The sequence below is a fragment of the Desulfobacterales bacterium genome, assembly GCA_021647905.1.
GTDB lineage: Bacteria > Desulfobacterota > Desulfobulbia > Desulfobulbales > BM004 > JAKITW01.
This window is the reverse complement of record JAKITW010000002.1, coordinates 1-57,671: the sequence shown is the minus strand read 5'-3', so window position 1 is coordinate 57,671 and position 57,671 is coordinate 1. Positions and strand designations below refer to the sequence as shown.

The window sequence follows — 57,671 nt, the reverse complement described above, 5'->3', positions numbered from 1 at the left end:
GCCTGCTCGAACCTGACGCCCTGGCCCGCGCCGCCCGGGCGGTTGCCGCCCACGGCACCAATACCGCCATCGGCGGCACCTACACCCTGCGCCCATTTGACCCCGGGTTTTTCAGCCGGTTCCAGTCGGCCTTTATTCACTACTCCGAAACCAAGACCCCTGACCGGCCCGATTATATCGCCTCCCACGCCCTGGTAATCAGATCTGAGACATTCAAAAAATCCAGCGGGTTTCCCGAGACATTCATGCCGATCATCGAGGACGTGGAGTTCAGTCACCGGCTCAGAAAAAACGGGGTGCGGCTGGTGATGGAGCCGAAAATCCTGGTCCGCCACATCTTCAACCTCAACCTCACCGCCTCGCTCAAAAACGGTTTTCGCAAAGCACACTACTGGACCCGTTATTCGCTCCACAACCGCGACCTGATGGTTGACTCCGGCACCGCCTCGAAGGAACTCAAGTCCGCGGTGCTGACCTGGTTTATCAGCTTCTGTCTCCTGCTGATCGGCCACCTCTCCCAAGAACCGGCCTGGCTCCTTCCCCTGGCGCTGATCATCCCCGCCACCCTGCTGCTCAACCGCGGCCAGCTCATTGCCTTTTACCGGGCCGGCGGACCGGGCTTTCTGTTCCTGGCCGCCAGCTACTATTTTCTACTCTACCCGGTTCCGGTGGGAATCGGGGGACTGACCGGAATCGTTCACTATTCATACCGGGGAATCAGTTGATGGCCTATTCCCCCCTTCGTCATGTCGGCTCCATCGTTGCCAAGCGTCGTCCGATCCAGTTCACCTTTTTCATTACCCGCCGCTGCAACGCCCGCTGTCCTTTCTGTTTCTATATCAACCACAACGCTCCCCGGGCGGAGACCGGACCGGCAGCCAGAGAACTTTCCCTGGCCGAGATCAACGACCTGGCCTCCTCGCTGCCCAACCTGCTCTGGCTCGCCTTTTCCGGGGGCGAGATCTTCCTGCGCAACGACCTGGTCGAGATCACCAGAATTTTTTATAAGAAAAACAAGCCGGTGATCATTCTCTTGCCCACCAACGGGATCATGACCGGACGAATAAAGAAGACCGTCACCGAGGTGCTCCGCGCCTGTCCCAAAAGCACCATCGTGGTCAAGCTCTCCCTGGACGGCGACCAGGAACTGCACGACTCCATCCGGGGGGTCGGGGGTTGTTACCAAAAGACCCTGGAGACCTGTCAGGCACTGGGCGAACTGTTGGATGAGTATCCCAACTTCGACCTGGGAATCAACTCGGTGTTCTGTTCGAAAAACCAGGATGCGGTGGCCGGTATCATCGACCGGGTCGGCCGGATGGAACGGATCAAGACCCACACCGTGTCCCTGATCCGGGGCGAGCGGGCGGAAGGTGATTTAGAAGCACTGGACCTGGAGAAGTACCGGGCCGTGACCAGGAAACTGGAAACAAAGCTCAAGGAGGAGCAGGGCTCGATCTACCGCTTTGCCGGAGCCCGGCTCAAGGCGGCCCAGGACATCCTCCAGCGGCGGCTGATCTACCAGACCGCCAAACAGGACCGGAGGTTGATTGACTGCTATGCCGGCCGGCTCAACCTGGTGCTTTCCGAAACCGGCGAACTCTATCCCTGTGAGTCGTTCTCCCTGGAGCTGGGCAATATCCGCGACCATGGCCTGGATATCAACCAGGTGCTGGCCACGGACAAGGCGCAAAAGGTGCTGACCTGGATCAGGGATGGCGGCTGCCACTGCACCCACGAGTGCTACATGATGACCAACATCCTCTTCAACCCGCGCCTTTACCCGGCCCTGCTCAAGGAATACCTCCAACTCCGCCCCAGGTAAAGACGCGGTGCTTGTAACCGTTTACCGTTTGAACACGCCCCTCCTGATCCAGAGCCAGAACATGCTCTTGATCCCGTGGATCGCGGCCTGGAGGTCGTGGATGGTGCGCAGTTTGAACAACCGGCGCAGGAGAAACCCGGGCCTGGAGTAAAACTTCTTAAAAGCAATCTGCCGCAGTTGGGCTATCTCGTCCCTGGTCATGGAATAGGGAACAAAGGCCGCACCCTGGTAGGAGTAATCGCTAAGGTCCTCGGACATGGTCCCGTACTTTTCGATATTATCGTAGAGATCGGTACCGGGAAAAGGGGTCAGGGCGTGGAAGTTGGCGATATCCGGGTCCAACTCGCAGGCAAACTCGATGGACTTCAGGCCGTCCGCAAAGGTCTGGCCCGGGATGCCGAACAGAAACGGGGTATAGACAGTCAACCCCACCTCTTTTGCCGCCTTCACCGCCCTCTTGATCTGGGCCGGGGTAATCCCCTTGCGGATGGTGTTCAAATCCTTCTGCACCCCGCTCTCGGCCCCGAAGAGTACGGCCCAGCAGCCGGCATCCTTAAAGGCCCGGAGCAGCGGCTTGTCCACCTGGTTGACGCAGGCCGAGGCAAACCAGGTGAAATCAAGACCCTGTTCCTTGATCCGGCGCGCGATCTCCATGGCCCGATCATAGTCAGCGGCCAGGGTGTCGTCGATGAACTTGATCTCCTTGTAACCCTGGCCGAGGATCAGCTCGATCTCGGCCAGCACGTTATCCACCGAACGATAGCGGATACCGCTCTTTCTCGTTCTGTCGATCTGGAAACAGTAAAGGCAGCGCCGGTTACAGCCGCGGGAGGTGATAAGCACCGCCACCGGCCGCCGTTTGTAAGTGGCGGGCGGCGGGATATAGCGGCCGGCCTCGCCGAGCAATTCCCGGGCCGGCGGAGGCAACGAATCCAGGTCCATGATCAGGGGACGGGGCGGATTCTTTTTAATTATCCCCTGCTCGCGATAGACAACCCCCTCCACTCCTTGCAGGGATTGCTGGTCCTTGAGCCGGGCCAGCATCTCCACCATGGTCAACTCGCCCTCGCCGGTGACCACCGCGTCGATATCAGCGCACTCCTCCAGACATTTTTCCTGTACCGCAATGGGATATGGACCGCCGACCACGATAAAGGAGCCTGGCATCTGTTTTCCGAGGTCGCGAGCCGTTTTTTGGGCCTTGGGCCAGCCAAAGGTGGTGGAGTAGAGGCCGATCACCGCCGGGGCAAACTCACCCACCGCGGCAATGATCTGGGCATTGGTCATAAAGGCGCCGTTAAAGAACTTCACCTCATGCCCGGCCCGCTGCAGGGACGAGGCCACATAGAGGGTTCCCAGCGGCTGCCAGTAGTTGATCTGGGAGCCGGCGGTCTTGCCGGAAAAAATCTCTTCCGGCACCCAGGCGGGAATGATCAAGGCACATTTCATAACCAGGAGTTTATGTGTAAGGTTGCGGAAATTGAAACAACTTCGGCAGGATATGCTTATGGATTCCGAATCGCCGCCGCGGCGAAGCGAGTTCCTGTTTGATAGCCTGGTTATGAACAGCCGGCCCTTCTCAATGGGTAACCGTTCACCGGAGGTACGGATTTATGGTAATCTCATGCCCGTAAGCGTTCACCAGTGGCTTAGATTCGTTCATTTGGGACTGCGAAGCATACTGGTGCTATTCGAGCAGGCCAAAATGGGCGAAGATGAGGTGCTGGTGAACGCTTACCTCAATGGAGCGGCCGTTGGTAGAAGAAGACCCCTTTCCCGAGTTGTCAAACAAAAACACCAGAAGATCACCTGCAACGATGATCTTCTGGTGTTAACCTTAATACCCGGAAAGCACAACCTGGTCCGGCTGACCAGGGCTATAACAAATCTATCCGATACTACTTGACAATCAGCACCGGCCGGTCGGCGGTATTGGCAACCGCCCGGCTGACGCTGCCCATCAACCAGCGGGAAGCGCCCTCCCGGCCCCGCGAACCGACCAGGATCATGTCCACATCCTCTTCCTGGGATGTTTTCAGGATCTCGTCGGCAGGATGACCTTCCCTGACCAGGGTCCGCACGTTGAGTCCGGAGGCGCCCTGCTCCAGCACCCCCTTATAATAGCTTAAAACCGTGCGGGCCTTTTGATCCAGGGCCTCCTTGTATTCCGTGCCCTCCAGAACCTCTTTCAAGGTGGAGAGTTCGGCATCTCCGAGCATCGCGTCGATCAACGAACGGCCCTCAAACTTTTCAACATATAACAGCAGGGTCTCGTCGGGTGCCATGCATTTGCAGATTTTTGCATATTTGTCGAAAATTTCTTTTGTGCTCTTGGTATCATCAACCGCTATCAACAGTTTTTTCATAAACGCCGTCTCCTTGCAAAAAAGGGGGGCTGATAATAACCGCTCACACGGTAAGTCGCCGGACTCCGGGTTGCCTCCCGCCCGCTAACCGCTTGCGGGGTACCGGAAATGCGAGGCAGAGACCAGCTCGTTATCCCTTGGCACACGGACAGCCCGACAACAACGCGGACCCGGTGCCCGGTGAGCGGTTACGGTAGATCTACTGACCGTAGCCGCCACCGTAACCGCCGGCCGCCGGGGCACCGTAGCCACCGGCATCAGGGGCACCGTAACCGCCGCCCGCCGGAGCACCGTAACCGCCGCCGTAGCCGCCGGAGTCGGCCCCATAACCACCGCTGTCGCCATAACCACCGCCGGCGGAAGCTTTCCCGGCCACGCTGTGCCGGAGCGTGGCGATATCAGTAGGTGCAACGCTGTACCCGATAATGAAACTTAAAATTCCAACAACAACTAGAAGTATTATCACAAATTGGGTCTTCATATATCCTCCCTAACGCCAGAAAAATACTCTGGCTGGTTGTGGCTGGCAGTTGACACTCACCAGATTAACCCTTCTCTATTTTCATATAAATCTTGCCGCCCTCGGTCTTCTCTTCCAGAATATCATTACCACCGGCCTCGACCATCTGGATGATGGTTTCCTTTGAAGAGGGGTTGTCAAAAACCACTTCCAGGATATCGCCCTCGTTAATCTTTTCCAGGGATTTTTTCGTGTACAACTGCGGGTGCGGACACACAAAACCACAAACGTCGAGTGAATATGTGCTATCATCGATTTTATTAAAGTCCACTTTTGCTGCCATGATTACTCCTCCATATTATCCATTAGTTTTTTAAAAATCAGCCATTTGTTGCGCCATTCTTCTATCAGTCCACCAGTTTAAGATTATTACCCCCACAAAGGCCCCGGTCACCATGCCGGTGCCATAGACCCAGCCGTTCGGGTCGCCGCCGGCAGCCCGGATAAAAAAGCCGCCGATGTTGCAGCCCAGAGAGGGCCGCGAACCAAACCCCATCAGCAGGCCGCCGGTAAGGCCCCAGACAATCAACTCAAACGAGGGCAGCTTGAACTTGTACTCGTTGTTCAGGCGGGCCATGATCATGGCGCCGAAGACAATCCCAATCGACATCCACAGGGCCGGGTTGCGCCACAGCTCCGGCAGGCCGTTTACATAACCGAAAAACATGTTGTCATGCATGTTCCAGCCGAACTTCTCCAGAATCCAGGCGCCGACCTGACCCTCCTGGCTGGTGATATACCAGTAGCCGGGATCAAAGACCGTGCCCTTGAGCGAAACATCGGAAAAATATCCCATCCGGGTGAGCAGGGTGCCGAAGTTTTTGATCCCGAATTTATGCTGCATACCGGCCATGGTCAGGATGTGCAGGCCGGCGGTAATACCGACCAGAATACCCATCAGACTGGTCCGTTTCGAGGCGATAATCATGGCCCAGATGCCAGCCAGTTCATCCTTAAAACCGGTTACCGGTTCCTTACCCTCTTTCTTCAGGGCCTTCTTCCTTCTCTTGAGGAACACCTTGCGAGGATAAACATAATAGATGATGCAAACCAGGATTATTGCCGGAATAATTGAATTTATCAGTGAATTGCCAATAAAATAATGAATGGCGGTAGGATGCCCGCCGGAAATGAGCTTGGCAATGGTAAACTGCGGCTGATGCCAGACATAGCCGACCAGGTAGTAATCAAACCAGGAATTAACCGGGATTTCAATCCCGGAACCGGCCTTGATGGCCGCTGCTGTCTGCGCGGCCTGGTCTACCCAGGACTGGGGCATCAGGTTGTTGAATATGCCGCCGACATCGACGAAGATGGCCTGGCCGATAGCAAGGCCGAAAATAACCGCCAGCAGCGAGGTCATATTGCCCTCACCGATCTTATACAGCGAGCCAGAGGCGCAACCGCCGGCAAAAACCATCCCGACCCCGAAGACGCATCCCGAGATCAGCATATGGATACCGAACGGCGCAGGATGAAAGGTACTCATGTTGACCGATTCCAGAATGGCCTGGACCACGCTGAAAAAAACCAGCGCCACCAGAATACCAACCGCCATTCGCGGCACCCCGGCAGCGAACAGATCCCTTGACGCCGAGGCAAAACAGAAACGTCCATACTGGAGCATTAATCCATAGGCAACACCGAACCAGATATAGACAATGAGATACATATAGTATGTATCCGCGGCCCAATACACCAGACTGATCAGGATGAGGGCGGCCAAAATAATATACGCCCACCTGACATTCCTTTTTTCCTCCATACTCCCTCCCTGAGTGAAAAACCTTTTGAAGCCCAGATAACCTGTTTTTCAACATTATGGATCTTCACGGCTTAATCTGCCGCAAAAACCCGGCCACGAACAACATGCTTGTTTATCGGGGATTTTCAGACAAACCAGACTCTTTCAGCCAAGTAAAACCTTACCGGCAACCCTTAACACCCGCGATGTTGCCACCACCCCTTTTTTTTCATGAAAATGAGCCCTGCCTCATTTTTTAAAACCGCTAAAAGCCCCGTACCACCTTGTGGTATGACACAACGTGGTATGAAGTCATATAATTTGTAGCCGTATAAATGTCAAGAACAAAGGTTAACGGTTGCTTGACCCGAAACAGTCTGTTGATGAACTTTTTTTGCACCTGTGGTTTGTTGGGGAAATTTTGACAAGAAACATCCCGCCGCCCGCCGGGCCAGGGTGTCAAAAGCGTTGTCCCTGGAGTCATGCCCACGGTTATCCTTATATAGCCTGAACCTGTATATCGCCTGAATCCGTGACGGCTTAGGGCGATATACCGGGCACTTTTATATGAAAATCGTTCCGTGACAACGCCAGGTGTCCGGGGAGATTTTCATTGTTGGTTGTGGCTGCGGCCGTAAAGTTTGGTCCGGCCATGCTGGTTTGTCAATGATAATAGATGGTGACAAAGGTCTGGTGTTTGAACACCCCGGTTGTCCGGCCAAACATCTTTACCCTGTCAAACCCCTTGATACTTTCCCGGATAGAAGGGGACCAGTCCATGTCTTGTCTGGTCGCAACAACAACAACCGCATCCGCGGGCCGCTCTTTGCCCGCGGTCTCCAGGTAAAAGCCCGGCACCTGGTATTCCCAGGTGAAACGCAGTGAAGATGTCAGAAAATCGGCTGGTTTTTTCGCTGGATCGATCTGGTTGTAGATTATCTTCTTGTTGGTATACAGGTCGAGAAGGGGCACGGAAACGGCCTGGTTCAGTATCTGTTTTCCTTGCCGGGAGATAACAACCAGGGCGGTCTTGATTGTCTCCTGTTTGTCCAGAAAGAAGCCGGCATCCTTCAGGTTTGCCGCTCCCATGTTGCGCAAAAACGGCTGGTATGCCGCCAGGGCCACAGCCAGGGAACAACCAACCGCGCAACAGATGATAAATTTTCGCACCACCCGGTCCTTGACCATACACAGGCCGTAGGAGGCGAGCAGGGCGAGCATCGGCAGGATCGGCAAAATATATCGTATTCGTTTTATTTGCAGAAAAACGAGCAAAAGAACCAGGTAGCTGATCACCAGGTAGCGGAAATCTCTTTTCCGCACTGCCCGATAACCGGAAAACAGGGCCGCCATGGTTATAAAGGGATGAACCTGAAAAAGAAAGGTGGAGACAAAACTCTCGCTCCACCGGCCGAGGCCGGGCTTTTGATACTCTTTTATAAAGGTTATCTGCTCGACAAAAAAGTCGTACCGGGCAAGGACCACTGTTCCGGCAAACAGAACGAATAAAAACAAAACCGCGGCACACCTTCTGATCGCCGGCCCAGGGTTTTTTTTGAGATAAACGAGAAAAACAAAAACATTCACCGACAGGAAGAGCCATAGTGAATATTTGACAAAAAAGGCGAGAAAAAGAGAACCTGCGGCCAGGGAAACATAAAAGACCCCGCCTCGGTCTAAGGCCGTGGCAAGGGTATAGACCGAAAGGGTGAGAAAAAACATGCTCGGAACATCAACCAGCATCAGCGGCACCTGGGAAAAGATATAGGGCATTCCCAGGAGCAGCAACCCGGCCCGGAACCCGACCTCCCGGCCCCAGAATGTTTTGCCGATTAAATAGGTGAGGAGAGCGGTCAATCCAAAAAAAGTGGTGTTGAGCAGTTGGATGTATATCCTTGCTTCGCCGAGATATTTAAAAACAAGCCCATAGATAAAGGGCATCAGGGGCAGGTCGGTCCAGGCAAAAATCCCGTTCCCCCAGTGGCCCAAAAAATATCCGGGTCCGAACAGCTCAAGGCCCTTGGCCTGGGTAAAATATCGCGAGGTATCAACAATAACCTCCGGCACCCCCCAGAAAAGGGCGCCGCTCACCCATGCAGCGATAAAAAGAAATATTGGTTTTTGTTCATAACAGGAGAATCTGGCCAGAAAAACAGCGCCCAAAAAACCGGCAAGCAGCACAACAAAAAAACCGGAAACCCCAAAACCATGAAAAATCCATTGCCAGCTGGTAAGACTATTGTTGTCAAGACCCCGGAATATATAAAGCAGAAGGGGAATAACAAAATATAAAAAGCTTATAAAAACAATTTGTTCCGGCCTGCCAGGAAAAACGGCTTGGTTTTCTTTCATATTTTTTTTAAATCATCAGACAAGGATTTTTACCGGATAATGAAAATGAATGAACAGAAAATACGTCTTCAGATAAAAAACATCGTCTGCACCGGCTGCGCCATGGATATGGAGACCGTGCTCCTGGACACCGACGGTATCCTGGCGGCATCGGTCAATTACCAGGACGGAATTATCACCATTCTCTACGATCCAGAGGATATTGGCGAAGAACAGGTTGTTGCCAAGGTCAGGTCCTTTAATTTCGAAACCGCGGTGCTGGGGAAATAACCGGCCTGGTTGCGCCCGGGTCAACTGTTACCAGCCCCTGGTTATTCCTCAAGCGAAAAAAGGCTCTTCACCACAGTATCATGAAAAAGGGGCCGAAAGGAACGGATAAGACTGTTATCGCCGCCAGGATGGACCCGGTTGGTCAGGAGCACCATTACCAACTCCTTTTTATAATCTATCCAGAAAGAAGTGCCGGTAAAACCGAGATGACCGACGCTTTTAGCGGAAAGAAAACGGCCGCTGCTTGATCCTGTAAAGGAAGGGGTATCAAAACCCAGGGCCCAACTGCTCCCTGGAATCTCTTTTTTTCTTTCAAAAAAACAGGCCAGCTCCTGGTTGGAAAAACCTGGATGTTCGTTTTGTTGATGCCACATCTCAAGTAAATGGGAGGTAAGGGCAAGCACCCCTTCAATATCCCCGAACAGGCCGGCATGACCGGCTGTACCCCCCATAACCGCGGCATTATTATCATCCACCTCGCCACAGATAACCCTGTGGCGGCGGGAGCAGTAGCGGGTGGCAACAAAACCCGCTCCCGGGTTGTTGTTCCCCGACCCCTCCGTCCCGCTGAAAAAAATTTTCTTTTCAAGTCCCAGCGGGGTCATCACCCTGTCGGCAAGATAGTCGGCCAGGGTTTTTCCTGATTTTTTTTCAATAATCCGGCCGAGCAACATAAAACCAAGGTCACTGTATATCGCCCTGGTTCCGGGAACCGCGGCCAGCGGTTCTTTTAATATCATCGAATAAATTTTTTTCCTGGCTTTCTCTTGCCCCATTCCGCCCATCTTTTCGTAATAGGGTCGGTGGGCGGGAAGACCGGAACAGTGATTGAGCAGCTGCCACAGGGTTATGTCCTCTTTTCCCCCTGGCACCCCCTCGTCCAGAAGGGCGGTGAGCCTCTGACAAAGGGTTGTTTTTCCTTCCTTGATCAGACAGAGAACAGCCAGGGTGGTGCCAAGGGGTTTGGTAAGCGATGCCAGATCGAAAAAACTGCCGGGTGATACTTTTTTCGCCCTCGGTGCGCTGGAACTCTTTCCATAAACCGCTGTATACTTTTTCCGGCCCCGGCCCAGCCCTTTTTGTACTCCCACTGCCGCGCCAGAAAAAACACCCTCTTTTGCCGCCTGTTCAAACAGTTTTTCCAATACCGGCCCAAGCCTTTTTATCCTGTTGTTTCCCGCGCCCATAAATTCATTTTTCGCCCGCTGAACAATATTGTTCTGCCGTGTTATTATCATTGAACTTTTAATGTTTTTACACTATATTTGTTTAAATTTTATCTCCTTAGAATTTAAGCTTTTTTTCATATATTATTTAAAATTTGTTAATTTCTGACAACACCTGTTTTTCCTGTTTTTTTACCGCTGGAATTAACATTTGTTTTTTTATACATTTAAAAAGGTTATCTACTTTTTCAAGATTTCAAGACCCCTAATAATACTTCTCTCTCAAATAAACAAAATAAAAAATAATTAGAAAGAGGGATTCTGTATGGCTCTGAAACTGAATGTATCGAAAGAACATTTTTTATCCGCCCTTGCTTTGTTACAAAACATCAGCGGCAAAAAGGGAACCCTGCCCATCCTGGCCAACGTACTTATTCAATGTGCTGACAACACCATTGAATTGATTGCCACAGATCTGGAAGTAGGGATTAAAAATATGGTTCCGGCGGAGATTGTTCAGCCGGGAGCCATTACCCTGCCGGCCAAAATTCTTTATGAAATCGTCAAGGAATCCGGTACGGAAAAAATTTCTCTGGAGGAACAGGACAACTACTGGATGAAGATCGTTGCCGGATCAAGCGTCTATAATCTCGCCGGCACGGCAGCTGAGGAATATCCGGCTTTTCCTGAATACAATGATGGTGATATGGTATCATTTGCCTGTGATTCCATTAACGAACTTATTGAAAAAACAGTCTTTTCCGTGGCAAACGAGAGGGAGAGCAATTTTACCCTTACCGGAATTCTCCTGGAAAGGGATGAATTGAAAGATGGCAGCCCGAGTTTACGGATGGTTTCCTCGGACGGTCACCGGTTGTCGATCATGGAGAGAAGGGCACAGGAGGAAATAAAAAATATAAGTTTTGAAAAAAATATAATTATTCCCCGGAGAGGGGTGTTGGAGATACGCAAAATTTGTGAAGCAAACGAAACAGTAAGGGTGGGTTTTGACAAGAAACAGATTGTTTTAAAAAGCGAAAAAGTGCTGATTATTATTCGCTTATTAAACGGCGATTTTCCTGATTATCGTAATATTATAAAAGTAATAGTTATGGAAAAAAGCATAGAAGTGGAAAGAGTGTTGTTCCTTGAAGCCCTGAAAAGAACCAATCTGTTTACTGAAGATAATTTTAACGCGGTGCAACTGGATGTTAACAAGGAAAGCATTGTTTTATCATCCCATAATGCCGACTATGGAAATGCCACTGACAAGATCGGAACAAAATATGATGGTGAACCTTTAACTATTGGTTTTAATTGCAGATATTTTATAGAGACCCTGCAGGTAATGAAGAGTGATATAATAAAGCTATATATAAATTCCGAGCAGAGCCCCTGTCTTATCCAGGGGGATGATGATCCTGGTTTTATGAGTATTATAATGCCGATGAAAATTTAAAATGAAGCCCCTCAACTATTTTTCCCCCCCAGGATAACAATGAAAAAAAATATCCACCCAGAGGAATTTTAATGGGGTGGTTCAAGGATACCCAGGTCTTTGTTTTCCAGGGGAAAGGGTTGATATTTATAATCCGACAGAAAATTTTGATGGACTTGTAACAACCCGAAAGGCTTCAAATGCCACCCTATAAAATCAACAAGTTACAAGACGAATCACGTCCGTCGAGCGGGTTGTTGCGAGACCGACAATTTTCACTGGGCAACAAGTCTGCTCGACAGGTGGAAAAGGCCACCCGGTGTCGGAAAAAGTGCTTTGTCCGGGAACAGTTTATAAAATATTACAAAGGATTATACAGTGGTTGAAGATAACAAGGATTATGGCGCGGAACAGATAAAGGTTCTGGCCGGTCTGGAGGCAGTACGCAAAAGACCGGCCATGTATATTGGCAATACCTCCGAGGGCGGGCTCCATCATCTGGTCTACGAGGTGGTTGATAACAGTATCGATGAGGCAATGGCCGGATACTGTACCAAAATCCGGGTAACGATCCATAAGGACAACAGCGTTTCTGTCGAGGATAACGGTCGCGGCATTCCGGTGGCCATTCATCCTGAGGAAAAAATTTCAGCCCTGGAACTGGTGATGGGGACCCTGCACGCCGGCGGCAAGTTCGACAACTCCACCTATAAGGTTTCCGGCGGGCTGCACGGGGTGGGTGTTTCGGTGGTTAACGCCCTGAGCGAGCTTACCACTGCCGAGATAAAAAGGGATGGAAAAATTTATCGCCAGACCTACCGCTACGGTGTCAAGGAGAGCGAGGTGGAGATAGTCGGCAAGAGTTCCCATACCGGCACCACCATTACCTTTAAGCCGGACACGACAATATTTACCGAATCTACCGAATATAAGTACGAGATCATTCAAAAGCGGTTGCGGGAACTGGCCTTTCTCAACAAAGGGGTAAAAATTCTGCTCAAGGATGAACGAAGCGGGGCCGATGATGAGTTTAACTACAAGGGCGGGATAGAGGAATATGTAGAGTACCTGAATAGAAAACGAACAGTGATCAACACCCGGCCCATCATTCTTACCGGAGAAAAGGATCAGGTTCAGGTCGAGGTAGGTTTTCAATATTTCGAGGGTTATAATGAACGGCTTTTCACCTTTGTCAACAATATAAATACCAAGGAAGGCGGCACCCATGTGGCCGGTTTCAGGGCCGCGCTGACCAAATGCATCAACCGGTATGCCAGCGATGACGTCGTGCCCAAGAACCTGAAGGAAAAGATGGGGGGCGACGATGTCCGCGAGGGATTGACCAGTGTTATCTCGGTCCGGGTTCCTGATCCCCAGTTCGAGGGACAGACCAAGACCAAGCTGGGCAACAGCGAGGTCCGCTCCATTGTCGAGAGTATCTGTAATGAAAAACTCTCCATCTTTCTGGAGCAGAATCCCCAGGAAGCAAAAAAGATTCTCGCCAAGGCGGTGGAAGCGGCCCGAGCCCGGGAAGCGGCCCGGCGGGCCAAGGACCTGTCCCGGAAAAAAGGGGTGGGTCTTGATCTGCTCATGGCCGGGAAACTAGCGGAATGTCAGGAAAAAGATCCAAAAAAACGGGAACTTTTTCTGGTTGAGGGTGATTCGGCGGGCGGCAGTGCCAAACAGGGACGGGACCGGGCCTTTCAGGCTATTCTGCCCCTGCGCGGCAAAATAATGAACGTGGAAAAGGCCAGGTTCGATAAGATTCTGGGCAGCGAGGAGATCAAGCAGATCATTGCCGCCCTGGGCGCCGGCATAGGCAAAGAGGATTTCAACCCGGAAAAGCTGCGTTATCACAAAATTATAATCATGACCGATGCCGACGTGGACGGCGCCCATATCCGGACCCTGCTCCTGACCTTCTTCTACCGGCAGATGCACTCCCTGGTTGAGGGCGGATATATCTACATTGGTCAGCCGCCGTTGTTTCGTCTGGGCCGCGGCAAAAAGGAGCGGTTTTTCACCGATGAAGAGATGCTGAACCGGTATCTCTTCAGCCTTGCCGGTTCCTCGATGACCGTATCAATGACCGGCGAGAACGGATCGGGACGCATCGACGACCTTCAGGGAGTGTTAAGAAAGCTGACCACCTATCAAAAAATAATCGATTACCTTGACCGGATCAATATCTGGGGGGAGATGGTCGATTTTCTCCTGGAAAACGGGGTGTATTCGGCCGACCAGTTCAGCGACGAGGTGTTTGTCTCTGAATTGAAAAACAAACTAAACGAAAAAAAACTGATCCTCGGCAACCTCCGGACAAGCCGGTGGAAACCGAGCTGTTACGAGTTTGACGCCGCTATCAAGGACAAGGCCCACATGGTCATCACCGTTGGCCCGGAGATCCCCTTGATTCCCGAATACCGGAACGCGATCACCATGTACCCCCGGATCAGGCAATACCTTAAGCAGCGCTTCGTCATAGAGTCGGGCGCCCACACCTTTGAGGCGGACAACTGGCACCAACTGTTGACCCTTATCCGCAAGGAATCCTTTAAGGGCAGTTCCCTGCAGCGCTACAAAGGCCTTGGCGAGATGAATCCGGAGCAGCTCTGGGAAACCTCCATGAATCCGGACAAGCGGACCCTGCAGAAGGTGAAAATCGACGACGCGGAAAAGGCGGACGACATCTTTATCACCTTGATGGGAGAAAAGGTGGAGCCGCGGCGGGACTTTATCCAGACCCATGCCCTTGAGGTGTCGGACCTGGATATCTAGTGTCCGTCCAGAAATGAGCAATTTCCGGATGGGCACGATCTGACAAGGACGCAACAATAGCGGGGTCAACTGGTCGTTACCCTGGATATCAGTTACACAGAAGGACATAATGAGAGAAGAAAACGTGAGCACGGAACAATCCATTTCCATTGAGCAGGAGTTGCGCAAATCCTATCTCGATTATGCGATGAGCGTCATTATCGGCCGGGCCCTGCCCGATGTGCGCGACGGCCTCAAGCCGGTGCACCGGCGAGCCCTGTACGCCATGCGCGAATTGAGCAATTTTTACAACCGGCCCCACGTCAAGTCGGCGCGGATCGTTGGCGATGTTATCGGTAAATATCATCCCCACGGCGACACCGCGGTTTATGACACCATTGTCCGGATGGCCCAGGGTTTTTCCATGCGCTACCCCCTGGTGGACGGCCAGGGTAACTTCGGTTCAGTGGACGGCGATTCACCGGCGGCCATGCGCTACACCGAGGCCCGGATGACCAGGCTCGACCAGGAAATGGTGGCTGATCTTGAAAAAGAGACCGTGGATTTTGTCCCCAACTATGACAACTCCCTGACCGAGCCGCTGGTCTTTCCCGCCAGGATTCCCAACCTGCTGATCAACGGTTCCTCGGGCATCGCGGTGGGGATGGCCACCAATATTCCACCCCACAACCTGACCGAGGTACTGGACGGGCTGATCGCGATGATCGACGACCCGAGCATTGCGGTGCATCGGCTGAGTCAGATCATCACTGGGCCGGATTTTCCCACCGGCGCCTTTATCTGCGGCCGGGCCGGGATCCGGCAGGCCTATGAAACCGGCCGCGGCTCCATCCTGATCCGCTCCAAGAGCCATATCGAGGAGATCAAGCAGAGCAAGCGCGAGGCGATTATAATTACCGAAATCCCCTATCAGCAGAACAAGGCCACCCTGGTGGCCAAAATCGCCCAGCTGGTCAAGGATAAAAAGATTACCTCCATCTCCGAGATCCGGGACGAGTCGGACCGGCAGGGGATGCGGATCGTGCTGGAGTTAAAAAAGGACGAGTTTCCCGATGTGGTCCTGAACCAGCTCTACAAGCATACCCCGCTGCAGAAGAGCTTCGGGATTATTATGCTCTCCATTGTCAACAATAAGCCGGAGATTCTGAACCTCAAACAGATCCTCCAGCATTTCCTGCTTCATCGCAAGACCATTGTCTATCGCCGCACGGCCCATGATCTGAAAAAAGCGGAAGACCGGGCCCATATCCTCGCGGGATTGAAGATTGCCCTTACCAACCTGGATGAAGTTGTTACCCTGATCAGGGAATCGGCCAACCCCCCGGAGGCGCGCCGCGGCCTGATGGAGCTTTTCGGCTTGAGCGAGATCCAGGCCCAGTCCATCCTGGATATGCGGCTCCAGAAGCTGACCGGGCTGGAGCGGGAAAAGATCATCAACGAGTATGAGTCGCTCCTGAAAGATATTGCCGGGTATCACCGGGTGTTGAGTGATGAAAGCCTGGTAATGAAGATCATCCGTGACGAGTTTAAACGGATCAAGGATGAGTACGGCGACGAGCGGCGCACCGAGATCATCGAGGCCCCGGACGAGATCCTGCCGGAAGATATGATCACGCGGGAGAGCATGGTGGTCACGGTCACCCATTCCGGTTATATCAAGCGTAATCCCATGGGCCTGTACCGGGCCCAGCGGCGGGGTGGCAAGGGGATCAAGGGGATCACCACCATTGAGGAGGATTTTGTCCGCGACCTCTATCTGGCCTCCACCCATGACACGTTTTTGTTTTTCACCAACAAGGGCAAGGTGTTCTGGCGCAAGGTCTACGAGATACCCCTGGCCGGTCGCACCGCCCGGGGCAAGGCGATCGTCAACCTGCTCGAGCTTACCGAGGGCGAGAAGGTGGCTGCCATCCTGCCGGTTTCAAGTTTCGACCACGGCGAGCAGGCCTATGTGTTCATGACAACCCGGCTGGGCCGGATCAAGAAGACCATGCTGGCCGAGTTCAGCCGGCCCCTGCGCAAGGGCAAGATCGCCCTCAGGATCAACGAGGGTGATGAGATCATGTCTGCCGCCATCACCAACGGTAATAACGAGATCCTGCTCGTTTCCAGCAACGGGATGTCGATCCGTTTTCATGAGAGCGATGTTCGGGCCATGGGCCGGGTGGCCGCCGGGGTCAGGGGGATTACCCTGCGTCCCGGCGATAAGGTGGTCGGGATGGTGGTGCTGGAGGATGATAAATCCATCCTGGCGGTGACAGAAAACGGCTACGGCAAACGGAGCCCGGTGGAGGATTACCGGCTGCAGCGGCGGGGCGGCCGCGGGGTGATCGCCATCAAGGCCAGCGAACGCAACGGCAAGACCATCGGCGTCCTGATGGTCACCGACGAGGATGAGGTGATGATGATCGCCAGCAGCGGCAAGATCATCCGGATGAACATGGGGGCGGTCCGGGTCATCGGCCGCAACACCCAGGGGGTCCGGCTGATCAACCTGGCGGAAGGAGAGAAGGTGGTCAGCATGGACCGGGTGGCCCCGGGAACCGATGATGACGATGATGACAGCGAGGAAAACAGCAACATCCAGGAGAACCAATAATGGTCCCGGTTGAGGGGGTCGCGGTCATCGGTGCCGGCAGCTGGGGCACCGCCCTGACCAAACCGCTGGCCGAGAACGGCGGCCCGGTTTTTCTCTGGGGCCATCGGCCGGAGTTTGTCGAGCAGCTCCGCCGCGACCGGCAAAACAAGGCCTATCTCCCAGGCTACCGTTTTGTCGACCGGATCACCCCGCTTGCCGATCTCAAGGGGGCGGTATCCGGGTGCAGGCTGGTGGTAATGGTGGTGCCCTCCCACGTGTATCGCTCGGTTTTCCGACAACTTGTCCCCCATCTTGGCGCCGGGGCTTATGTCCTTTCAGCGGCTAAGGGGATTGAAAACGAGACCCAGGCCACCATGACCCAGGTGATGGAAGAGGAGTTGGCCGGCCGGGAAAATGATTTCCAGCTCGGGGTTCTGTCCGGGCCCAGTTTTGCCAGGGAGGTGGTCCAGGGCACACCCACGGCGGTCACCGTCGCCGCCCGGACCCTGGCGGCGGCCCGCTATTTCCAGAAAGCGTTTTCCACGGAAAAATTCAGGGTATATGCCAGCACCGACGTTATCGGCCTGGAACTGGGCGGGGCGTTGAAGAATATCGTGGCCATTGCCGCCGGGATCTGCGACGGTCTCGGCTACGGCACCAATACCCGGGCCGCGTTGATCACCAGGGGGTTGGCGGAAATCAGCCGGCTCGGGGTGAAGATGGGCGCCCAACCGCTCACCTTTTCCGGTCTGGCCGGTCTGGGTGACCTGGTCCTCACCTGTACCGGCGAACTCAGCCGTAACCGGACCGTGGGGTTGAAGCTGGGCCAGGGCAAATCACTGGCCACCATTCTCGGGGAAATGAACATGGTGGCCGAGGGGGTCAAGACCACCAGATCGGCCTGGAACCTGGCCCGGAAACAGGGGGTGGAGATGCCGATTCTGGAACAGATCCACGCGGTACTCTACGACAACAAGGGCTGCGAGGCCGCGGTCAGGGATCTTTTGGCGCGCGACTTGAAAGAAGAATCAGGATAAAGCGATCAGCGCCCGATACGTAACCACTCACCGGGAAAGCCCCACCGGGCTCCGGGTTCGGTGCCCGGTGAGCGCCCCTATACCATCTTCTCTTCCGACCAGTCGTTATGCTCGAACTCCTTGTGGTCCGGCTTGGGCGGTTTCACTTCCTCCAGGCGGGCATTCAGCCAGACCATCACCTTGTCAAGCTCCCTGGCCAGCTCGGCCAAGGCCAGACCGCGGTGACTGACCTTGTTTTTTTCCGCCATCGGTATTTCGGCAAAGGTCTTGCCCAGGGGCGGGTAAAAGAAGACCGGGTCGTAGCCGAAGCCGTTTTCTCCCCGGGGCGCCTCCAGGATTTCGCCTTCGCATCGTCCTTCATAGGTCAGGGCCGGGCCCGAGGGCACGGCAATGGAGAGCACACAGGCAAAGGCAGCCTTCCGGTTGGCGACCCCCTTCATCACTTTCAGGAGCTTGGCCGCGTTTTCCCGGTCCGTGGCGTTTTCTCCGGCATAGCGGGCCGAATACACCCCCGGGGCGCCGTCCAGGGCCTCGACCACCAGGCCGGAGTCGTCGGCAATGGCGGGCAGCCCCAGGACCCTGGCGGTGAACAAGGCCTTTTTATAGGCATTTTCCTCGAAAGTCTTGCCGTCCTCTTCCACCTCCGGGATGGGCCCGAAGTCTCTCAGGCTTTTTATTTCCACAGGGAAATCCTTGACCAGCTCCTGGAATTCCCGCACCTTGCCGGCGTTGCGGGTGGCCAGGACGATGATAGATATCATGTTGTTCTCCTTTTTTTTCCGAAAGTCGCCGGAACGGTTTCAGTGAAACCACTCACAGGGCGGGTCCCGCCGGACTCCGGGTCGTCTCCTGCCAGGTAAGCGTCATATAGTAATAGTTTTTATACCGGGAAACAACGAAGAGCCGTGGGTTTTTTGATTTTATTCAGTGGTGGTTGTAATGTTTCGGGTTGTTGCCGGTTCACCACATTTGTCGGTCTCGCAACAACCCGCTCGACGGACGTGATTCGTCTTGTAACTTGTTGATTTTATTGGGTGGCATTTGAAGCCTTTCGGGTTGTTACGAGTTCATCACATTTGACTTGACCTTTTTCCCTGTTCTATGGTGCTGTATAGGTGTTTTTTGTCCGGCACGGGCCGGCCGTGCCGCAAAAAGGAGGTTTTCTCGATGGTGAAAAAAGGATCACTCGGTCACCTGTACGGTGAGTACAGGCTGTTGCAGATTGTTCTGATCTCCTCCGCAGCGGCGGTGGCGGCCCTGGCCGGATACCTGCTTTATTTTGTTTCTCCGGTCTTCAGCGACATGGTTTACAAGGACGCCGAGCAGGAGGCCGTGGAGGTGGCCACCCATCTCTCCACCATGTTAACCCGGGATCTTGGCGGGAAAAAGTTGACCGCTGAAAATATTCCCCCTGGTTTTGTCGCGGAGCTGCTTGAGGCCCGGCAGCAGTTTCAGTTGAAGAAGATCACCGTGGTGTCCGCTGACGCAGAGGTATTGGTCTCCACGGATGGTGACGATGTCGGCGCCATAATCGGCGGTGAAAAATTTTTTCAGGTGATCAGCGCCGGGGTTGTGCGGACAGAGGTGTTAGCCGCAGGGGCCGGGTCTGTTAATGGAAGCGTGGTGCAGACCTTTGTTCCGGTCGGAAAAGATGGTGAAATTGTCGGCGCCATGGAGATTTTTCTTGATATAACAGCCCGGAAAGGAAAGCTGGACCGCCTCTTGGCCACCAATTACCTGGTGCTTGTTTTTCTCGGAACAGGGCTGCTGCTGGTAATTGCCTTTATTATTGCCAGGGCGAAGCGGAACATCCTGGCCAGAAAAGAGGCAGAGGAGAAAATTTTTCAGCAGAACGAGGACCTGCGGGAGAAGAACGGTGAGCTGTCCGTGCTTTTTGATGTCTCCCGGGTGATCAGCCACACCAGGGACATGGAAGAACTCCTATCCGATATTCTCAAGACCGTGGTCAACCGGCTCGAGATTTTCAAGGTCGAGCACAAGGGCGGGATCTTTATCGTTGACGGCCGGCGGATGGAACTGGTCTGTCATTTGGGCCACCCGTCGGTTTTTCTGGAACAGCACAAGAACATGACCGTTGACACCTGCCTCTGCGGCCTGGCGGCCCGGACCGGTGAGATTGTCATCTCCGGCAACAGCGATCACGATAAACACCACACCATCCGTTACGAGGGCATGGCCCCGCACGGCCACATCATCGTGCCGCTCAAGGTGGCGGAGCGGGTGGTCGGGGTGCTGTATCTCTACACCGGTGCCGATGTCAAGATTGGGGAGCACATGAAGGGGTTGCTCCTGGGCATCGGCAACCAGGTCGGCATTGCCATAGAAAATGCACGTCACTATGAAGAGATCAAGCGACTTTCCCTGCACGACCCGTTGACCGGTGTTGCCAACCGGCGTCTGATGGAGATCACCCTTGAGCAGAGTGTTTCCAGTGCCGAGCGTTATGAAAAGACCCTTTCCGTGGCAATGTTTGATATTGATTTTTTTAAGAAATACAATGATACCCATGGCCATGCCGCCGGCGACGAGCTGCTGGCCAAGGTGGCCCGCATCCTCAAGAACCAGGTTCGGGAAAGCGATCTGGTTTGCCGATACGGGGGTGAGGAGTTTCTGGTGATTCTGTTGGAGGCCTCGGCCCGGAACGGCTGTGTTGTTGCCGAACGGATCCGGGAAGAGGTGGAGACCGCAAGCGGGGTGACCATCAGTGCCGGGGTCTCTGCATTCCGGGCCGGTCTTTCATGGAAGGAACTGGTGGAAGAGGCGGACCAGGCCCTTTATAAGGCCAAGGAGCACGGCCGCAACCGGGTGGAGTGCGCCGTGTCCCTTGACGACTGTAAATGCAGCAAAGAAAAGAGCCCTGAGGAATAAACAACAGATGGCGGAAATAAAGAGTACCATGGAAAAGGTTCTGGAGCGGCTGGCCCGGATGGATGCGGCCCCATTACCTCCGGCCGAACTTGCGGCAGAGGAAACGGTCAAGCAGGGGATGCGGCTTGCCGCTGATTATCTCCGGGACAATACCGTGCCCCTGGCCCGGACCATCGCTGAACAGGAGCCGGACGCGCAACAGCTCATGCGCCGGGGGGCGGTCCAGGCCTTGCTGCGCAATATCATCCTGCCCCGGGATGACGACAGCCAGGCCGCGGACATGGCCATGGTCGGGGTGATCGACCTTGCCGCTGGCGCCGGGGAGCTGGTCCAGACCATGGGAGAGATGCGCCAGGTTCTTGAGCAGTATAAAAACCACAGGAATGACCTGCGCCGGCAGCTGGAGGAGGCCATTCGTCAACAGATGGAACAGGCAATGGCGGAGCAGACCGGTCAGTCCGGCCCGGGGATGCAGCTGGACCCTGTCCACCACCCCAAGTTTATGGAGGAGTGGCAGAGGATCATTGGCGAACTGAACAACCAGTATGGAAAAGCCCTGGATCAGTACAAGGATCTCATTGGCCGGCGGCTGGCCTGACCAGGTGGAAACATGGAGATCGAAATTTATCTGCAGGCCGCAACCCCCCTCACCCCGGAAGAGGTGGAACCGGTTGATACCCGGTTGCGGCAATGGCATGCCGAGGGCGCGGAAATCCGCTATGACAAGGTCTGTTTCGGGGCCATCTCCATGACAGACCCGGGCAGGCGCTACCGGGTCGATCTCGGCCTGGCGGAGCCGATCCGGGCGATCCGCGAACTGCATGCCATGCTCTACCGTTACGGGATCAAGGTTTTTGTCCATTTTGTCCCTTAACTCCTTTTTATGAGGGTTGTTAATCATGTCCCCCCTTGCCCGTGTCCGGCGAGCAATGCGCTGCCGTCGCCTTCAGGCCCTTCTGGTCACCAATCCGGAGAACCGTTATTATCTGAGCGGCTTCACCGCCCTGGATCCATCGCTCAGCGAAAGCGCTGGCGCCTTGCTGATCCCGGGCAGCGGGGCCCCCTATCTGCTGACCGATTTTCGCTATCAGCTCCAGGCCGAGGCCGAGGCCAAGGGTTTTGAGGTTGTTCTCTATCCGCGCGGCCTGGTTTCGTTGCTGCAAAAGCTGGTGGGCCGGCTGGGCCTGAAAAGAGTGGCCTTTGAGGGTGACGGGGTAACCCATGTCACAGCGGAACGGATCATCGAGTCCCTGAAGGGGCCGGGGGTTGAAGTCAGGCCGGTCACCGGTCTGGTCGAGGGGCTGCGGGTGTGCAAGGGTTCTGAGGAGCTGGTTAAGATCAGACGGGCGGTGCGGATGAATGAAGAGGTGTTTCAGGAGGTTTATGCCCAACTCAAACCCGGGATCAGCGAAAAGGAGGTGGCGTGGACAATCGAGGCCGGGATGCGGGTCAGGGGGGCCGAGGGTCCCAGCTTTGCCACCATTGTCGCCAGCGGTCCCAACTCCGCCCTGCCCCATGCGCTGCCCACCGACCACCGGCTCAGGGCGGGCGAACCAGTGGTCATCGACATGGGGGTGCGGCTTGACGGTTACTGCTCGGATATGACCAGGACCGTGGTCCTGGGCCGGCCGGACCGCCGGACCGTGGAGCTGTTCCGCCTGGTCCGCCGGGCCCAGTTGGCCGGGATCAATGCAATTCGGCCCGGGGTGACGGCAAGGTCGGTGGACCGGGCCGCCCGGAGCGTGATTGGCAAGGCCGGTCATGGCCGACGGTTCGGCCACGGCCTGGGCCATGGGGTGGGGCTGGCGGTGCATGAATCTCCAGGCCTTAACCGCTGGAGCAGGAAAAAATTAAAACCCGGGATGGTGGTTACCGTGGAACCGGGGATCTATCTGCCGGGCTGGGGCGGGATCCGGCTGGAGAACATGGTGGTGGTCAGTGAGACCGGCTGCGAGGTTTTGAACCGGGATACGACCTATCTGGATATCTGAATCGATAACAGCAGGAAGCAACAATTTTTTACCAACCAGCATGGCTGGACCATATTTGTCCAGCCACAACGAAATAATGAAAGACGTCACTCCGGCATGGCAAGGCTGGCGCCTGGTGGCGACTTTCATATAAACGGAAGGGTGTATGAAAAAATATTTTGTTCTTGATACCAATGTCCTGCTGCACAATGCAGAGGCCATTGATTCCTTTGACGACAACACCATTATCCTGCCGATGACGGTCATTGAGGAGCTGGACAAGTTCAAATCCCATAGCGACGAGTTGGGCCGCAATGCCCGCCAGGTGATCCGGAAGCTGGACCTCCTCCGGGGCAGGGGCAGCCTGGGCAAGGGGGTGGAAACCGAGAACGGCGGCTCGCTGATGATCACCATCGACCAGAAGGAGATCAAGCCGCTGCCCGGGATGGACATGTCGGTGCCGGACAACCGGATCCTGGCCGTGGCCTATAATTTACTGCAGCAAGGCAAGCGGGTGATCTTCGTGTCCAAGGACATCAGTGCCCGGCTCAAGGCGGACGCCCTGGGGCTGGAGGTCCGGGATTTTGAAAAACAGACGGTCAACTTTGACGAGCTGTTTACCGGGTACCGGGAGATGCTGGTCCCTGGTCACACTGTTGACGAGTTTTTTAATAATGATGTCCTGGCCATCGAGTCGGCGGACGTGGTTCCCAACGAGTTTGTTCTCCTTAAGGACCAGGCCAATGAAAAGCATACCGGCATGGGGAGAATGGTGGCTGGTGTCGGCCTGGTACACCTCAACTCCCGGTTTGACAGCGCCTGGAAAATCCGGCCCCGGAACAAGGAACAGCGGATGGCCATGGAACTGCTCATGGACCAGGAGGTGCAGGTGGTAACCCTGGTGGGCCAGGCCGGCACCGGCAAGACCCTGCTTGCCCTGGCCGCCGGCCTGGAGACCACGTTGCGGCTCAAGCAGTATGACAAGCTGCTGGTCTCCCGGCCGGTTATCCCCCTGGGCAAGGATATCGGTTACCTGCCCGGTACCAAGGACGAAAAACTGTCCCTGTGGATGCAGCCCATTTTTGACAATCTCACCTACCTGGTGGGTGAAGACCGCAAACGCGAGGATAACGGGGCCTCGGTGCGGCACAAGGTGGACAACCTGCTCAGGGACAAGGTGGTGGAACTGGAGGCGTTGAGCTATATCCGCGGCCGCTCCATCCCCCGGCAGTATGTGATCGTTGACGAGGCCCAGAACCTGACCCCCCACGAGGTCAAGACCATTGTCAGCCGGGCCGGCGAAGGTACCAAGATGGTGCTCACCGGCGACCCGTACCAGATTGACAACCCTTATCTCGATTCCCGCAGTAACGGGTTGACCTACACGGTGGAGCGGCTCAGGGGCCAGGTGGTCCATGGCCACGTCACCCTGAAGAAAAGCGAGCGCAGCGCCCTGGCCGGCATTGCGGCCGAGTATCTGTAATGAATGCGAACCAGGATGGAGAAGTAAAAACATGCGACAGTTTGTGATTGACGAGTTGAGCCGCGAGGAGCGGAACAATATTGAAAACTATCTGAGACGGACCCTGGAGCCGGGTCCCATGGACGGGCTCTTCTGGCTCAAGCTGCCCGACGATCTCCTGGCCGACAGCCAGCAGGGCCATACCGACTGCGGTCCCTTTTGTTTCGGGGTGCTGCTGGATGACGACGTGGTCCGCTTTGAACTCCTGGTGCGGAGCAAGACCACCCTGCACTGCGACTGCATCGCCCATGCCACCCCGGCCCAGCGCGAGTTTGTCCTCCGCTATGCCGATAAACTGCTTACCGAAGAGATGATCCGGGCCTGAGGGCCAGGCCCTTGTCCGGCGGAAACCCCCGCAGGGATTTCAGGGAGCCTGGTCCGCCCGCCTTTATCTCAACCCGGAGGATCTTTTCCGCAACCGGGATCTGGTAATCCACCGCTGCGGATCAATTTCTTTTCAGGTGGCGAAAAAAGTACGCCAACAGGGCATAACCAAACGATACCACAGAAAGAATAATCACCTTGGTACTAGTATTCACCTGGTATTATACTGGCAGTTTTCTAGTATTGTATTTCAAGCGGACTCGGTCTACCATGGTGTTTATCTCAAAACCCGGTCTCTGGGCCGGGTTTTTATTCCTTGCCATTTTTTGAAGCGGGTTTTGCAACCATAATTCCCAGCAGTGGAGGAGAGCATGCAGATCGTTTCCCCGGAAGTTCATCCAACCGCCCCCCCCCGGGTTCTGGTGGTGGACGATGAAACCATCCTCCAGCAAGCGATTAAGAAGGCGCTGAAACATGCGGGCTACGAGCTTCTCTTTGCCGATGACGGCAAAATGGGACTGGAGTTCTTCCGCCGGGAATCCCCGGAACTTATTTTCCTCGACCTGCGGATGCCGGTGCTGGACGGCATCGGCTTTCTGCGGTCCATAGACTACAAGCCGGCCGATCCCTATACCGTGGTGGTGATCACCGGTCATGGCGGGGATGAAGATATTCAGAAATGCTACAACCTGGGGGTGCATAGTTTTCTACGCAAACCCATCAACCTGGTGGAGATCTCAAGCCTGGCCGAGCGGTGTATCCGCTTCAAGCGGCTGGAACAGGAGCGGGAAAAGCTGGTCCGCGACCTGCAGCAGGCCCAGGAAACCATCCAGACCCTGGAGGATTTCCTGCCCATCTGCGCTTCCTGCAAGAAGATCAGGGACGAGGGCGGGCACTGGCACGAGATCGAGTCCTACATCCGGGCCCGCGCCAATATCGAATTCAGCCACTCCATCTGCCCGGCCTGCGCCATCCGGCTCTATCCCGGTCTGTACAACGCGGCCCGGGACAAGAAGAAATAGTCACAACCCTGCACCTCTGTTTTTGGCTTATCTGTCCTCTGTCTTCTGTCCTCTGTCTTCCGGTTTCCGGTAGCGAATGTCCTGGCGCAGCATCTCTTCCAGGGCCGAGTCCAGAAAGGGCTGCCGGCAGTCCACTCCGTCCATGTCGCCGTCCCGCTGCAGTTTCAGGTACCGGCAGCCGCCGAAACAGAGGGGCAGGTAGACGCATTGGCGGCATTTTTCCTCCTGTTGCCAGTGGTCGAGGTGATAGGCGCCGCGATAGTCGCCGAGGCCTTGAAAGATATCGCCCGCCTGATAGCCGTCATGGCCGATCATGGACGGACATTTGTAGATCTCCCCGTTGTAATGCACGGTAAAGGTGTCCTCCTGGTCCACCATGCAGGCAGCGGGGCTCATCTTCGGGGTGGAATACCCCTGGGCCATAATCTTGTCCCGCAGATAAAAGAAGGCCTGGCCCACCCAGGGGTCGCTGTAGGAGCTGCAGCCGGCCCGGAACTCCGGATTGGCAAAGGTGTCGGTGATCTGCATCACCGGGTCGAACTTGACCTGGCGTAGTTTGTCCGCGGTCAGGCCCCGGGCGGCCAGCTCATCCAGAAGCAGGGGAAACTCCCGGAAATTGTCCCGGGTAAAATTGCCGCCGATGCCGATCCTGACCTGGTCGCAGCAGGCCGCGATATTGTCCAGGACCAGGTTGAAGCTCTCCCGGCCGGACCTGAAGGGCCGCTGGACATTGTGGATCGCGGCCGGTCCGTCCACGGTGACCTTGGCCGTGGCCAGGCCCAGCGGGCCCATCCTCGCCACCCTTTTCCGGGTGAGCAGCGAGCCGTTGGTCACCAGGTAAAAGGAGAATTCGCCCCCCTGTTCCTCAACAAAGGGCTTGAGCTGTCCGGCTAACGAGATAATCCGGCCCAGGTAGAGCAGGGGCTCGCCGCCGTAGAAGTCCAGGGTCATTTTTTTCTTTTTTCTCCGGACAAAGAGGTCCTTTAAAAAAACCACCAGCTGGTCGGCAACGGCATCGTCCATTGCATATCTGCCCTTCATGCTGCCCTCGTAGCAGTAAGGACAGGCAAAGTTGCACTCCATTCCCAGGATCACCGCCACGGTGAGGGTGGGGTTGATGTGGTTCAACTCGTCGAGCATGTTCCGCACCATGGCCCGCTCCGCATCCTGGTCCGCGACCAGCATGCCCAGGGGGGTCAGGGTGTCGATAAACTCCTGGTCCACCTGCCCGCCGGCCGCAAGCTTGGTCAATACCGGGTCAGGCACCAGGGCCAGGGCCGCGGTGCGGGTGGAGTAGAGCAGGTGGTGGCCGGGCGCGGCCGGATAGGGCCAGGATTTGAGATAAACAGAAAGGCGCATAAGGGATTCCCGAAAAAGGTTATACCCGCTGGACTGCAAGCGTTTACCCAGGAGCCCGGGGCAAAAAAAATTGCCGTTTACGACAAAAGGGACGCCGGGGCGTCCCTTTTGTTTTAAACGGCCTTCACCGTGTTGCGACTTCCGCCCCCAGACAGCAGTCCCCCTGTGCCGCGATTTCCATCAAGTCCATACCCGGGTCCAGAACGATAATCTTTAATGTCTTCATACTTCCCTCCTTGGGTTGCTGTTACTGGTTATTGCCCTGGCCTTTGAGAAAAACAGGCATCACCTCCTTTATCTTAAGGCTTGGCCGGCCCTGGACACCTTTATCCCACTGTGTTCCGGCCGTGGGTCTGGCGCTACTCCCAAAAGACCCGGATGCCGCCCTCCACCCAGCGGTCCGGATCCTTGAAGTTAATGTGCCGGTACTGGGTGCCGTTGAACAGGTTGTGGACCGTGACAAACAGGGTGGTGATGGAGCGGTCCCGGGTAAGTATTTTTTTACTTGCGTTCAGGTCCCAGATAAAGTCGTCGTAGCTGCCCCTGGTGGTTGAGTCGGGCAGGTCCCACCAGACGAAATGGCCGAACAGGGAGGCTTTGAATCCGGTCTTCGGCTCGGTAAAGGCCAGCTCCAGGTTGCTGCTGTAAAGGGTCTGGTCATCGCTGTTCCAGTCCCGGTCGATGCTGGCCAGGGAAAAGCCCGCGCCCAGGGTCAGGTTGTGAAAGGGCGCGGACTTGGCCTCGGCCTCAAAACCGGTGCGGTGCTCCTTGCCCATGTTTTGCATAGTGGAATGCTTCGGGTTGAGAGGCGAGGTCGTCTCGCCGAAGGTATTGTCCAGATCGTGCCGGAACACCGTGCCCTTGAGCCAGAGATACTTGACGGCCGTGGACTCGATTCCGGCCTGGAAGGACCAGACCTGTTCCGGCTCAAGATCGGGGTTGGGATCGAAGAACAGCCCGCCGCCGGAGAGCCAGGACAGGGGCGGGATGGTAAAGGCCCGGGCCACCTGGCCCCGGAGCAGGGTATCCCGGCGCAGGCGGTAGGTTATCCCCAGGCTGGGGCTGATAAATGGTTTGGTGATGGAGTTGCCGTCAAGACGAATGCCCGGGGTCAGGGTCAATCTGCCGCGGGCAAGGGTGTCATTACCATAGATCGCCCACTGGTTAATCTCAGAGGAGTAGGTGGAAAAAGGGGCCGCGCCCTGCCACTGGCGATAGGCCCCGGCCTGGTTGCGCTGCTCGTTCTCGTTGCGCTCCAGGTCCAGGCCCAGCACCACGGTGTGGCTGTCCGGGGTCCAGACCAGCCGGCCGCCGGCCCCATAGTTGGTCTCGTCAAAGATATTGTTCTCAAACAGATCGCCCCGCTGGTAGCCCGGGCCAAAGACGGCATAGAGGCCGGACTCGTCACTGAGTTGATCAAAGCGCCGCTGGATCGCGTGCAGGGACAGGTTGAGGGCCAGCACCGGGCTGATCCGCGAGTCCAGGGTGGCGGTGACAAAACGCCGTTGATGAAGCCCCTGGGAAAGAATCCCGCCGCTGGGCAAATCGCCGGCATACCACTCCGGATCGCTGTAGCCGAGGGTAAGGGTGAGGTTGTGGTCTGGCTGGGGATCGAGAGTGAACTTGCCGTACAAACTGGAGCTGAAAAACTCCCGGGACTTGAGGAGCCCGTCGGAGCGCTGCCTGCCGGCGTGGAGCAGGTAGCCGACAGTGCCGGCCCGGCCCGCCACCCGGGCCTGAACGTCCAGGGAGCGGGCCTGGCCGTAGGAAAGCGAAAGCGTGCTGACGGGCCTGGCACTGGTTCCCGCATCCCTGGTAATGATGTTAATCACCCCGCCCAGGGCCGCGCCCCAGGTGGAGGAGGCCGGCCCCTTGATCACCTCGACCCGCTTGATGATCCCCAGCGGGATCTGGCTGGTGCCGGCCCGGCCGCTGCCGATATAGTTCCAGACAATGCCGTCTAACAGCACCAGTACGTGCCGCGGCTCGGATCCCTGGGCTGTCAGGCTGGCACTGCTGCCGAAATCGCGGCCATTGCTGGAGATATAGAGGCCGGTGACCCGGTTCAGCACCTCGGCCAGGTTATGGGCGTTCATTGCCTCGATCTCGTCGGCGTAAATGATGGTGACGTTCTCGGCGACCTGGGACAGGGGTTTGGGCGAGCGGGTGGGGGCCTGCACCAGTTGGTCCTTGTCAAAGTAAAGTTCCAGAAACTGGTCCTCGGCCAGGACCGCATCGGCGGCCGGGCCCGCGGCCGGCAATGGTGCCGGGAAGAACAGATAGGCGGCGGCCCAGGAAAGCAGCATCAAGCGGTGGCGGATTTTTCCGGGCATATTTCCTCTCTCCCAAAGAGACGCCGGATGGTTTCGGCAACCCTGTTTTCTCAGCCAGCCCAGCATGGCTGGACCATGTTGGCCGGTTACAACGAAACAAAGTAAAGATATCACTCTGCCATTACAAGGACTCTGCTTACGGGCATGAGGTTACCGTAATTCCATACCCCCGGTGAATGGTTACGATTTTCATATAAACATATTTGTCGGTCTCGCAACAACCCGCTCGACGGACGTGATTCGTCTTGTAACTTGTTGATTTTATTGGGTGGCATTTGAAGCCTTTCGGGTTGTTACGAGTTCATCATATTTATTATAGTAAAATCCAATTCCAGAGGCAAGGAGAGACGGAAAAACATTAATTCCGAGCCAACAATGTGTTGGCCAGAGTGATAGTTTTTACCTGGTATAACCCTAGTTCTTTTTTAGGGTTGGAGAATCGGCCGGATAGGTTATATTCTCAAGGTTGCCGGGGAAACAATTTTTTCACTTCCTGGGAATCTTGAAACCTCTCATCCTTTCTTCTCAATGTTGCTGACAAAACGGCGGGTGCTGGCGGAGAACCCAGCCCTCTGCCGTGCCGGAAAGGCGGTTTGCAGCGTGAAATATTTCCTTTTCATACTTGCGGTATTGCTTTTTGGGGCCTGGCCGGCCAGGGCCGCTGAGGTCGTTACGGTGAGCAGTTCCCGGATCGCACCCTATCAGGCGGCCCTGGATGGTTTCCGGGCGGCGGTCGCCCGGGCGGTCCCGGCCCGGGGTCTGAAGAGCATCTCCGCGATCACCATCACCGACCTGGTTCTGGCCGAGGAACCGGGCCCTGCATTCCTGCGCGCCAAGGTTCTGGCCAAGCGGCCCGCCCTGGTCCTGGCCGTGGGCACCAATGCCCTGAATGCGGTCAAGTCGATAGCCGATATCCCCATCCTCTACCTGATGGTGCCCTATCCCGGGGCGCTGGCCGCCGACCGGGCCAATACCACCGGGGTGGAGATGATTATTTCTCCGGAGCAGCAACTGGCCGCCTTTCTCCGGGTGATTCCCTGGCTCAGACGAATCGGGCTTATCTATGATCCCCGGCGCAACAGCGTCCTGGCCCGGAGGATCATGGCGGCGGCGGACAAACGAGGAATACTCGTTATCGAAGAGCAGACGGAAGACCGCCGGCAGGTGCGGCGGCTTCTGGAGAAACTGGCCGGCCGGATCGATGCCTTCTGGATGCTGCCGGACCAGACCGTGACCACCCCGGAGACGGTTGAGGTCATCCTGCTCTTTTCCCTTGAAAACCGGATTCCGGTACTCACCTTTTCAGAGAAATACCTGAAAAGGGGCGCCACCGTGGCAGTGACCTTTGATCCGTACACCATGGGAGAGCGGGCCGGGGAAATGGCCCGGCAGATTATCGGCAGGCCGGGCTCGTCCCGGCTGCCGGCGGCCGCACCCGCCACGGTCAAGATATCGGTCAACCATATCGTGGCCGGCAAACTGGGGTTAACAGTGGGCGCCCCGACCAACAACGACCCGCGAGAATAGCCAATGAAGCGTTTCCGCCCGCTGGATCATATCAACAAGAACTTAACCGTCCGGGTGTTCGTCTACCTGATGGCCGCCATCCTCCTGGTTGCCGGGTCCATGAGTTATTACCACTTCTGGAGCCGGCAGCGGGAACTGAGAACCGAGATGATCAGGGAGGGGAGGTTGCTGGTCGAGGTGGTGGCCCAGTCGGCCCGGCTGGGAATTTTTGCCGAGGATCCGGAACAGATCAAAACCACCGTCCAGTCGGCATTCCGGGTGGACGGGGTGCTGGAGGTCTGTGTCTATAACACCGACATCAAGCTGCTGACCATGGAATTCAACCCGCGGAGGCCCGCGGGGCGCAGTCATTGCACCGTTGAAAAGGGAATGGACCCGGAGATACTCGGGAAGGTGGCTGCAAGCCAAACCACCCTTTACTTTGAGGATCCGGTCAGTGAAGTTATTGAGTTCTGGTCTCCGGTGCGGGCGACCAGCGGAACCTTTAGCAACGAGTCCCTGTTCTTTGAGCAAAGCGGCCCGGTCTCCGGCGGCGGCCGGATAATCGGCTTTATCGGGATCTGCGTGGACCAGCGGCCCCTGCAGCAGCGGCTCCGGGGCACCCTTTCCAGGAGCCTTCTGCTGTTTGCCGGGGCCCTGGTCCTGGGCGCGGTGGTGACCTCTTTCATTGTCCGGGAGGTTACCCGGCCCCTGAACCAACTGGTCGGCAACATCAAGGGGTATGGTATTGAGGTGGACACCGCCGACCAGCTGGGGGCCCTGGCCGGGACCTTCGACTCCCTGGTCAGCCAGCTCGGCGGCGCCTTTGCCACCATCAACGAACTGCGCAGGGGGCTGGAGCAGAAGGTCGCGGAACTGGAGCAGGAGGTTGCGATCCGCAAGCAGGCGGAACAGGACCTGCTGGAGAGCGAGGAGACGGCGCGGGTTCTGCTGAACGTTCCGATCAACGCCTCGGCCCTGTTGGATGTTCACGGCACGATCCTGGACGCCAACCAGGCCATGGCCGAGCGGCTTGGCCTGGATATGGAGTCCCTGGCGGGAAACAACATCTGGGACCTGCTCGCTGTTGACGACACCCTGTTCCGCTTCCGCGGCCGGATCGAGGCGGCCGTGGCTGCCGGCCGCAACCTCCGCTTCGAGGGCGAACATGGCGAACGCTATTTCGACTATGCGGTCTACCCGATTGTCGACGCCCATAACCGGCCGACCAAGATGGCCGTCCTGGCCCGGGATATCAGCCGCCGGGTTGAGGCCGAAAAAAAGCGGCAGGAGCTGGAGGTCAAGTCCCTGACCCAGGCCAAGCTGGCCTCCCTGGGGCAGATCAGCACCGGCATCGCCCATGAGATCAACCAGCCGCTGTCGTTCATCAGGGTGATCTACGAGTCCACCCTGCGGGATTTCGATCTCGGCCGGGTGGACATGGAAGAGTTGCGGGACGACTTCCGCGAGGCCCTGCGCCAGGTGAGCCGGATCTCCGCCCTCACCGGCCAGTTGCGCACCTTTGGCCGTCCTGATACTGATATTTTTGAACCGGTCGCCCTTCCCGCCGTTCTTGACAAGACCATGATCCTGATGGGTGAAAGGATGCGCCGCCATAATATCGACCTTCGCCTGGACACACCCTCTGATCTCCCGCTGGTGCGGGGAAATGCCAACAAGCTCGAGCAGGTGTTCATCAACCTGTTGCAGAATGCCATGGATGCGATGGAGCTGGAACAGAGCGGCAAGGTCATGGTGGAGATGTTCCGGGACGGATCGCACCGGGTGACAACGACCTTCAGCGACAGCGGCCCTGGAATTTCCACCGAGCTGCAGGGGAAAATTTTCGAGCCCTTTTTTACCACCAAGGAGGTGGATAAAGGGACTGGTCTGGGGCTGGCCATTGTTTACGGCATCATCCGGGAGCACCATGGTTCAATCCGGTATGAGCCCGTTCCCGGCGGCGCCGGCCGGTTCGTTTTTACGCTGCCGGTGGCGGCGGGGACGGAAAAGGAGATCCCCCCTTAGGCAGGGCCGGAAAAAGCGATCGACACCTCCGGGCGATTACCCTGAGACCGGGTTCGGCAGGAACAAGACCGACCCACTCGTGAAGACAAGGGAAAGAGGACAAGAGCATGAGCGTACCCAGGATATTGATCATTGATGACGAATTCGCTTTGCGACAAACCATGAAAAAGGCGCTGAAACATGAACCGTACTCCCTGTTTTTTGCAGAGAACGGCGCCGAGGGGCTGGCAATGATCGACAAGGAACCGCCGGACCTGATCTTTCTTGACCTCAAGATGCCGGTGATGAATGGTTTTGAATTTCTCAAACAGGTCACGATCAAGCCCGACGATCCCTTTCTGGTGGTGGTGATCACCGGGCATGGCGACGACCGCGAGGTGGAACGCTGTTTCAAGAAGGGGGTAAATTTCTTCCTGCGCAAGCCCTTGAGCATGGTGGAAGTCTGCGGCCTGGCCCGCAGTTGCCTGGGTATCAAGCGGACCGAACAGGCCCTGCGCGAACACCGGAACAACCTGGAAAAGCTGGTGACCAGGCGAACCAAAAGCCTGGCCGAACAACTGGCCTTTCAGCAGACCCTGATCGACGCCATCCCCACCCCGGTGTTTTTCAAGGACACCCGCCGCCGGTTCCTTGGTTGCAACAGCGCCTTTGAGGAGGCCATGGGCATGCCCCGCAAGAAACTGATCGGCAAGATGGTTTCCGAGTTTGCCACCAAGGACACGGCGGTCCTCCATAATAAGATCGACAAACGGATCATTAAAAAGGGCGGCCGGGAAACCTATGAAAGCGTGGCCGTTGTTGCCGACGGCAACCTCCGGGAGATGATGATCTGCAAGGCGGCCTTTTACAACGGCAAGGGCAAGGTGGCCGGCCTGATCGGGGCGATGTTCGATATCACCGAGCGCAAAGAGATTGAAAAAGAACTGGGCCGGCGTTCCAGGGAACTGGAGGAGGTGAATACCGCCCTGCGGGTCCTGTTGCAGCAGGTCAGCAGGGCCAAGGAGGAGGTTGAGGAGAAAATCGTCAACAATATCAAGCGCCGGGTCCTGCCCTACCTCAACCATCTTGAGGCGCGGCTGCCGCCTTCCCGGAGCAGGTCCTATGTGGACGTGGTCAAGAACAATTTAAACAAGATCACCGACGCCTTCCCCCAGCGTGTTTCCTCCGCCGCCCTGGGCTTAAGTCCCCGGGAGGTCCAGGTCGCTGACTTCATCAAGCTGGGAAAAACCAACAAAGAGATGTCGCGGTTGATGAATGTTTCGCAAAATGCCGTGGAGTTCCACAGAAACAATCTCCGCAAGAAGCTCGGGCTCAAGCACAAGAAACGCAACCTGCGCACCCATCTCCTGTCGCTGGAGTGATGAGTAACGAGCAAAGAGTTCCGGGCTTGAACCGAAAGAGGGCGATTATACTTTTTCTCAGCACTCGTCGCTCAGCCCTGTAGTCGGATGAACCGTTTAATACTTCCCGGGAGGGGTCATGGCACTGAACCCTGGTATGCCGCCGGTGCGAAGGTTTTTCGGATATGCACTCCTGGTCGGCCTGGCGCTGCTTGTCGCCGGGCCCGCGGCCGCGGCCGATTCCCTGGTGGTAAACGGCGAGCAGCCACGCTATTCCCTGGGCAGACATCTCGATGTTCTGGAAGACCCCGGCGGTGAACTGAATATTGCGGCGGTCTCTGCCCCCGGCATGGCCCACCGGTTCCGGCCCGCTTTAAAGGAGACCCTGAATTTCGGCTTCGGCCGGGGCGCCTGTTGGGTCCGGTTCAAACTGGATCACCGGCTGGCCGAAGAAAAAAAATATGTCCTTGAGGTGGGTTCGCCGCTGATCGATCATGTAGATCTCTATCTGCCCCGCGCCGACAATACCTTTGCGGTCAAACGGGCCGGCGAACTGGTGCCGATCCAGGAACGGGAAATCCGTTACCGCAACCCGGCCTTTATCATCCCCCTGCCCCCCGCGGCAACCCAGACCCTGTACATCCGCTACCGTGACAAAGGTTCAGTGCCTTTTTCACTGACCCTGTGGGAACCGGTGGCCTTCCTTTCCACGGTAAAAAACATCCAGCTCGGCCTGGGAGTCTACTACGGCACGGCCCTGATCATCGCCGTCTATTATCTTATTCTCTTCCTGGTGGTCCGTTTTCCCAGTTACATTTTTTTCGCCATCCATGTGTTTTTTTTCATCCTCTGGCAGATGGCCTACAACGGCCTGGCCAACGAGTATTTCTGGCCCCACCACCCATGGCTGACCGATCGGGCCTTGCCCTTTCTGGTCTGCGCCACCGCGATCAGCGCCCTCCAGTTTACCCGGGTATTTCTTCAGACCCGGGAGACCGTGCCCGGGCTGCACCGCTTTCTGGGGTGGCTGATGACCATCTTTGTCCTGATCATGGCAACCTCCATCTTTGTCGATGACCGCAGGACCATTGTGGTTGCCGCCTTTTTCGCCACCATCTTCGCCCCCTCGGTCTTTATCACCAGCCTGGTCTGCTGGCACCGGGGCTACCGGTCGGCCCGCTACTTTACCATTGCCTGGTTCATGCTGCTCATCGGCACCGCGCTTTTGGGCTTGAAGAGCTTCGGGGCGCTGCCCAGTAATGTTGTCACCGAATACGGTCAGCAACTTGGCTCGGTGCTGGAGATCATTCTGCTGGCCCTGGCCCTGGCGGACCAGGTCAATATGATGAAAAAAGAGACCGAAGCGGCCCAGATCCGGGCCTTGGAGATCCAGGAACAGGCCACCGAGTATCTGGAGGTCAAGGTGGAGGAACGGACCCGGGAACTCCAGGCCTCTTACCGGAAAATGGAGAAGCTTTCCAGCAAGCTTGCCAAATACCTCGCCCCCCAGGTCTATGACTCGATCTTCTCCGGCAAAACCGATGTCAAACTCCACTCCCAGCGCAAGTTGCTCACCGTCTTCTTCTCTGATATCAAGGATTTCACCGAGATGACCGACAACATGGAGCCCGAGGCGATGACCGGGCTGTTAAACGAGTACCTCAACGAGATGGCCGAGATCATCCACGGTTTCGGCGGCACCATTGACAAGTTCATCGGTGATGCGATCATGGTCTTTTTCGGCGACCCCGAGTCCCGCGGCGAGCAGGCCGATGCCCTGGCCAGTGTCCGGATGGCCATTGCCATGCGTGAACGGATGGACGACCTGCGTCATAAATGGGCCGCAGCCATGGCCCTGCCCAAACCGTTCAGGATCAGGATGGGGATCAACACCGGATTCTGCACCGTGGGCAATTTCGGCTCGGAAGACCGCCTTGATTATACGATCATCGGCGGCCAGGTCAACCTGGCCAGCCGTTTGGAAAATAGTGCCGCGCCGGACCAGATACTGGTTTCCGCCACCACCCATGCCCTGGTCAAGGATGAGGTCGCCTGCGAACCCATGGGCGAGATCCGGGCCAAGGGAATCGCCAGGCCGGTGCAGACCTATCAGCTGATTGGCCTCTACGAGAAACTTGCCGGCCGGGCCGAAGAGATCCGTGAGCAGGGGACCGGCTATTCCATTGCCCTTAACCTCAAGCAGATGTCCGCGGCAACGAAAAAGCAGGTGGCTGAGCGGCTCAGGCAGGTCCTGACCAGGCTATGATTCCTTTGTCCCCCCACAGACGCGAACTTCCTTCCTTGACAATACTTGATGAACTGGTAACAACCCGAAAGGCTTCAAATGCCACCCAATAAAATCAACAAGTTACAACATGACACACGTCCGTCGAGCGGGTTGTTGCGAGACCGACAATACTTGATGAACTGGTAACAACCCGAAAGGCTTCAAATGCCACCCAATAAAATCAACAAGTTACAACATGGCACACGTCCGTCGAGCGGGTTGTTGCGAGACCGACAATATTTGCCGGAGTTCCCTTTCCCGTCAAATGGAGAAAGGGGTCTCCGGCCGGCTGATTGAAAAACAGTGAAAAAATTGAAAAAACTTGCGTTTCCGACCGTTGCCTTTTTAAATACGGGACGGCAAGCACTGCAACCGAATCCCGCGAGGTGACCCTTGAACCGGACCATTATCCTGGAACTGACCGACGGCAAGAGAAAAGAAGGCTCTCTGGCCGCTGAATTTTCGCCCAACACGAACGAGATCAAGGTCATCCTGTCCGATGCCGGGGAACAACGGAAACTCTCGCTGGCCGAGGTCTGCGCTGTTTTGCTGGAAGACAAGCCGGATGAGATCGAGGACGCCCATAACGCGGATGTGCTGGAAGAGGTGGAAACCACCACCGGCAAGAGTTTCCAGGTGCGGGTTCCGGAGGACCAGGCCTTTCAGACCGGATTCTATGGCTTCTCAATCGAGGAGCAGGCAAGCCACCGCTTTATCTTCTTCCCTTACAGCGGGGTGCGGATGCGCCGACAATACCGGCCGGTGGGCGAGATCCTGGCGGAAGAAGGGCTGGTGAGCGAGGAGGCCATCGAGGCGGCCATCGAAGAGCAGAAAAAGGCCAAGGAACTCCGGATCGGCGAGATCATTGCCGAGCATTGCCAGCTGCCCCAGGAACATATCGAACAATCGGTCAAGGAGGCGCAACTGGCCGGGTCCATCCCGATCCGGGCCCGGATCGGTGATATCCTGGTGGCCTCGGGGCTGGTCACCAAGGAACAGGTCGAGGCGGCCCTGGCCAGCCAGAAGATGGGCCAGAAGAAACGGATCGGCGACATTCTGATGGAGCGGGGCCTGCTGACCGAGGAGCAACTGCTGGCCGCCCTGGCCACCAAGTTTCGTCTGCGGTTCGTCGACCTGCGGGATATCGAGCCCGACGAAAAGGCCCTGGCCGCCATTTCCCTGGAAATGGTGGAGCAGCTCCAGGTACTCCCCCTGGAGGATCACCCCGATCATCTGACCGTGGCAACCTCCCAGCCCACCGACCCTTCAATCGGCGACACCCTGCGTTTCCATGCCCAGCGCCGGATCGAACTGGTGGTCGCCACCTCGGCCCAGATCTCCGCGGCCATTGAAAAATACTACCACGGCGAGGAGGTCGTGCTGGCCGAGGAGGAGTCCGAGGTCGAGGAGATCCTCGGCGAACTGGCTGAAGAGGAGTTGGAGGCGGGTGAGGTTGACGAACAAGAAGACGAGACCGCGGTCAAGGAATCCGACTCCCAGACCATTACCCTGGTCAACAAGATCCTGCTGGATGCCTACCGCAAGGGGGCATCGGATATTCATATCGAACCGGGCATGGGCAGCCAGCCCGTTCTGGTACGGTACCGGGTCGACGGGATCTGCAAGGTCGCGCACCGGGTCCCCAGGAGTTTCAAACGGGCGATTATCGCCCGGATCAAGATCTTGTCCAACCTGGACATCTCCGAGCGGAGGAAGCCCCAGAGCGGCAAGATCCTGATCAGCTATAAACGGCAGAAGATCGAATTCCGGGTGGAGACCACCCCCACGGTGGGCAGCAACGAGGATGCCGTCCTGCGGATCCTGGCCGCGTCAAAACCCCTGGCCTTAAGCGAGATGGGCTTCTCAGACCACAACCTGGTAAATTTTGAAAAAATTCTTGCCAAACCCTACGGCATTATCCTCTGTGTGGGTCCCACCGGCTCCGGTAAAACCACCACCCTCCATTCCGCCCTCGGCCACATCAACAAGCCGGACCGCAAGATCTGGACCGCCGAGGACCCGGTGGAAATCACCCAGCCGGGCCTGCGCCAGGTCCAGGTCCTGCCCAAGATCGGTTTCACCTTTTCAGCGGCCCTGCGCTCCTTTCTCCGCGCCGACCCGGACGTGATCATGATCGGCGAGATGCGCGACGCGGAAACGGCCAAGATCGCCATTGAGGCATCCCTGACCGGCCATCTCGTTTTCAGTACCCTGCACACCAACAGCGCCCCGGAAACCGTGGTCCGGCTCATTGAAATGGGCATGGACCCGATAAGTTTCTCCGATGCCATGCTGGGCGTCCTGGCCCAGCGGCTGGCCCGGCGGCTCTGTAAGGACTGCAAGGAGTCATATCATCCTGATCAGGATGAATTCGAGATCCTGGTACAGTCCTATATGCCAGAATGGTATGAGGAGCACAAGATGCCGGAGTACACCGACGACCTGGAATTGATGCGGGCCGTTGGCTGCGACAAATGCGGCAAATCGGGGTATAAGGGCCGGGTCGCGGTACATGAACTGCTGGTGGGAACGCCGGAGCTGAAACAGGCGATCAAGCGACAGGCCCCGGCCGAGGAGCTGATGATGCTGGCCATAAAGGAAGGAATGCGAACCCTGAAGATGGATGCCATTGCCAAGGTGTTCGATGGAATAACCGACCTTGAACATGTCCTCCGGGTCTGCCTCTAACCCGGTTTTCATCTGGGCCCTTGGTCTCATGCCCTGGGCCCGGGTTTTGATATTGTCTCGTGGTGCGCCAACCCTCCCCCTGTCGGTGCTGCGAATGAACCCCGCTACCTGGCCCAGGATAATGCCGCATGCTTGCAACGGTCCTTTATAGCCTTTTTCTGGTGATTGGCAGTGCTGTTGTCCTGGCCGCCATTGTCCTCACCGGTCTGTTTCTCAGGCAGCAGCTGGCGGAGCGCCGCCGCAGCCATCCCCCGGAAGATGGGCGCGGCTACGCGGACGCCTATTTCAGGCGGGGCCTGGCGCTCTACCGGGCCGGCAGGCCGCGCAAGGCCCTGGCCGATTATGACCAGGCCCTGAAACTTGACCATGAACTGGGTCCGGCGTATATGGCCCGGGGCCGTATTCACCAGGAACTCGGCCAGGAGATCAAGGCGCGTTTCGATTTCGAGCGGGCTGGGAAACCGGGCACTGCCGCTTTGCCGGCAGACACCGGCCGGCTCGACCGTGGGGATATTCCCGTGCCGCCGCCGGGGCCTGAACCCCTGCCCGGCCCGACGATCAGCGATATTCCCGAATCCTTGCCGGAAGCGGCGGAGCCGGCACGGAAACCGGCCGCGCCAACCCCGGTGGTTCGGGAAACCGCGCCGGACACCGGACCGGAGGAGCCAGGGCCGGAACTGGTAATTGAAACGGTCCGGGAATCAGTACCCGGTGCGCCAGGGGATGCGGGTCCGGGACCGGCGGCAAAAGGTGTTGAGCCGAGTGCCGGGGAAAGGGCCCGGCTCTACGGCCAACGGGCCAACAAGGCGTTGCGCCGGGGCCGGGTCAAGGCGGCGCTCGCCCTGTATGCCAAGGCGCTCGAGCTTGATCCGCTATCAACGGCCGCCTACACCAACCGCGGTATTGCCCTGCTCCGGACAGGGTCTGTTGACAAGGCCATTGCCGATTTCGAGCAGGCCATTGCCTGTCATCCGGAGAATGCCACGGCCCATTGCCGGCGTGCTGACGCCATGTTGCTGAAGGGCCGCCTGGACCGGGCCCTTGCCGATTACACCCGGGCCATTGCCTTGAGACCCGGCTATGCGGCGGCCCACCTCAACCGCGGCCGGGTTCATGCCCTGCGCGGGCAACCGGCCGAGGCCCTGGCTGATTTCAACCGGGCAATCGAGCTGGTGCCGCCAGGGGCCGGCAACAACCCGGCCCTGGCTGTTGCCTATTATTACCGGGCCACTGTCCGTTCGCGCAACGGCCAGCAGGACCAGGCCCTGGTTGACCTGGAGACCGCCATTCGCCTGCATCCCGGTCATGCCAAGGCCTATTTACGGCGCGGGCAGATTTTGCTTGAACAGCGACGGATTGAGGCCGCATACAGTGACTTTGACAAGGCGATCAAGCTCAACCCCCGGCTGGCCGATGCCTATGCCGGCCGTGGCCGGATCGCCATCCTCAGAAATCTCTTTGACGATGCCGTGGCTGACTTCAACCGGGCCATCGAGTTGAACCCCCTCCATGCCGAGGCTTACAACCAGCGGGGCCTGGCCTTTGCCCGGCGCGGCCAGCATGAGGCCGCGTTGAACGATTTTGCCAAGGTGCTGAAGCTGCGTCCCGAACTGATGCAGGGTTCCCCGGCCCATGCCGAGGTGTTTGTCAGCCATGGCACGGTGCTGGCGGCGCGCGGCCAGCACCCCGGGGCGATCACCCTTTTCAACACCGCGCTCCGCCTGCAACCGGGCCACGGGCCGGCCTTTTATTACCGGGGCATTTCCCGTCTCGCCCTGTCCGATCCGGCCGCGGCCCTGGAGGATTTCAACCATGCCTTTGAGTTCTCACCCGGTGATGCCGGGCTCTATCTCCAGCGCGGAACGGCCCGGCTTCGGCAACAGCAGGCCGACCAGGCAATTGCCGACTTTGACAAGGCGATCAGCCTTGACCCGGACGTTGCCGAGGCTTACCTGCGCCGGGGCAAGGCCCATATCCTGAAAAATCTCTTTGACAGGGCTATTGAGGATTTCTCCCGGGCCGTGGAGCTTAATCCCCGCTACGGCGAGGCCTATCACAGCCGCGGCCAGGCCCTGGCCCGCAAGGGACAGCACATCCAGGCCCTGGCCGACTTCAACAAGGCCATTGAGTTCGGCCCGGACAACGGTCGGGCCTATTACCACCGCGCCATGGAGTGGATCTATATCAATGACCGGCAAAAGGCGATCGAGGATCTTAAGATTGCCTGCGAACTGGGCCATGAGACCGCCTGCCTGGAGTACAAGAAGCTGAAGTTCATCAACTGAGTTCCTTTTGTTTCTACGCTGGTTTTTTGTCGTTACCCCCCCTTTGAAGTCAAAAAAAAGATTGTGATGAGGCCCGCGACAAGGTAAAGGTGATGGCGTCGTAAAAAACGCCGGTTGCCGCGTTACGGAAAGTTTCCCGTTGACACGACGAGTATCGGTCAACACTACGGCCGATGATTGACGGACACGCGTATCTCCGGCACCGGTGAAAGCCTACCGGGCAAGGAGTGTGCTCGACAGGTGGAAAGCGCCACCCTGTGAGTGGTTACCATCACCCGGACTGTTGACGGGCGCGGGCTGTTTTTCCGGATGTTCCGCCCGTTGCAAACCAATAATCCCTTGCGTTGATTCTAAAGGAAAGTATGGCAAAGGCGTTGATCATAGTAGAGTCACCTGCCAAGGCAAGGACTCTTAAGAAATATCTGGGCAAGGATTTTGAGGTCAAGGCCTCGGTGGGCCATGTCCGGGACCTGCCGGTGAGCAAGCTGGGGGTGGATGTTGAGCGAAACTTTTCTCCCCAGTACGTCACCATCAAGGGCAAGGCCAAGATTATCAATGAGCTGAAAAGATCGGCCAAGATGGTGGACGAGATTTTTCTGGCCCCGGACCCGGATCGTGAGGGCGAGGCCATTGCCTGGCATATAGCCCAGAGTTTAAAGACGCTCAAAAAGCCGATCCACCGGGCCCTGTTCCACGAATTGACCAAAAAGGCCATTCTGGCGGCCATTGCCAATGCCACTGAGATAGACCGGAACCGGTTCGAGGCCCAGCAGGCCCGCCGGATTCTCGACCGGCTGGTGGGATACCAGATCTCGCCGCTGCTCTGGGAAAAGGTGCGGCGGGGACTGTCCGCCGGCCGGGTGCAGTCCGTGGCGGTCAGGATGATCTGCGAGCGGGAAGCGGCCATTGAGGCCTTTGTTTCCGAAGAGTATTGGACCATCGGGGTGCGGCTTGAGGGTGACACTCCGCCGCCGTTCACCGCTCAGCTCGATAAGATCGATAACAAGAAGGCAAAAATCACCACCGAGGCCGAGGCCGCGATTGCAGTGGCGGCATTGCGCCGGGCCGACCCAATGGTCCGGGCGGTGGAAAAAAAGAAGAAACAGCGGCGGCCGCAGCCACCGTTCATCACCAGTACCCTGCAGCAGGATGCCAACCGCAAGCGCCATTTTTCCGCCAAAAAAACCATGTCCCTGGCCCAGCGTCTCTATGAGGGCATTGAGCTGGGCGACCGGGGCCCCACCGGCTTGATCACCTATATGCGCACCGATTCCACCCGGATCAACAACGAGGCCCTGGCCGGGGTGCGCGACTATATCGAGCAGGCCTGGGGACGCGATTATCTTCCGGCCAAGGCCAACGTATACAAGGCCTCGAAATCGGCCCAGGACGCCCACGAGGCGATCCGGCCCACCGACGTTACCATCACCCCCGAGCAGGTGGCCCCCTTTCTGGACAAGAACCTGCTGGCCCTCTACACCCTGATCTGGAAACGGTTCGTGGCCTCGCAGATGCGGCCGGCGATCTATGATCAGACCGTGATCCGGATCAGCGCGGACAAGTATCTGTTAAAGGCCACCGGCTCGATCATCCGCTTTCCCGGCTTCATGACCCTCTATGTGGAGGCCAGCGACGAGAACGGCCGGGCCGAGACCACCGCCGAGGAGACCCTGCCTGATCTCAAAACCGGCGATCCGCTGCAGACCCTGGCCGTGGAGCCCAAGCAGCACTTCACCCAGCCGCCGCCGCGTTATAACGAGGCCACCCTGGTCAAGGCCCTGGAGGAAAACGGGGTGGGCCGGCCCAGCACCTATGCGGCGATCATCTCGGTTATCCAGGACAAGGAATACGTCCGGCTCGACAAGCGGCGTTTTTATCCCACTGACCTGGGCCGGCTGGTCAATGACCTGCTGGTGGCCCATTTCCCGACGATCATGGATGTGGAGTTCACCGCCTCCATGGAGGCCAGCCTGGACCAGGTCGAGGAGGGCCGGGTCAACTGGCAGGAGCTGCTGAGTAATTTTTACGGACCGTTTCGGGACAGCCTGGACCGGGCCAAGAAGGAGATGCAATCGATCAAGCAGCGGGCCGTGCCCACCGGCATTCCCTGCCCGCAGTGCGACGGCAAACTGGTGGTCAAGTGGGGCCGGATGGGTGATTTCCTGGCCTGCGAGAACTATCCGGCCTGCAAGCATACCCAGAATTTCACCAAGGACGGGGACGGCAAGATCGTCCCGCTGGCCCGGGAAGAGCCTGAAGATTCCGGCGAAACCTGCGAAAAATGCGGCAAGCCGATGGTCTATCGCAATGGCCGTTTCGGCCGCTTTCTCGCCTGTTCAGGGTATCCGGCCTGCCGGCACATCCGCGCCCGGACCACCGGAGTCGCCTGCCCTGAACCGGGATGCGACGGCGAACTGGTGCAGAAGGTATCAAAACGAGGCAAACCCTTTTACAGCTGCAACCGTTTTCCCAAGTGCAGGTTCGCCCTGTGGGACAAACCGGTGAATCAGCCCTGTCCAAAGTGCAAGGCCCTGTTTCTTGTGGAAAAAGAGGGAAAAAAGACCGGTAAACGCCTGCAGTGCATCGTTGCTTCCTGTAAATTTTCCCAGCCGATTACCGATAAGGAGCCCGGGGAATAGTTGTGCAGAATGTAAAAAAGGTGCATCGGAACAAGAGCAGCCTGGAAATCGCCCGGGTCTGCGCCCGGGCCGCGCTGAACAAAAAGGCCGGGGAACTGGTTATTCTCGATGTCCGCGGCCTGGCCACCTTTGCCGATTTTTTCGTGATCATGAGCGGTAACTCCACCCGGCATACCCAGAGCCTGGCCCAGGCGGTGGAGGGCGAACTCAGGAGTAAACGGATCAGCGGCAACACCAGCGAGGGGCTCAAGGACGGGCTCTGGGTCCTGCTCGATTATTTTGATGTGGTTGTTCATATCTTTTATAAGGAATCCAGGAAATTCTATGACCTGGAGGGGCTGTGGCACGATGCACCCCGGATTGACCCGGAACCGGATACCCAAAAGAGTTGAATGCCGGCCCGTCATAACGGAAGAATGAAAGGCGTTACTCCGGCATGGCAAGGCCGGTGCCGGGCAGCGACTTTGATCTGAAACAAGGCTTATGAAAAAAGTATCCCCGATTCTGCTGGCCATTCTCGACGGCTGGGGACATGGCCGGCCCATTGGCACCAATGCCATCCATGTGGCCGCCACCCCCAACCTTGATCACTGGACAAAGCGCTATCCCTTTACCACCCTTGATGCCCATGACGGCGCAGTGGGACTGCCCGAGGGCCAGATGGGCAACTCCGAGGTGGGCCATCTCAACATCGGCGCCGGCCGGGTCGTGTACCAGGATTTCACCCGGATCAACCGGGCCCTTGAGCAGGGTGATTTTTTTACCAACCAGGTGCTGGTGCGCGCCTTCAGCCAGGCCCGGGAGTCCGGCGGCGCCCTCCACCTGCTGGGCCTGGTCTCGGACGGCGGCGTGCACAGCCATATCGATCACCTCAAGGCCCTGGTGCGGATGGCGGCGGACCATGGGGTCGAGGGAATCTTTATCCATGCCTTTATGGACGGCCGGGACACCCCGCCCAAGAGCGGGGCCGGCTACCTGCAGGAACTTTCCGCCACCCTGACCACCACTGGCGCGGGCAAGGTGGCCACTGTCTCCGGCCGCTACTATGCCATGGACCGGGACAACCGCTGGGACCGGGTCCGGCTCGCCTGGCAGGCCCTGGTGGATGGCAAGGGAATTATGGCCGACGATCCGATAGCCGCGGTGGAGGACGCCTATGAGCGTGGCGAAACCGACGAGTTCATCAAGCCGATCGTGCTGGTTGATGATTCCGGAAGACCGGTGGCCACGATCAATGACGGAGACACGGTGCTCTTCTTCAACTTCCGGGCCGACCGGGCCCGGGAACTGACCCATGCCTTTATTGATCCGGACTTTACCGGTTTTTCCAGGGCCCGGCAACCGGTCCTGGCCGAGTACCTCACCTTTACCCGGTATGACAAACATTTCACCATGCCGGTGGTCTTTCCTCCGGTATTGCTCTTCCGGATTCTCGGCGAGGAGATCAGTCGGCACGGCCTGCGCCAGCTGCGAATCGCCGAGACTGAAAAATACGCCCATGTCACTTACTTCTTCAACGGCGGCCGCGAGGAGCCCTTTCCCCTGGAGGACAGGGTCCTGGTCCCTTCGCCCAAGGATGTGGCCACCTATGATCTCAAGCCGGAGATGAGCGCGAAGGAGGTGACCGACGAATTGCTTGCCCGGCTTGACGAGAATCCCTACGATCTGATCGTGCTCAATTTTGCCAACGGTGACATGGTCGGCCATACCGGGGTGATGGCCGCGGCGGTCAAGGCGTGCGAGACCGTGGATCGATGTCTCGGCCGGCTGGTGAAAAGAATCACCGCCCTGGGCGGGATAACCCTGATCACCTCGGACCACGGCAATGCCGACACCATGTACAATCCTGAAACCAACGGGCCCTTTACCGCCCACACCTCCAACCCGGTGCCCTTTATCCTGGTGAGCGAGCGTTACCTGGGTTGCCGTCTGCGCAGCGGCGGGGCCCTGAAGGATATCGCCCCCACGGTGCTGGCCCTGCGCCACCTGCCGGTGCCGGCCGAGATGGAGGGCGACAACCTTATTCTCGGGCAAGACAGCAAATGAAGTATATCAGTACCAGGGGCGGGATCGAGCCGATCCGGTTCAAAGAGGCGGTCCGGATGGGGCTGGCCGTTGACGGCGGCCTGCTCCTGCCCCGGTCCCTGCCCGTTCCGGGCGATGATACGGTGCGCGGCTGGCAGGCGGATTTTTGCCAGGGAAAGCTTTCCTACCGGCAACTGGCCTTTGAAATCATCAGCCTGTTCGTTACCGATATTCCTGCCAACGATCTCGGGAAATTGATCGACCGCTCCTACGCCGTGTTTGGTGATCCGGCGATCACCCCGGTCAGGACCCTGGGCGATTACCACATCCTCGAACTCTTCCATGGCCCGACCCTGGCCTTCAAGGACGTGGCCCTGCAGTTTCTCGGCAATGTCTTTGAGTATATCCTGCGGGAGTCGGGCGGCAAGATGAATATCCTGGGCGCCACTTCCGGCGACACCGGCAGCGCCGCCATTTACGGGGTACGGGGCAAGGAGCGGATCAGTATCTTTATCCTCCATCCCCACAAGCGGGTAAGCCGGATCCAGGAACTGCAGATGACCACGGTGCTGGACGACAACGTGTTCAACCTGGCCATCCGCGGCACCTTTGACCAGGGCCAGGCCATAGTCAAAAAACTGTTCAACGATATCCCGTTCAAGGAAGGGTATCACCTCGGTGCGATCAACTCCATCAACTGGGCCCGGATCCTGGCCCAGGTGGTCTATTACATCCATGCCTGGCTCCAGGTGACCGGCGACAAGGACCGGGCTGTTGACTTCTCGGTGCCCACCGGCAATTTCGGCGATATATTCGCCGGGTTCGTGGCCAAGCGGCTGCTGGGGGCCGGCCGAATCCGCACCCTGATTATGGCCACCAATGAAAACGACCTGCTGGCCCGGTTCGTCAACCAGGGCGATTATTCCCTGGGCACGGTCAAGGCCACCTCCAGCCCGTCCATGGATATCCAGCTGGCCAGCAATTTTGAGCGGTTTTTGTACTATCTCAACGACCAGGACCCGGAGCGGACCCGGCAGGACATGGAACGGTTTGCGGCAAGCGGCGGGCTCACATTCGACCTTGAGCAGCAGCAACGGATCCGGGCCGACTTTGCCGCCAAGCGGGTCAGCGAGGCCGAGACCCGCTCGACCATTAAAAACTTTTACCGGGAATACGGCTACATCCTTGATCCGCATACCGCGGTGGGGGTCAATGCGGGCCAGGCCCTGCGGCAGCCCGGGGTGCCGCTGGTCTGCCTGGCCACGGCCCACCCGGCCAAGTTCGGCCGGGTGGTGGAAGAGGCCATCGGCCGCAAGTTGACCCTGCCGCCCGGGCTGGCCGGCCTGGAGGGAAAAAAGAGCCGCTGCCGGGTGGTTGATGCCGACCCGGAGGTGATAAGGCGGTTTGTCGCCGGCCATGCCCGGTAACTAGTGCCCATCCAGAAATGGCCCTTTCGCCCAATCTCGGCGTCATGCTCAAAAAATAATCCTCGTAATATCATTTATATGACTCCGGTTATTTTTTTTCGCGATCCTTGATCTTGAACGAAATTGCTCATTTCTGGACGGACACTAACCAGCATGGCTGGACCATGATTTTGGGGCCGCAGCCACAACCAACTATGAAAATCTCCCCGGACAGCGAGCTTCGTCCGGCACGACTTTCATATAAACTAACCAGCATGGCTGGACCATATTTGCCCAGCCACAACCAAACAATGAAAGACGTCACTCCGGTGGGGATTGCCCATGATCGATATTGAAAAGTACCGTCAGCAGGCCGAGGCGGCGGCCGCGTTTCTGCGCGACCGGCTGCCAGGATTGCCCGGGGTGGTATTGGTCCTGGGCACCGGGCTGGGTGAGTTGGCCGGCCGGATCAAGGGGCCGGCCATCCTGCCCTATCAAGCAATCCCCCATTTCCCCCGGTCCACGGTAAAGAGCCATGCCGGCAACCTGGTTTGCGGTGAACTGGGCGGCAAGGCCGTGGCCATGCTCCAGGGCCGGTTTCACTACTATGAGGGTTACTCCACCCGGGAGTTGACCTTTCCGCTCAGGGTTCTCGCCCTGCTCGGCGCGGACACCCTGCTGGTAACCAATGCCGCGGGCGGCCTTAACCCGGCCTTTGAACCCGGCACCCTGATGCTCATCCGCGATCACCTCAACTTTATCCCGGACAATCCCCTGCGCGGCCCCAATGTGGATGACTGGGGGCCGCGGTTCCCGGACCTGTCCGAACCCTATGACCCGGACCTCATTGAAAAGGCCCTGGCCTGCGCCGAACAGCACAACATACCCCGGGTAACCAGCGGGGTCTATGCGGCCATCCCCGGGCCCAGTCTTGAAACACCGGCTGAAACCCGGTACCTGCGGAACTGCGGGGCCGACGGGGTGGGCATGTCCTCGGTGCCCGAGGTGATCGTGGCCAGACACGCCGGCATGCGGGTGCTGGGAATATCCGTGGTCGCCAATGTCAATGACCCGGATAATTTCGAGCCCATCCTGATCGACGAGATCATTGCCCGGGCCCGGGAGACCGAACCCCGGCTCCAGCGGCTGGTGGTGGAAACCCTCAAGGTCATCTGAGGAAAAGACAATGAGCATTTCCAGCAACAGGCCGGTCACCCTGCTGATCCGCGGCAGATACCTGGTCACCCAGGACCGGGAGAGGACCATTATTGACAACGGCGGGGTGGCCGTGGCCGGCGACACCATTGTCGAGATCGGGCCCGGCCGGGAGCTGCTGGCCAGGTATCCCGGGGTGGAGGTAATTGACGAGCCCCGCGGCCTGATCATGCCCGGCCTGGTCAATACCCATACCCATGCCGCCATGGCCTGCTTTCGGGGGCTGGCCGACGACCTGCCCCTGATGCAGTGGCTGCAGGAGTATATCTTCCCGGCAGAGGCCAGGCTCACCGGCGAGGTGGTCTTTCATTCCACCCTGCTCTCCATTGCCGAGATGATCCGTTCCGGCACCACCAGTTTCTGCGACATGTACCTCTTTGCCAGGGAGGTGGCCCGGGCCGCGGCCGCGGCCGGCATGCGGGGCTGGGTCGGCGAGGTGCTCTATGATTTCCCCTCGCCCAATTACGGGCCCCTGGCCGAGGGAATCCGTTACACCGAGGAACTGCTCGGGATGTACCGGCAGGACCCGCTGATCACCGTAACCGTTGATCCCCATGCGGTCTACACCTGCGGCCCGGAACTGCTCAAGCAGTTGAAGGAGCTGGCCGATAAACATGATGCCCTCTATGTCATCCATCTCTCTGAAAACAAAGAGGAGGTGCGGGCCGCAAAAGAGCGGTTCGGCTGTTCGCCGGTGATCCATCTGGACCGGCTGGGAATTCTGGATGAGCGGGTGCTGGCCGACCACTGCGTCGAGTTGACCAGGGAAGAAATCGAGCTGCTGGCCGCCAGGGGAGTCAAGGTCGCCCACTGCCCGGAGAGCAACATGAAACTGGCCTCAGGGGTGGCCCCGGTGCCCGGGCTGCTCGCCGCCGGGGTGACCGTGGGGCTGGGTACCGACGGCAGCGCCAGCAATAATAACGTGGACATGTTCGGGGAGATGAACAGCGCCGCTCTCCTGCACAAGGTCTTTTCACAAGACCCCACGGTGCTGGACGCCCGGACCAGCCTGGATCTCGCCACCGTGGGCGGGGCCGCCGCCCTGTCCGCCAAGGAGATGATCGGCAGCCTCGAACCGGGGAAAAAGGCGGATATCATTGTCCTTGATATGAATCAACCGCACCTGACCCCGGTCTATAACCTGCCCTCCCACCTGGTCTACGCGGCCCGGGGCAACGACGTGGTCCACTCGGTAATCAACGGCCGGGTGGTAATGCGGAACCAGCGCCTCCTGACCCTGGACGAGGAGGCGGTGCTGGAGAAGATGAACGAACTTGCCGGGAAAATCGCGGCCATGAGGCCCGGCGGCTGAAAGTTAAGTGGTCGGTTGCGGCTGGGGCACGGTCCGGAAAAAGAAGTTTCCTTGTTTTTGATTTTGATGTACATATACAGACGCCGTGATCAGTTACAGAGGGTTCTATACAGAGCGGCTGCAGCGGACTTGTGGTGCTGTGTATAACGGCTGGAAATAATAAACGAAAAAGAGGTTTTTTTTATGTTCGGACTCGGCATGCCGGAACTCATCGTTATTCTGGTTATCATTGTGATCATCTTTGGCGCCGGCAAACTGCCGGAGATCGGCTCCGGGATCGGCAAGGGGATAAAGAACTTCAAGAAAGCCACCCGCGAGGAGAGCGAGCCGGAAAAGATTGAAGAAGATAAAAAGGATTCCAACGCCTAACCCTTTTTACGGATGAGTTTTTCGTTGGATCAGTTGCGATGCCAGGGCTTGGACGCCGGTGTCGCCAGAAGGAGGTCATTATGTTTGGTTTGGGAACCCCGGAATTGATCGTTATCCTTGGTATCGCCTTTCTGGTATTCGGCGGCAAGAAGCTGCCGGAGATCGGCGCCGGTCTCGGCAAGGGAATCAAGTCTTTTAAAAACGGACTGCGAGAGGTCGAGGAGACCGCCAAGGAGAACGTGCCCGGCATAAAAGAGGTGGCCGCGGTCAAGGAGCAGGCGAGCAAGATCAAGGACAGCCTTGATGTGAAGGCCAAGATCAAGGACGAACTCAACCCGCTCAAGAGCTAGGGCCCAAGCGCCGGCCGACCCTGGATCGTCCTCCCGCGCTGAGCCAACGCAAATCGGATCGCAACCGCTGGCAAGGCTTTTTCCTTGCCGGCGGTTCTTTTTTTGGGACAAACCAGCATGGCAGGACCAAGTTTTGGGCCATAGCCGCAACGAACAATGAAAATTTCCCGGACACCGGGCTTTGTCCATGGCAACCGGTCCGAGCACCCCCGGGCCGGTTAAATTGGCTTGAAGTTTTCAGGGCGCTGGAGTATCCTTTTTTCGTTTTTCAGGGCGATTAACTCAGTGGTTAGAGTGCCACCTTCACACGGTGGAAGTCACAGGTTCGAATCCCGTATCGCCCACCATTGAATAAAAAAGGCATGGTCATGCGACCATGCCTTTTTATATTCCTCCCCCCTGATCCCTGTTTGGAATGGCTGGAACCCCTCCAGCTGAAAATAATCACTCGCAGAGCTGCTGCGCGTAGATGGTTCCCTCGAATGTCAAGGCGTTGATCCTGCCATTGCTGCCCCGGGTGTACACCGTGGCAGTGCCGGAGGAGCCGTCGCCGAATTGCATGTAGATCGTTTCTCCCTGGACCCGGTAGCGTCCCCGGGTGGTGGGAGAGGCATTGTAATAGCCGCCGCCGCCGCCGGACATGGAGGATTCCGAGCCGTACTGCATGTTGCCCCGGCCATCGAAATAGGCCCAGGAACTGGAGGAGCTGCTGGCCCCGGAGTAATAATTGCTGGAGCCGGAATAGCTGCACAGTTTACCCTGCAACATCATCTCCTGGCCGGTGGTGCCCACCTGTCCCGGCTGGCCGCCCTGGGCGGCGTATACCTGCTGCTGTCCCCCCTGCCCCTGGCGTTGATATTGATAGACCAGGCCGCTGGCCATTTCGCGCAGCAACAGGGTGTTGCCCTGGAGCTGCATACCGTAGGCCATGCCCATGCCGGTCAACTGGGATTGGGTTATGAGCCGGCCGCCCTGGACCTGGAAGACGCCGGCATCCACCACTTCACCGTACTCGCTGACCTGGTAGCGATTGCCGGAAAAAACCAGGGTATCCCCTTCCTGTCCCTGCCAGGAGCCGGTCAATCCTCCGCCTTGTGGCGAAACGGCCTGGGGGGCGTGCTGCTGCTGGCCGTAACCGCCGGCTGGCGGCGATTGCACAGCGGGCGTCGCCACCGGTGCCCCGCCCTGGGCCGCCGGTCCCGGCTGCGGCCGGCCGCCGTCCTCCTTGACCCAGAGAACAAGCCAACCCTTGGGGGTCAGATACTTGAGAATCAGGCGCGGCGATCCGTTTTCCCAGCGGGAGACCAGAAAGGTAAAATTCACCGCCTCAACGGGGTTGCCGTCGTTGTCAAATGAAATCAGCCGCAGGGTGGGCGCCAGCCGGGTATCCAGGAGCGCCATCTGGGGCACCACCTGCCAGTCGGGATCCCGGGGGTTGTTGATCTTGGCCACCAGCACCTTTTTGTTGCTTTTTGAGCGGGAGATATCCACATAGGTGGGCAGGGGTTTCCACCCCTGCCCGGCGCCGCCGGTCATGCCGTACCAGCGCCACCTGCCGATAAGATGCTCCGCCGTAACCTTGCCGGCATTGTCCAGGTAGCCCTGCTGTTGTTTGTCGTAGGGCTGAATAGTGATCTTGGTCGTTGCAAAGGCGGACTGGCCGCCCATGGACTCGGCCCGCATCCCCACCAGTAATTCCTCCGGCGGATCATTGCCGATCAGCAATTCCAGGCCGTCCCGCCAGTGCAGGGTTTCGCTCTTCAAGAAGTTCACACCGCCGGGAGTGTCGGCAATGAATTCATAGAGCAGGGTCACCTCGTCCTCGGGTCTGGGCTGGATGGAGCGATAGGCCACCGAGCCGTCGGGCTGGTCGATCTCCCAGCGGACATCCACTGCCTGCCAGGTGATGGTGTCGAAAAAGACCCGGGCGAAATGCTCACCCAGCTTCTTCCGTTTGATAAGTACCGGCACCGAGACATGACGGAGATCGTCGAGATTGGAGGCATCCACCGTGGCCCGGGCAGCCTGCGCGCCGTCGGTTATCCAGAAATGACGGCCCACATACTCCTGGCTCACCTGGTTTTCCCGGCCCTTGAACTCCGGCATCAGCAGATCAACCACATCGGCCACCGCGTCCTCTTTTTTCTTGTAGAAGTCGGGATCCAGCACATACCCCTTTTCAAAGAAGATCACCCCGCCGCCATTGTTGGAAACCCGCTTGCCGTGCACTGACTGGACCCAGAGTACGTTTTCGCCCCGCACCGTGGCAACGATCTTGAAACCACCGCCCGGAACCCCGCCCTGCACCGGTTTCCCGGACCGGGCATCGATCACCCGCAGGTCAACGATTTTCGGTTTGACAAGATGTTTTTGTTGCACCGCATGGAGATCCTGCAGGAACCTGCCCCAGCCCGATCGCCGGGCAAGGCGCAGTCCGCTGTAGGCGTTATTAAACTGTCTGGCGGTGACCGGCGCGTACAGGGCAAGGCCGTTGCTCAAATGGTGCCGGGGACTGGAATAGTTGGCCAGCACCGCCTGATCCATGGCGGCAACGAGGCGGCGGTACTCCGCCGCCGCCGGGAAATCGGGAATCTCGTGCCGCAGTCGTTTGCCCAGGTCCAGGAGATCAATGCTGGAGAGTACCCGGGCGTCGCGACGGATATCGGTCCGGTCCCCGTAGGTCTCGGAATAGAAGAGGGAACGGGCGATATCCGGCCAGCGTCGCTCCAGCACCCCGGTCAACTTCCCGGCCATGCCGTCCACGGCCGCCACCACTCCGTCGATGGCATCGAGATCAATGGCCGACAGGGTGGCCACCCGTTCCTTGCGTTCCGAATAATAGTCGTCATAGGCCTTGACAATATTGGTTGCCAACCGTTTAACCCCGGCGGTTTCCCGGCCGAACATGGGCAGAAAACGGTCATAGGGCCAGCCGTCGCCGGGTTCCACCGCCTGGGAGGCCACCATGACGCGGGCCAGCCCGGCAAGCTCATAGGCGGTTTCCAGCTGGGCCATGAGGCACATATCGAAACCCACCAGGTCCAATCGCTCCAGCCCCAGCCGGTCCAGGGCCCGGCTGAGCCCCTGACGCAGCTCCGGCAGGTTGAGACTGTCCATCCCCTTTTCAGTGCCGGGAGCACTGTGATCAATGGCCATGAGGCTCCAGCCGCCGCCATGGTCCCAGAGGATTATCCCGTAGTGAGGGGCGGGAAATTTTCGGACCGCACCAGTCACAAAGGCGCTCAGCACCGCCGGATCACCCATGTTGAGTTCGCCGAGTTCGGCGATCTGCTCCGAGGCCAGTTTCTCGGGATCCCGGTCCCGGCGCAGTCGATAGACCCGGCAGCCCTGCCAGTCGCCGTCGCTGTCATCGTATCCCTGGGCACGGTCCACCAGGGCCACCACCGTGACCCCGGATTCCGGCAGCCCCTGCTCCATCTCGTTCAAGTCCAGCAGGGCGAATTTTTCCAGATCATTATCGCCGTCCAGATAGACCATAAGGGTCCACTGGCGCTGGGAATCGAGGACCGGAGCGCCGAGTTCGGCCAGTTGCTCCGGGGCCGCCGCCATTGCCCGGGCATTGCCCAGCAACAGGAACAGGGAGATACACAAGACGCTCAGGTAGCCGGCCAGCCATGGGAACCGCCGGCCATCATCTGTCACTCTGTTATTCTGTTCAATCATCATCTCCACCTCCTCTTAAGTATGCTCCCCCTTTTCCGGCTGGGCGGCAAATATATCCCTGGCCTGCGCGGCGATCGCCGCCAGGGAGATATGTTGCCCACAGGCGATTGGATGGCTGCTTCCATGATCCATGCCTTCATGCTATCATGAACCAAATGCTCTGTTCAGAACTATTTGTGGGTAGTGGTCAGCTTGATGAGGGCTTTAATCAGCCTCCCCACTTCACCTGTGAGCTGCCTGCCGACAGGGGCCAAGTTCTATTCCTCTTCTCCTGACAAAACCTTTTTCCCGGTCAACTCCCAGCACAGTTCATAGCTGGAACTCCGGCCGCCCGCATCGTTGGGCCGGAGGATGTTCTTTTTGACCAAATCCATCATATCCCGGTGGCCGGTGGCCCGGCTGGCCCCGGTCATGCCGAGATACTTTCGGGATTTCAGGCCGCCCTCAAAGCCTCCAGGCCCAGCTTCGAGCAGTTTTCCGATAACCTTCCGCTGGCGCTCGTTCAAGGCGATATGGGACACGTTCTGCCAGAAACGGGAGATTTTCACCACCTTGTCCATCACCTTCTGCGACTTTTTTATCGTCTGTTCATAGCATTCAAGGAACCAGGACATCCACCCGGTCAAATCCCCATCTCCACGGGAAGTCCTGTCAAGAACCCGGTAATACCCTTCCCGCTTTTCCATAATCTGATTTGAAAGACTGTAGCATCGCTTGGCAACCCCCTCGCCCTGGGTGAGCGCCAGATCCGCCAAGGCCCTTGCCAGACGACCGTTGCCATCCTCAAAGGGATGGATGGCCAGAAACCAGTAATGGGCAATACCGGCCCTGATAATGAGGTCCATCCCCTCCCGGGACGGCCGCGACCCCTCCCACCAGTGCAGGAAGGTCTCCATTTCGCTCTCCACCCGCGAGGCAGGAGGGGCGATGTAGTGGACCCTCTCCCGACCTTCCGGACCGGATACGATGCGCATGGGGTCTTTCTCTGGTGGCCGCCACTCTGCCACCCTGATTTTGTAGAGGCCGGAATATCCGGTGGGAAAAAGGGCGGCATGCCATCCCTTGAGCCGATCAGGTGTCAGGGGGGCCTGGTAATTGCCGGTGGCCTCCATCAAGACATCAACCAGCCCATCGGTCTCCGGCTTCGAGCCGGGCAGACCGGCAGTGGGAAGCCCGAGACGCTTGGCAACCGAAGAACGGACGGCTTGCGGATTGAGGAATTCCCCCTCAATGGCCGCGGTCTGCACGGCCTCCAGGGTCATGGCCTCCAGTTGGGCCTGCAACTCAAGATCCAGGCCGAGTGTGGCTACCTGCTGATACAACTGCCCTTGCAGGAACCGAGATCGCCCGAGAGGGACGAGGAGCTTTTCGTAATCCAGTCTAAAATTCGGCCAATTGGGGCTTTGCCAGATGTATTGAGTCATTTGCCCACCTTTATCGTCTTATATGATGAGACAAATATACGTGTTTTTTGTTTCACAGGCAAGAACCAAATGCTTTTTTGTCTCAACAAAGGAGACGAAAACAAGAAGAGGGCGAGAGGGACGTTAAGTTTTTAACTTCACGAGTTGTGGCAGGGTGAATTTCATCTCATGGGCGATTTTTTCTCCCCTTTGCACTGCCATGGAAATTGCCGGTACGGATAGGCCCGCGGAACGGGCCAATTCAGTCATGGTCATCCCGAGTTCCCGAACTGCCCAATAACACAGCAGGCTCCTGGCCCGGACTCTTTGTCGATTCTTTCCCGGTTTCAATATCTCTTGTAAAGGGACTTCCGTGATCCGCGCAATCACCTGTAACAGATGCTCCAGAGTGATCCCCTGTGACCGTAATACTTGCCGTCGGTGGTAATACTCCTCGGCTTCTTTGAGTATGTCATCTACGAAATCACTGTCACCGAGAAATGGTAGCACAGTGTAAAAACTTTTCAAATATTTAAATATTAAGGGCGTTATATATAGAAATAACAAAAGGTTAAGCCTTCACATTGTAAAGAAATAAAAAATATTTTATCAGCTGTAAAAAAGAGAAACCTCCTGTTAAGAAATAGGTGCCAACCAAGTATCCAAAACAGGAGGTTTCCAATGAAAAATTTAACTTTATCAAGGCTGAGGGAGTTTAGTCAACTCAAGAAAGAGATCCGTGGTTCGGACAGGCATCTCATCGTCGGGATAGACGTGGCCAAGGACAAGCACCATGCCTTCTTCGGCGCCGCCACCGGCAAGTCGTTTTTACGACGATTGATCTTTGACAACAACAGAGAAGGGTTTGACACCCTGCTGCACCGGGCTCGGGCGATCATGACCCAGGAGGGGCTCGACAAGGTGGTATTTGGCGTGGAACCGACCGCCGACTACCATAAGCCCTTGGCCGAATTTCTGATCAACAACGGTCTTACCGTGGTCCTGGTGTCGAACGAAGCGGCGAAAGAGAACCGGAAGACGCTGGATGGCCGCTGGGACAAGAACGATACCAAGGATAGCGCCAACGTGGCCGACCTTATCTCCCAGGGCAAGTTTCTATACTACGATCTGCCGTCGCCGTTGATCCGGGATTTGCGCAATCTGCTGTCTCTCAAGAGGAAGTTAAAGGCGTATGAGCACAGTATCCGGATGCGGATCAGGAATCACCTGGTGAGTCAGTTTTTCCCGGAACTGGATAAATACTACGGCCACCGTGAGCAGGAAAATCTCGCCATTGTCAAATGGTGCCTGAATCCTCGCCAGATCGCGGCCATGGATTTCAGGGAATTTTTTCAGGTGGTCACCAGCCGTGACCGGGGCAGCGTCCAGCGCCGGCGCCTCCAGGCCATACAAGAAGCGGCCCGGAGTTCAATTGGCTGTGAGGTCGGTGAATCCGTGGCGTTTGAGGCAAAGCTGCTGGTTACCACCCTGGGCCGGGTAAGGGAGTCGATTGTTGAAGCGGATTCCAGGATAGCTGAGGCGTGTCGTCAGATTCCGGGTTATGAGAGCATCGTCAGTATACCTGGTATCGGCCCGGCAGTGGCCGCAGTGGTGTTGGCCTCAATCGGCGATCCGCACCGG

Annotated in this window: 42 protein-coding genes and 1 tRNA gene (1 of these 43 running past the window's edge); 31 read left to right on the top strand and 12 right to left on the bottom strand. The window is 57.4% G+C overall.

What is annotated here, in order from left to right; translation table 11 throughout:
* On the top strand, positions 1 to 725 hold the 3' portion of the coding sequence (locus L3J03_00640) for a glycosyltransferase family 2 protein (GenBank protein ID MCF6289502.1). The gene continues 265 nt to the left of window position 1, outside the view; 725 of the gene's 990 nt are visible here — the last part of the coding sequence; its start codon lies off the left edge, out of view; its stop codon occupies positions 723 to 725.
* Complete coding sequence (locus L3J03_00635; protein ID MCF6289501.1) at positions 725 to 1,825, top strand: radical SAM protein; 1,101 nt, start codon at positions 725 to 727, stop codon at positions 1,823 to 1,825. The genes L3J03_00640 and L3J03_00635 overlap by 1 nt, the downstream gene beginning before the upstream one ends.
* 21 nt (positions 1,826 to 1,846) lie before the next feature.
* Here the strand turns inward: L3J03_00635 and L3J03_00630 are convergent, their stop codons facing one another.
* A complete protein-coding gene (locus L3J03_00630) occupies positions 1,847 to 3,274 on the bottom strand; it encodes a B12-binding domain-containing radical SAM protein (GenBank protein ID MCF6289500.1) in 1,428 nt (475 codons plus the stop codon).
* 58 nt (positions 3,275 to 3,332) lie between these two features.
* On the opposite strand from L3J03_00630, the gene L3J03_00625 reads away from it, so the two are divergent.
* Complete coding sequence (locus L3J03_00625) at positions 3,333 to 3,731, top strand: hypothetical protein (GenBank protein ID MCF6289499.1); 399 nt, start codon at positions 3,333 to 3,335, stop codon at positions 3,729 to 3,731.
* Here the strand turns inward: L3J03_00625 and L3J03_00620 are convergent.
* The 5 genes from L3J03_00620 to L3J03_00600 all read right to left on the bottom strand — a co-directional run bounded on the left by L3J03_00620 (position 3,724) and on the right by L3J03_00600 (position 8,636).
* Positions 3,724 to 4,191: a universal stress protein gene (locus tag L3J03_00620; protein MCF6289498.1), complete on the bottom strand. Its 468-nt coding sequence runs from the start codon at positions 4,189 to 4,191 to the stop codon at positions 3,724 to 3,726. The genes L3J03_00625 and L3J03_00620 overlap by 8 nt on opposite strands.
* 199 nt (positions 4,192 to 4,390) lie before the next feature.
* On the bottom strand, positions 4,391 to 4,672 hold the full coding sequence (locus L3J03_00615; GenBank protein MCF6289497.1) for a hypothetical protein: 282 nt from the start codon (positions 4,670 to 4,672) through the stop codon (positions 4,391 to 4,393).
* 64 nt (positions 4,673 to 4,736) lie between these two features.
* Positions 4,737 to 4,994: a sulfurtransferase TusA family protein gene (locus L3J03_00610; protein MCF6289496.1), complete on the bottom strand. Its 258-nt coding sequence runs from the start codon at positions 4,992 to 4,994 to the stop codon at positions 4,737 to 4,739.
* Positions 4,995 to 5,024: 30 nt separating this feature from the next.
* Positions 5,025 to 6,437 (bottom strand): YeeE/YedE family protein, encoded by a 1,413-nt coding sequence (locus L3J03_00605; GenBank protein MCF6289495.1) that lies wholly within the window; start codon positions 6,435 to 6,437, stop codon positions 5,025 to 5,027.
* A 681-nt stretch (positions 6,438 to 7,118) separates the two neighbouring features.
* Positions 7,119 to 8,636, bottom strand: a complete 1,518-nt coding sequence (locus L3J03_00600) for a glycosyltransferase family 39 protein (GenBank protein MCF6289494.1) — start codon at positions 8,634 to 8,636, stop codon at positions 7,119 to 7,121.
* Between the two features lie 210 nt (positions 8,637 to 8,846).
* Here L3J03_00600 and L3J03_00595 point away from each other — a divergent pair, with 210 nt between their 5' ends.
* Positions 8,847 to 9,077, top strand: coding sequence for a heavy-metal-associated domain-containing protein (locus L3J03_00595; protein ID MCF6289493.1), 231 nt, complete (start codon positions 8,847 to 8,849; stop codon positions 9,075 to 9,077).
* Between the two features lie 41 nt (positions 9,078 to 9,118).
* Here L3J03_00595 and L3J03_00590 read toward each other — a convergent pair whose 3' ends face one another.
* Entirely contained in the window at positions 9,119 to 10,264 is a 1,146-nt protein-coding gene (locus tag L3J03_00590) for a serine hydrolase (protein MCF6289492.1), read from the bottom strand.
* A 304-nt stretch (positions 10,265 to 10,568) separates the two neighbouring features.
* On the opposite strand from L3J03_00590, the gene dnaN reads away from it, so the two are divergent.
* The 4 genes from dnaN to L3J03_00570 all read left to right on the top strand — a co-directional run bounded on the left by dnaN (position 10,569) and on the right by L3J03_00570 (position 18,074).
* Entirely contained in the window at positions 10,569 to 11,702 is a 1,134-nt protein-coding gene (dnaN, locus tag L3J03_00585) for a DNA polymerase III subunit beta (protein MCF6289491.1), read from the top strand.
* 357 nt (positions 11,703 to 12,059) lie between these two features.
* The gene (gene gyrB, locus L3J03_00580) at positions 12,060 to 14,459 is read left to right on the top strand and encodes a DNA topoisomerase (ATP-hydrolyzing) subunit B (protein MCF6289490.1); all 2,400 of its coding nucleotides are present in this window, start codon (positions 12,060 to 12,062) and stop codon (positions 14,457 to 14,459) included.
* Positions 14,460 to 14,568: 109 nt separating this feature from the next.
* Positions 14,569 to 17,058 (top strand): DNA gyrase subunit A, encoded by a 2,490-nt coding sequence (gyrA, locus tag L3J03_00575; protein ID MCF6289489.1) that lies wholly within the window; start codon positions 14,569 to 14,571, stop codon positions 17,056 to 17,058.
* Positions 17,058 to 18,074, top strand: a complete 1,017-nt coding sequence (locus L3J03_00570; GenBank protein MCF6289488.1) for an NAD(P)-dependent glycerol-3-phosphate dehydrogenase — start codon at positions 17,058 to 17,060, stop codon at positions 18,072 to 18,074. The genes gyrA and L3J03_00570 overlap by 1 nt, the downstream gene beginning before the upstream one ends.
* A gap of 77 nt (positions 18,075 to 18,151) precedes the next feature.
* On the opposite strand, the gene L3J03_00565 is transcribed toward L3J03_00570, so the two are convergent.
* Complete coding sequence (locus tag L3J03_00565; GenBank protein MCF6289487.1) at positions 18,152 to 18,835, bottom strand: XTP/dITP diphosphatase; 684 nt, start codon at positions 18,833 to 18,835, stop codon at positions 18,152 to 18,154.
* Between the two features lie 406 nt (positions 18,836 to 19,241).
* Here L3J03_00565 and L3J03_00560 point away from each other — a divergent pair, with 406 nt between their 5' ends.
* The 7 genes from L3J03_00560 to L3J03_00530 all read left to right on the top strand — a co-directional run bounded on the left by L3J03_00560 (position 19,242) and on the right by L3J03_00530 (position 25,801).
* The gene (locus L3J03_00560) at positions 19,242 to 20,963 is read left to right on the top strand and encodes a sensor domain-containing diguanylate cyclase (protein ID MCF6289486.1); all 1,722 of its coding nucleotides are present in this window, start codon (positions 19,242 to 19,244) and stop codon (positions 20,961 to 20,963) included.
* Between the two features lie 7 nt (positions 20,964 to 20,970).
* Complete coding sequence (locus L3J03_00555) at positions 20,971 to 21,561, top strand: hypothetical protein (GenBank protein MCF6289485.1); 591 nt, start codon at positions 20,971 to 20,973, stop codon at positions 21,559 to 21,561.
* A gap of 12 nt (positions 21,562 to 21,573) precedes the next feature.
* Positions 21,574 to 21,837 (top strand): hypothetical protein, encoded by a 264-nt coding sequence (locus L3J03_00550; GenBank protein MCF6289484.1) that lies wholly within the window; start codon positions 21,574 to 21,576, stop codon positions 21,835 to 21,837.
* A gap of 55 nt (positions 21,838 to 21,892) precedes the next feature.
* The gene (locus L3J03_00545; GenBank protein ID MCF6289483.1) at positions 21,893 to 22,954 is read left to right on the top strand and encodes a Xaa-Pro peptidase family protein; all 1,062 of its coding nucleotides are present in this window, start codon (positions 21,893 to 21,895) and stop codon (positions 22,952 to 22,954) included.
* A gap of 145 nt (positions 22,955 to 23,099) precedes the next feature.
* A complete protein-coding gene (locus L3J03_00540) occupies positions 23,100 to 24,416 on the top strand; it encodes a PhoH family protein (protein ID MCF6289482.1) in 1,317 nt (438 codons plus the stop codon).
* Between the two features lie 31 nt (positions 24,417 to 24,447).
* The gene (locus tag L3J03_00535; protein MCF6289481.1) at positions 24,448 to 24,780 is read left to right on the top strand and encodes a hypothetical protein; all 333 of its coding nucleotides are present in this window, start codon (positions 24,448 to 24,450) and stop codon (positions 24,778 to 24,780) included.
* Positions 24,781 to 25,150: 370 nt separating this feature from the next.
* On the top strand, positions 25,151 to 25,801 hold the full coding sequence (locus L3J03_00530) for a response regulator (protein MCF6289480.1): 651 nt from the start codon (positions 25,151 to 25,153) through the stop codon (positions 25,799 to 25,801).
* A 27-nt stretch (positions 25,802 to 25,828) separates the two neighbouring features.
* On the opposite strand, the gene gptM is transcribed toward L3J03_00530, so the two are convergent.
* On the bottom strand, positions 25,829 to 27,160 hold the full coding sequence (gptM, locus tag L3J03_00525; GenBank protein ID MCF6289479.1) for a geopeptide radical SAM maturase: 1,332 nt from the start codon (positions 27,158 to 27,160) through the stop codon (positions 25,829 to 25,831).
* Between the two features lie 359 nt (positions 27,161 to 27,519).
* Positions 27,520 to 29,493: a TonB-dependent receptor gene (locus tag L3J03_00520; protein MCF6289478.1), complete on the bottom strand. Its 1,974-nt coding sequence runs from the start codon at positions 29,491 to 29,493 to the stop codon at positions 27,520 to 27,522.
* 600 nt (positions 29,494 to 30,093) lie between these two features.
* Here L3J03_00520 and L3J03_00515 point away from each other — a divergent pair.
* The 15 genes from L3J03_00515 to L3J03_00445 all read left to right on the top strand — a co-directional run bounded on the left by L3J03_00515 (position 30,094) and on the right by L3J03_00445 (position 51,290).
* Positions 30,094 to 31,020, top strand: a complete 927-nt coding sequence (locus L3J03_00515) for a hypothetical protein (protein MCF6289477.1) — start codon at positions 30,094 to 30,096, stop codon at positions 31,018 to 31,020.
* Positions 31,021 to 31,023: 3 nt separating this feature from the next.
* Positions 31,024 to 33,027: an ATP-binding protein gene (locus L3J03_00510; GenBank protein ID MCF6289476.1), complete on the top strand. Its 2,004-nt coding sequence runs from the start codon at positions 31,024 to 31,026 to the stop codon at positions 33,025 to 33,027.
* Between the two features lie 107 nt (positions 33,028 to 33,134).
* Positions 33,135 to 34,388 (top strand): response regulator, encoded by a 1,254-nt coding sequence (locus L3J03_00505; protein MCF6289475.1) that lies wholly within the window; start codon positions 33,135 to 33,137, stop codon positions 34,386 to 34,388.
* A gap of 118 nt (positions 34,389 to 34,506) precedes the next feature.
* Positions 34,507 to 36,633, top strand: coding sequence for a hypothetical protein (locus L3J03_00500; GenBank protein ID MCF6289474.1), 2,127 nt, complete (start codon positions 34,507 to 34,509; stop codon positions 36,631 to 36,633).
* Positions 36,634 to 37,047: 414 nt separating this feature from the next.
* On the top strand, positions 37,048 to 39,342 hold the full coding sequence (tadA, locus tag L3J03_00495) for a Flp pilus assembly complex ATPase component TadA (protein MCF6289473.1): 2,295 nt from the start codon (positions 37,048 to 37,050) through the stop codon (positions 39,340 to 39,342).
* Between the two features lie 128 nt (positions 39,343 to 39,470).
* Positions 39,471 to 41,627, top strand: coding sequence for a tetratricopeptide repeat protein (locus L3J03_00490; protein ID MCF6289472.1), 2,157 nt, complete (start codon positions 39,471 to 39,473; stop codon positions 41,625 to 41,627).
* Between the two features lie 362 nt (positions 41,628 to 41,989).
* Positions 41,990 to 44,266 (top strand): type I DNA topoisomerase, encoded by a 2,277-nt coding sequence (gene topA, locus L3J03_00485; protein MCF6289471.1) that lies wholly within the window; start codon positions 41,990 to 41,992, stop codon positions 44,264 to 44,266.
* 2 nt (positions 44,267 to 44,268) lie between these two features.
* Positions 44,269 to 44,658 (top strand): ribosome silencing factor, encoded by a 390-nt coding sequence (gene rsfS, locus L3J03_00480; protein MCF6289470.1) that lies wholly within the window; start codon positions 44,269 to 44,271, stop codon positions 44,656 to 44,658.
* Positions 44,659 to 44,749: 91 nt separating this feature from the next.
* Positions 44,750 to 46,312 carry a 2,3-bisphosphoglycerate-independent phosphoglycerate mutase gene (gene gpmI, locus L3J03_00475; protein ID MCF6289469.1) on the top strand — a complete coding sequence of 521 codons (1,563 nt, stop codon included), beginning with the start codon at positions 44,750 to 44,752 and terminating at the stop codon, positions 46,310 to 46,312.
* Positions 46,309 to 47,718: a threonine synthase gene (gene thrC, locus L3J03_00470; GenBank protein MCF6289468.1), complete on the top strand. Its 1,410-nt coding sequence runs from the start codon at positions 46,309 to 46,311 to the stop codon at positions 47,716 to 47,718. Before gpmI ends, thrC begins: the two co-directional genes overlap by 4 nt.
* A gap of 321 nt (positions 47,719 to 48,039) precedes the next feature.
* Positions 48,040 to 48,873, top strand: coding sequence for a purine-nucleoside phosphorylase (locus L3J03_00465; protein MCF6289467.1), 834 nt, complete (start codon positions 48,040 to 48,042; stop codon positions 48,871 to 48,873).
* 10 nt (positions 48,874 to 48,883) lie between these two features.
* A complete protein-coding gene (locus L3J03_00460) occupies positions 48,884 to 50,224 on the top strand; it encodes an amidohydrolase (protein MCF6289466.1) in 1,341 nt (446 codons plus the stop codon).
* 183 nt (positions 50,225 to 50,407) lie between these two features.
* Positions 50,408 to 50,593: a twin-arginine translocase TatA/TatE family subunit gene (gene tatA, locus L3J03_00455; GenBank protein ID MCF6289465.1), complete on the top strand. Its 186-nt coding sequence runs from the start codon at positions 50,408 to 50,410 to the stop codon at positions 50,591 to 50,593.
* Between the two features lie 80 nt (positions 50,594 to 50,673).
* Positions 50,674 to 50,943, top strand: coding sequence for a twin-arginine translocase TatA/TatE family subunit (locus L3J03_00450; protein MCF6289464.1), 270 nt, complete (start codon positions 50,674 to 50,676; stop codon positions 50,941 to 50,943).
* 271 nt (positions 50,944 to 51,214) lie between these two features.
* A tRNA-Val gene (locus L3J03_00445) sits at positions 51,215 to 51,290 on the top strand.
* Between the two features lie 97 nt (positions 51,291 to 51,387).
* Here the strand turns inward: L3J03_00445 and L3J03_00440 are convergent.
* Entirely contained in the window at positions 51,388 to 54,630 is a 3,243-nt protein-coding gene (locus tag L3J03_00440) for a clostripain-related cysteine peptidase (protein MCF6289463.1), read from the bottom strand.
* Between the two features lie 254 nt (positions 54,631 to 54,884).
* Complete coding sequence (locus L3J03_00435; GenBank protein MCF6289462.1) at positions 54,885 to 56,051, bottom strand: Fic family protein; 1,167 nt, start codon at positions 56,049 to 56,051, stop codon at positions 54,885 to 54,887.
* A 660-nt stretch (positions 56,052 to 56,711) separates the two neighbouring features.
* On the opposite strand from L3J03_00435, the gene L3J03_00430 reads away from it, so the two are divergent.
* A partial coding sequence (locus tag L3J03_00430; GenBank protein ID MCF6289461.1) for a transposase occupies positions 56,712 to 57,671 on the top strand: 960 nt, incomplete at its 3' end.

Coding starts and splice junctions, on each gene's coding strand:
- L3J03_00635 (MCF6289501.1), top strand. CDS start 725: ATGGCCTATTCCCCCCTTCGTCATGTCGGCTCCATCGTTGCCAAGCGT.
- L3J03_00630 (MCF6289500.1), bottom strand. CDS start 3,274: ATGAAATGTGCCTTGATCATTCCCGCCTGGGTGCCGGAAGAGATTTTT.
- L3J03_00625 (MCF6289499.1), top strand. CDS start 3,333: ATGGATTCCGAATCGCCGCCGCGGCGAAGCGAGTTCCTGTTTGATAGC.
- L3J03_00620 (MCF6289498.1), bottom strand. CDS start 4,191: ATGAAAAAACTGTTGATAGCGGTTGATGATACCAAGAGCACAAAAGAA.
- L3J03_00615 (MCF6289497.1), bottom strand. CDS start 4,672: ATGAAGACCCAATTTGTGATAATACTTCTAGTTGTTGTTGGAATTTTA.
- L3J03_00610 (MCF6289496.1), bottom strand. CDS start 4,994: ATGGCAGCAAAAGTGGACTTTAATAAAATCGATGATAGCACATATTCA.
- L3J03_00595 (MCF6289493.1), top strand. CDS start 8,847: ATGAAAATGAATGAACAGAAAATACGTCTTCAGATAAAAAACATCGTC.
- L3J03_00590 (MCF6289492.1), bottom strand. CDS start 10,264: ATGGGCGCGGGAAACAACAGGATAAAAAGGCTTGGGCCGGTATTGGAA.
- dnaN (MCF6289491.1), top strand. CDS start 10,569: ATGGCTCTGAAACTGAATGTATCGAAAGAACATTTTTTATCCGCCCTT.
- gyrA (MCF6289489.1), top strand. CDS start 14,569: ATGAGAGAAGAAAACGTGAGCACGGAACAATCCATTTCCATTGAGCAG.
- L3J03_00570 (MCF6289488.1), top strand. CDS start 17,058: ATGGTCCCGGTTGAGGGGGTCGCGGTCATCGGTGCCGGCAGCTGGGGC.
- L3J03_00565 (MCF6289487.1), bottom strand. CDS start 18,835: ATGATATCTATCATCGTCCTGGCCACCCGCAACGCCGGCAAGGTGCGG.
- L3J03_00560 (MCF6289486.1), top strand. CDS start 19,242: ATGGTGAAAAAAGGATCACTCGGTCACCTGTACGGTGAGTACAGGCTG.
- L3J03_00555 (MCF6289485.1), top strand. CDS start 20,971: ATGGCGGAAATAAAGAGTACCATGGAAAAGGTTCTGGAGCGGCTGGCC.
- L3J03_00550 (MCF6289484.1), top strand. CDS start 21,574: ATGGAGATCGAAATTTATCTGCAGGCCGCAACCCCCCTCACCCCGGAA.
- L3J03_00545 (MCF6289483.1), top strand. CDS start 21,893: ATGCGCTGCCGTCGCCTTCAGGCCCTTCTGGTCACCAATCCGGAGAAC.
- L3J03_00540 (MCF6289482.1), top strand. CDS start 23,100: ATGAAAAAATATTTTGTTCTTGATACCAATGTCCTGCTGCACAATGCA.
- L3J03_00535 (MCF6289481.1), top strand. CDS start 24,448: ATGCGACAGTTTGTGATTGACGAGTTGAGCCGCGAGGAGCGGAACAAT.
- L3J03_00530 (MCF6289480.1), top strand. CDS start 25,151: ATGCAGATCGTTTCCCCGGAAGTTCATCCAACCGCCCCCCCCCGGGTT.
- gptM (MCF6289479.1), bottom strand. CDS start 27,160: ATGCGCCTTTCTGTTTATCTCAAATCCTGGCCCTATCCGGCCGCGCCC.
- L3J03_00520 (MCF6289478.1), bottom strand. CDS start 29,493: ATGCCCGGAAAAATCCGCCACCGCTTGATGCTGCTTTCCTGGGCCGCC.
- L3J03_00510 (MCF6289476.1), top strand. CDS start 31,024: ATGAAGCGTTTCCGCCCGCTGGATCATATCAACAAGAACTTAACCGTC.
- L3J03_00505 (MCF6289475.1), top strand. CDS start 33,135: ATGAGCGTACCCAGGATATTGATCATTGATGACGAATTCGCTTTGCGA.
- L3J03_00500 (MCF6289474.1), top strand. CDS start 34,507: ATGGCACTGAACCCTGGTATGCCGCCGGTGCGAAGGTTTTTCGGATAT.
- L3J03_00490 (MCF6289472.1), top strand. CDS start 39,471: ATGCTTGCAACGGTCCTTTATAGCCTTTTTCTGGTGATTGGCAGTGCT.
- topA (MCF6289471.1), top strand. CDS start 41,990: ATGGCAAAGGCGTTGATCATAGTAGAGTCACCTGCCAAGGCAAGGACT.
- gpmI (MCF6289469.1), top strand. CDS start 44,750: ATGAAAAAAGTATCCCCGATTCTGCTGGCCATTCTCGACGGCTGGGGA.
- thrC (MCF6289468.1), top strand. CDS start 46,309: ATGAAGTATATCAGTACCAGGGGCGGGATCGAGCCGATCCGGTTCAAA.
- L3J03_00465 (MCF6289467.1), top strand. CDS start 48,040: ATGATCGATATTGAAAAGTACCGTCAGCAGGCCGAGGCGGCGGCCGCG.
- L3J03_00460 (MCF6289466.1), top strand. CDS start 48,884: ATGAGCATTTCCAGCAACAGGCCGGTCACCCTGCTGATCCGCGGCAGA.
- tatA (MCF6289465.1), top strand. CDS start 50,408: ATGTTCGGACTCGGCATGCCGGAACTCATCGTTATTCTGGTTATCATT.
- L3J03_00450 (MCF6289464.1), top strand. CDS start 50,674: ATGTTTGGTTTGGGAACCCCGGAATTGATCGTTATCCTTGGTATCGCC.
- L3J03_00440 (MCF6289463.1), bottom strand. CDS start 54,630: ATGATGATTGAACAGAATAACAGAGTGACAGATGATGGCCGGCGGTTC.
- L3J03_00435 (MCF6289462.1), bottom strand. CDS start 56,051: ATGACTCAATACATCTGGCAAAGCCCCAATTGGCCGAATTTTAGACTG.